39 protein-coding genes (2 of these 39 only partly in view) are annotated in these 57671 nt (G+C 48.3%); 16 read left to right on the top strand and 23 right to left on the bottom strand.

What is annotated here, in order from left to right; translation table 11 throughout:
• From K7A41_RS22315 to K7A41_RS22280, 8 genes are all read right to left on the bottom strand, one after another.
• A protein-coding gene (locus K7A41_RS22315) for a hypothetical protein (protein WP_265715643.1) crosses the window boundary here: on the bottom strand, window positions 1–77 show its beginning. The gene continues 2020 nt to the left of window position 1, outside the view; 77 of the gene's 2097 nt are visible here — the first part of the coding sequence; it begins with the start codon at window positions 75–77; its stop codon lies off the left edge, out of view.
• A gap of 73 nt (window positions 78–150) precedes the next feature.
• Window positions 151–1530 carry a glycoside hydrolase family 43 protein gene (locus K7A41_RS22310; protein ID WP_265715642.1) on the bottom strand — a complete coding sequence of 460 codons (1380 nt, stop codon included), beginning with the start codon at window positions 1528–1530 and terminating at the stop codon, window positions 151–153.
• Window positions 1531–1534: 4 nt separating this feature from the next.
• Window positions 1535–3085, bottom strand: coding sequence for a glycoside hydrolase 43 family protein (locus K7A41_RS22305; RefSeq protein ID WP_265715641.1), 1551 nt, complete (start codon window positions 3083–3085; stop codon window positions 1535–1537).
• 103 nt (window positions 3086–3188) lie between these two features.
• Window positions 3189–4016: an alpha/beta hydrolase gene (locus K7A41_RS22300; RefSeq protein WP_265715640.1), complete on the bottom strand. Its 828-nt coding sequence runs from the start codon at window positions 4014–4016 to the stop codon at window positions 3189–3191.
• Window positions 4017–4067: 51 nt separating this feature from the next.
• Window positions 4068–5030, bottom strand: a complete 963-nt coding sequence (locus K7A41_RS22295; protein WP_265715639.1) for a transketolase family protein — start codon at window positions 5028–5030, stop codon at window positions 4068–4070.
• Window positions 5031–5063: 33 nt separating this feature from the next.
• Window positions 5064–5915: a transketolase gene (locus K7A41_RS22290; protein WP_265715638.1), complete on the bottom strand. Its 852-nt coding sequence runs from the start codon at window positions 5913–5915 to the stop codon at window positions 5064–5066.
• A 7-nt stretch (window positions 5916–5922) separates the two neighbouring features.
• Window positions 5923–6591 (bottom strand): fructose-6-phosphate aldolase, encoded by a 669-nt coding sequence (gene fsa / locus K7A41_RS22285; RefSeq protein WP_265715637.1) that lies wholly within the window; start codon window positions 6589–6591, stop codon window positions 5923–5925.
• Between the two features lie 119 nt (window positions 6592–6710).
• Entirely contained in the window at window positions 6711–10784 is a 4074-nt protein-coding gene (locus K7A41_RS22280) for a hybrid sensor histidine kinase/response regulator transcription factor (RefSeq protein ID WP_265715636.1), read from the bottom strand.
• 435 nt (window positions 10785–11219) lie between these two features.
• Here K7A41_RS22280 and K7A41_RS22275 point away from each other — a divergent pair, with 435 nt between their 5' ends.
• From K7A41_RS22275 to K7A41_RS22240, 8 genes are all read left to right on the top strand, one after another.
• Complete coding sequence (locus K7A41_RS22275) at window positions 11220–14402, top strand: SusC/RagA family TonB-linked outer membrane protein (protein ID WP_265715635.1); 3183 nt, start codon at window positions 11220–11222, stop codon at window positions 14400–14402.
• Between the two features lie 11 nt (window positions 14403–14413).
• The gene (locus K7A41_RS22270) at window positions 14414–16309 is read left to right on the top strand and encodes a RagB/SusD family nutrient uptake outer membrane protein (RefSeq protein ID WP_265715634.1); all 1896 of its coding nucleotides are present in this window, start codon (window positions 14414–14416) and stop codon (window positions 16307–16309) included.
• A 26-nt stretch (window positions 16310–16335) separates the two neighbouring features.
• Entirely contained in the window at window positions 16336–19215 is a 2880-nt protein-coding gene (locus tag K7A41_RS22265; protein ID WP_265715633.1) for a SusC/RagA family TonB-linked outer membrane protein, read from the top strand.
• A gap of 22 nt (window positions 19216–19237) precedes the next feature.
• The gene (locus K7A41_RS22260) at window positions 19238–21001 is read left to right on the top strand and encodes a RagB/SusD family nutrient uptake outer membrane protein (protein WP_265715632.1); all 1764 of its coding nucleotides are present in this window, start codon (window positions 19238–19240) and stop codon (window positions 20999–21001) included.
• A gap of 13 nt (window positions 21002–21014) precedes the next feature.
• The gene (locus K7A41_RS22255) at window positions 21015–22043 is read left to right on the top strand and encodes a DUF5627 domain-containing protein (RefSeq protein WP_265715631.1); all 1029 of its coding nucleotides are present in this window, start codon (window positions 21015–21017) and stop codon (window positions 22041–22043) included.
• A 22-nt stretch (window positions 22044–22065) separates the two neighbouring features.
• Entirely contained in the window at window positions 22066–23751 is a 1686-nt protein-coding gene (locus tag K7A41_RS22250; protein ID WP_265715630.1) for an endo-1,4-beta-xylanase, read from the top strand.
• Between the two features lie 27 nt (window positions 23752–23778).
• On the top strand, window positions 23779–25509 hold the full coding sequence (locus K7A41_RS22245) for an RICIN domain-containing protein (RefSeq protein WP_265715629.1): 1731 nt from the start codon (window positions 23779–23781) through the stop codon (window positions 25507–25509).
• Between the two features lie 112 nt (window positions 25510–25621).
• On the top strand, window positions 25622–26464 hold the full coding sequence (locus K7A41_RS22240; RefSeq protein WP_265715628.1) for a sialate O-acetylesterase: 843 nt from the start codon (window positions 25622–25624) through the stop codon (window positions 26462–26464).
• Window positions 26465–26634: 170 nt separating this feature from the next.
• On the opposite strand, the gene K7A41_RS22235 is transcribed toward K7A41_RS22240, so the two are convergent.
• From K7A41_RS22235 to K7A41_RS22200, 8 genes are all read right to left on the bottom strand, one after another.
• Window positions 26635–27777 (bottom strand): TlpA disulfide reductase family protein, encoded by a 1143-nt coding sequence (locus K7A41_RS22235; protein ID WP_265715627.1) that lies wholly within the window; start codon window positions 27775–27777, stop codon window positions 26635–26637.
• Window positions 27778–27812: 35 nt separating this feature from the next.
• The gene (locus K7A41_RS22230; RefSeq protein WP_265715626.1) at window positions 27813–29237 is read right to left on the bottom strand and encodes a PKD-like family lipoprotein; all 1425 of its coding nucleotides are present in this window, start codon (window positions 29235–29237) and stop codon (window positions 27813–27815) included.
• Window positions 29238–30044 (bottom strand): DUF4843 domain-containing protein, encoded by an 807-nt coding sequence (locus tag K7A41_RS22225; RefSeq protein WP_265715625.1) that lies wholly within the window; start codon window positions 30042–30044, stop codon window positions 29238–29240.
• An 11-nt stretch (window positions 30045–30055) separates the two neighbouring features.
• On the bottom strand, window positions 30056–31549 hold the full coding sequence (locus K7A41_RS22220) for a RagB/SusD family nutrient uptake outer membrane protein (protein WP_265715624.1): 1494 nt from the start codon (window positions 31547–31549) through the stop codon (window positions 30056–30058).
• Between the two features lie 13 nt (window positions 31550–31562).
• A complete protein-coding gene (locus K7A41_RS22215) occupies window positions 31563–34934 on the bottom strand; it encodes a SusC/RagA family TonB-linked outer membrane protein (protein ID WP_265715623.1) in 3372 nt (1123 codons plus the stop codon).
• A 92-nt stretch (window positions 34935–35026) separates the two neighbouring features.
• Window positions 35027–36226, bottom strand: coding sequence for a FecR family protein (locus K7A41_RS22210; protein WP_265715622.1), 1200 nt, complete (start codon window positions 36224–36226; stop codon window positions 35027–35029).
• A 65-nt stretch (window positions 36227–36291) separates the two neighbouring features.
• Window positions 36292–36879, bottom strand: a complete 588-nt coding sequence (locus K7A41_RS22205; protein ID WP_265715621.1) for an RNA polymerase sigma factor — start codon at window positions 36877–36879, stop codon at window positions 36292–36294.
• A 12-nt stretch (window positions 36880–36891) separates the two neighbouring features.
• A complete protein-coding gene (locus K7A41_RS22200) occupies window positions 36892–37020 on the bottom strand; it encodes a hypothetical protein (protein ID WP_265715620.1) in 129 nt (42 codons plus the stop codon).
• 128 nt (window positions 37021–37148) lie between these two features.
• On the opposite strand from K7A41_RS22200, the gene K7A41_RS22195 reads away from it, so the two are divergent.
• Window positions 37149–38849 carry a S1C family serine protease gene (locus tag K7A41_RS22195; RefSeq protein ID WP_265715619.1) on the top strand — a complete coding sequence of 567 codons (1701 nt, stop codon included), beginning with the start codon at window positions 37149–37151 and terminating at the stop codon, window positions 38847–38849.
• Window positions 38850–39055: 206 nt separating this feature from the next.
• On the opposite strand, the gene K7A41_RS22190 is transcribed toward K7A41_RS22195, so the two are convergent.
• Entirely contained in the window at window positions 39056–40744 is a 1689-nt protein-coding gene (locus K7A41_RS22190; protein WP_265715618.1) for an alpha-L-fucosidase, read from the bottom strand.
• A gap of 269 nt (window positions 40745–41013) precedes the next feature.
• On the opposite strand from K7A41_RS22190, the gene K7A41_RS22185 reads away from it, so the two are divergent.
• On the top strand, window positions 41014–41877 hold the full coding sequence (locus tag K7A41_RS22185) for an AraC family transcriptional regulator (protein ID WP_265715617.1): 864 nt from the start codon (window positions 41014–41016) through the stop codon (window positions 41875–41877).
• A gap of 18 nt (window positions 41878–41895) precedes the next feature.
• On the opposite strand, the gene K7A41_RS22180 is transcribed toward K7A41_RS22185, so the two are convergent.
• Complete coding sequence (locus K7A41_RS22180) at window positions 41896–42912, bottom strand: aldo/keto reductase (protein WP_265715616.1); 1017 nt, start codon at window positions 42910–42912, stop codon at window positions 41896–41898.
• 220 nt (window positions 42913–43132) lie between these two features.
• Here K7A41_RS22180 and K7A41_RS22175 point away from each other — a divergent pair, with 220 nt between their 5' ends.
• The 4 genes from K7A41_RS22175 (at window position 43133) to K7A41_RS22160 (ending at window position 46740) form a co-directional block, all read left to right on the top strand.
• The gene (locus K7A41_RS22175; RefSeq protein WP_265715615.1) at window positions 43133–43729 is read left to right on the top strand and encodes a porin family protein; all 597 of its coding nucleotides are present in this window, start codon (window positions 43133–43135) and stop codon (window positions 43727–43729) included.
• Window positions 43730–43792: 63 nt separating this feature from the next.
• Entirely contained in the window at window positions 43793–44821 is a 1029-nt protein-coding gene (locus K7A41_RS22170; RefSeq protein WP_265715613.1) for a sensor histidine kinase, read from the top strand.
• Between the two features lie 143 nt (window positions 44822–44964).
• Window positions 44965–46005: a sensor histidine kinase gene (locus K7A41_RS22165; RefSeq protein ID WP_265715612.1), complete on the top strand. Its 1041-nt coding sequence runs from the start codon at window positions 44965–44967 to the stop codon at window positions 46003–46005.
• Between the two features lie 3 nt (window positions 46006–46008).
• The gene (locus K7A41_RS22160; protein ID WP_265715611.1) at window positions 46009–46740 is read left to right on the top strand and encodes a LytR/AlgR family response regulator transcription factor; all 732 of its coding nucleotides are present in this window, start codon (window positions 46009–46011) and stop codon (window positions 46738–46740) included.
• Here the strand turns inward: K7A41_RS22160 and K7A41_RS22155 are convergent.
• From K7A41_RS22155 to K7A41_RS22145, 3 genes are all read right to left on the bottom strand, one after another.
• Entirely contained in the window at window positions 46737–47648 is a 912-nt protein-coding gene (locus K7A41_RS22155; protein ID WP_028068696.1) for a DUF6268 family outer membrane beta-barrel protein, read from the bottom strand. The genes K7A41_RS22160 and K7A41_RS22155 overlap by 4 nt on opposite strands.
• 107 nt (window positions 47649–47755) lie before the next feature.
• Complete coding sequence (locus tag K7A41_RS22150) at window positions 47756–49360, bottom strand: RagB/SusD family nutrient uptake outer membrane protein (protein ID WP_265715610.1); 1605 nt, start codon at window positions 49358–49360, stop codon at window positions 47756–47758.
• Between the two features lie 16 nt (window positions 49361–49376).
• The gene (locus K7A41_RS22145) at window positions 49377–52487 is read right to left on the bottom strand and encodes a SusC/RagA family TonB-linked outer membrane protein (RefSeq protein ID WP_265715609.1); all 3111 of its coding nucleotides are present in this window, start codon (window positions 52485–52487) and stop codon (window positions 49377–49379) included.
• A gap of 311 nt (window positions 52488–52798) precedes the next feature.
• Here K7A41_RS22145 and K7A41_RS22140 point away from each other — a divergent pair, with 311 nt between their 5' ends.
• On the top strand, window positions 52799–53038 hold the full coding sequence (locus K7A41_RS22140; protein ID WP_028068699.1) for a hypothetical protein: 240 nt from the start codon (window positions 52799–52801) through the stop codon (window positions 53036–53038).
• Between the two features lie 26 nt (window positions 53039–53064).
• Here the strand turns inward: K7A41_RS22140 and K7A41_RS22135 are convergent, their stop codons facing one another.
• Together K7A41_RS22135 and K7A41_RS22130 are read right to left on the bottom strand one after the other, a co-directional pair.
• Window positions 53065–53778: a LytR/AlgR family response regulator transcription factor gene (locus K7A41_RS22135; protein WP_265715608.1), complete on the bottom strand. Its 714-nt coding sequence runs from the start codon at window positions 53776–53778 to the stop codon at window positions 53065–53067.
• Window positions 53775–54845, bottom strand: a complete 1071-nt coding sequence (locus K7A41_RS22130) for a sensor histidine kinase (RefSeq protein WP_028068701.1) — start codon at window positions 54843–54845, stop codon at window positions 53775–53777. The genes K7A41_RS22135 and K7A41_RS22130 overlap by 4 nt, the downstream gene beginning before the upstream one ends.
• Before the next feature lie 307 nt (window positions 54846–55152).
• Here K7A41_RS22130 and K7A41_RS22125 point away from each other — a divergent pair, with 307 nt between their 5' ends.
• Window positions 55153–57671, top strand: the 5' portion of a protein-coding gene (locus K7A41_RS22125) for a hybrid sensor histidine kinase/response regulator transcription factor (protein ID WP_265715607.1). It continues 1519 nt past the right edge of the window; the window shows 2519 of its 4038 coding nt (coding positions 1–2519); the start codon lies at window positions 55153–55155; its stop codon lies beyond the right edge, outside the window.

Here is a 57671-nt window from a genome sequence, read left to right as displayed (position 1 = left end):
ACTGTCGACAGCACTCCGGTGACGGAAAATAATAAGGCTATTGTCCTTTGTCTTAAGACAATATGTAGTCGCTTCATATAATGTATCAATTAGTTTTCGAATTTGTTTTGTTACCCCATCAGACCATTCCATCGACAGGGCAGTACGCTTTTACCTGCCAAACCGCCACGAGTCAAAAAACAGGATATTGGATGGGGCTTTTCCTTTAAAGACAAAATAGAGATCATGCACACCTGTTACACGATTGGACAGCACACTCTCCACGGTAGTCCAGCGATCGTCGCCGCCAGTCATGGGGACTTGCAAGGATGTCAATAAAGGGCCGTCAACAGCGCCCGACCTGACTTCCAGGCTAACTCCACCATTGTGGGTTGTCCCTATCCGCGCCCAGAATGTTGCAGCTCCTTTTTCACCAAAATCAACATGTTTGACACTGGTGTAAGCACCATTTTTCAACGCCTTGACAAAGACTCCCACCGTGGCATTTTGATACGATTTTACCTGTTCAGACCAGGCAATCGTTTCGGCTTGAGTTAGTTCATAAGGATTGACCGGCGCTAAGGCTTCGGTTATTCCGGGAGACATTGTCATCCTCGGAATACTTCCATCAGGGTTGAACTTCAGTTCCTGAACGGCTACCGAACGTGTGAAGCCTCCCCCACCCGGCAGGGCACCGTTGTGATAAAAGAAATAGGTCTTGCCCCTAAAATCAACCACCCCGGGATGGTTCGTGAAAGCCTTTCCTTCCGCAGGCATGACAACTCCGCCATACCTCCAGGGCCCTTCGGCTTTTCTACTCGTCGAATAGCCTATAAATTCAGGCAATGGTCCTCCCGGCCAGAAGAGATAGTAGAGGTCATTTCTCTTGTACAACCAAGGACCTTCTTCATAACCCGAAGGCCGCTTCGGATCGCCGTCCCTTTTCCCGAATGACGCAGCAGTCATCGGCACTTCCACAATGTCATCACTATAGGAGATCATGTCTTCATTAAGCTTGACGTATTTTAGTTTGGGATTGCCCCAGTACATGTGCGCCTGACCATCCGCATCGATAAACACGGTGGGATCGATGTCTCCCCAATCGCTTTGCAGCAGTGGTTTGCCCAGGGGGTCGTGAAAAGGTCCCAATGGACTGTCCCCTACAGCAACACCTATGGCACCGCGGTTGTTGAATTTGGAGATAACAGGCACATAGAGGTAAAATTTTCCATTTTTCTCCACACATTGCGCTGCCCAGGCATCTCCTTTGGCCCATTCAAAGTCGGTATACGACAAGATTGCACCATGATCTGTCCAGTTGACCATGTCATTGGTCGAATACACCCGCCAGTCGTTCATGTTAAACCAAGTAGATTCATCCTCGTCATGTGTAGTATACAAGTACAGCCGGTCATTGTACACCAATGGTGCCGGATCAGCGGTGTAGGTCGTCTGGATAATGGGGTTTTGCGCTTTGGACACCCCTATAATGAACAGGCAGATCAGCAGCAATCCAAAAGGTAAGCGTATAAAAAAAAGTTTGTTCATCATCGTTTTAATTCGTGTCGATATGGAAGTAGTCAAAGTCAACATAGCCACCACCGGTTTTACTTGCGTAGTTAAACAGTCCAAATCGGTAGCCCATAAAGTGCGGAATTGTGTAACTCATCTTCAGCTCGTCGCCTATAGCTATCCACTCGCGTCCATTGGTACTATAATAAAATCGGGCAATGTCTTTTCTGTCAACAAAGTCACAGGTCGCTTTGAGGAATAGCTGATTTTCATTTAAAGGTATTTTGGCTACCTCTTGCGGCCTTCCTGACCCAGCATTGACCATGATCAGCGATCTACGGCTACCTTCCATGCGCACCCCGAGGAGCCCATAATTTTTCTGTAGTAGGGACAGTCCTGCAAAGTCTCCATCTTTCATGTTGGTCACATCGATGGCGACCGTACCATTACAGGAAGGACCGATCGTCCTTTGAGTCAGCGTATTTTTGGCCTGTAAAAAATCATCAGTCAACTGTCCTGTTTTTAATCGTAGAAAGCCCTTGCGTTCCGTTAGAGACCATAAGCTACTGTCGGGATTATGGTTCCACTGCCACACTAGCGGCAACGCTGGCTCCCCTTCTTCACGGCTAAAATCGTCCGAAGCGACGATCCCCGGCATCAGGCTCCTATTGGCCGGAAGGTCCAATGCAGCAGGCACCTTGCCCGACACTCCCAATACAGGCCAACCATCCTTCCATTTGACAGGTACTAAGAATGGAATCCGTCCCACAGCGCCATGATCCTGAAAAAGATAGGCATACCACTGCCCATTCGGCATATCAATCAAGCCACCCTGTGCGACGCCCTGGTCCTGTAGGACCACCCGTCCTTCATATGGTCCCTCCAGTCGGGATGCTCTGTGGACAATGACGGTCCGCATTCCGCCTGCTGGCCAGGAGATATTGAACAGGTAATACATGCCGTTGATCTTAAACAGCTGGGATCCCTCCGCCGGCAGGCCGGCAGTCTTCTCGCCCCTAGCAAGGGCTGGCAAGGAGGCATTATCGATCAACACCCGCTGTGATCCGGCCTTTATGCCCGAAAAATCAGGCATGAGTTCGGCGATATGCAGGCGCCCCCCGCCCCAGACCATGTACACTTTCCCCTGGTCAAAAAACAGGCTATGATCGTGCATCATGGGCTGAAACTCCCGGACCTGCCAAGGACCATGCTCGATATCCTTTGTATAATAAATATGCGTCTTGCCAGTGTTGGAAGAAAAGGTACTCACATAGTACATACCTTCGTGAAAACGCAAGCTGCTGGCCCAGGAGCCATGGCCATATGCATTCTTTTGTCCTGCAAGATTCAGTTCGTCGCTATCGCCCAGACGACTGTAGGCATAGCTGACAAGGGTCCAGTTGATTAGGTCCCTGGATTTCATGATCGGTACCCCGGGATTCATATGCATGGTTGTGCTGCTCATGTAATAAGTATCACCGACACGTATCATTGACATGTCCGGCACATCGGCAAAGATGACGGGATTATGCGCCTGCTGGGCCAAGAGCAATTGCTGGCTCATCAGCGCAAAAATCAGGACTAGTTTTTTCATTTTCATCATACTAAGTTCTAAAAAGATATTGCGTTAACCATGCCCGCGCCTAGGGCCAACATGTGTCGTGCCCCATCTCACGGCAGAAACAACGGCCAACGTTTCACTTTTTAAACAGGAGTTGCGCAATATTATAGAGATCATTCTTCCAGACATTGAAATCGTGGCCTCCGGGTTCAAGATAATAGATATGGGGCACCTGATGTGCTTCCAGATAATCATGTGTTCGCTTGCTGAAGTTAAGCAGACCGTCCTGATCACCACAGGAAATCCAGAGCAGCTTTAATTTTCGTTTTGCTAGCATCGGGTCTGGTATCAAGTCCTGTGGCAACTTGGTGTTGGGCGCCGATGAAAATCCACCTACCCAGGCAAATGTATCAAGGTGCCCCAGACCGAAATTCAGTGCCTGCCCCCCACCCATGGACAAGCCGAAAATGGCGCGGTATTCGGGTGCTGCCCATACTGGGAACTGTGCTTCGACATATGGGATCAAATCGTCCAGCAGATCCCTTTCAAAAGTCGAAAATGCAGCCACACGCTCGGGAGCCATCACGTTGCCGCCGGCGCGATCATCCTTCATCGCCCGGCCGTTTGGCAGCACCACGATCATAGGCTCTATTTTTCCTTGGGCATATAGATTATCCAGAATAACCTTTGGATTGCCGTGCCGCAACCACTCGCTTTCGTCACCACCGATTCCGTGCAAAAGGTAAAGCACGGGATATCTTTTTGTGGTATCGTAGCCGGGAGGCGTATATACCAAGGCTTTCCGCGTTACGCCCACATTTTTGGACGGATACATGATGCTATCGATTTTCCCGGCAGAAGCCAATTTCTTTTCAACATCGAAACCTTTCGGTGCAGCCTGCTGTGCCCGCAACATGAAGGCCGCCGAAAACATCAACAATGCCGTACAGATGATCTTTCTCATTTTATGGTCTATTTAACTGTATACAACTATTCAGGTTACTTTTCCCGCCTGTTACTTCTTTCGTTTCCTCTCGAGGACGCGATTTACTGCAGCTACGATCGCTTCGGCATTTAGCCCGTATTTGTCCATGAGTTCGGCTGGAGTTCCGGATTCACCAAAGCTATCGTCCACAGCGACGTATTCCTGCGGAACTGGCAGCTGTCGCATCAGCAGCTGCGCGACACTGTCCCCCAAGCCACCGAGCCGGTTATGCTCTTCCGCCGTCACTACACAGCCCGTTTTCGCGACCGAATCAAGTATTGCCTGCTCATCCAGCGGCTTGATGGTATGTATATTGATAATTTCGGCATCAATACCCAGCTCCTCCAGTTTTTCACCCGCTTGAATGGCTTCCCACACCAAATGGCCGGTTGCAATAATCGTGACATCCGTCCCCGGATTGAGCAAAATGGCCTTACCAATCACAAACTCCTGATCTTCGGGTGTAAATACAGGTACTACAGGACGTCCAAACCGCAGGTAAACCGGTCCTTCATACTTAGCAACAGCAATGGTTGCCGCCTTTGTCTGATTATAGTCACAAGGGTTAATCACGGTCATGCCCGGCAGCATCTTCATCAATCCGATGTCTTCCAGTATTTGGTGCGTGGCTCCGTCTTCTCCCAGCGTCAGACCGGCATGCGAAGCAGCAATCTTCACGTTTTTGTCCGAATACGCGATGGACTGACGAATCTGATCGTATACCCGACCAGTCGAAAAATTAGCAAACGTACCTGTAAATGGGATCTTTCCGCCGATAGTGAGCCCAGCAGCGATCCCCATCATATTGGCTTCGGCAATGCCGATCTGAAAAAAACGTTCCGGATAAGCTTTGATAAAATCGTTCATCTTGAGCGAACCGATCAGGTCAGCGCAGAGTGCGACCACATTTTGATCTTGCTTGCCAGCTTCCAGCAGTCCGGCACCAAAGCCCGATCGCGTGTCTTTCGATTCTGTATATGTATATTTCTTCATGTTAGTCAATTTCGATATCTTCTCGTTTCATGCTTAATAGTCGCCCAGCGTCTCTGCATTCTGGCTTAATCCCGCCGCCAGCTGGTCGTCGCTTGGTGCGATCCCATGCCATTTGTGCGATCCCATCATAAAGTCGACACCATTACCCATTTCGGTATGCAGCAGCACCATCACCGGCACGCCAGCTGATGTCATTTCCTGAGCTTTTCTGAGACCGTCGATCACCGAGGCCATATCATTTCCACGTCTGATTTCAATGACTTTCCAGCCAAATGCCATCCATTTATAGGGGAGGTCTCCGAGCGACAGGACATCCTTGGTCGCACCATCGATCTGGGCACCGTTGTAATCTACAATCGCGATCAGATTGTCCATCTTATTGTGCGCGGCATACATGGCTGCTTCCCATACCTGTCCCTCCTGCAATTCGCCGTCTCCCATCAGTACATAGACCAGCCGCCCGTCCTTGTTTAATTTCTTTGCCTGTGCAGCGCCAATAGCCACCGACAGCCCCTGCCCCAACGAACCGGAGGCCACGCGGATACCCGGTAGTCCTTCGTGGGTCGTCGGATGCCCCTGCAGTCGGGAGTTCAGCTTACGGAAAGTCGCAAGTTCGTGCACAGGGAAATAACCAGCGCGGGCCAGCACACTATAAAACACCGGGGATATATGTCCATTCGAAAGAAAAAATAGGTCTTCCCCCACTCCATTTATATCAAACTGATCATTTCGCTGCATCAGTTCGAAATAAAGACAGACCAATAGTTCGGCGCAGCCCAGTGAGCCGCCGGGATGCCCCGACTGACAGGCGTGCACCATCCGTAGGATATCTCTTCTGACCTGCTTAACAATAGCTTCTAAATTATGTATACTATTTTTTGTCATTACCATCTCAGTTGTTCATTTGTGCGGCTACGCGTTGGTGATCAGCAAGAAACTGGGCTAGCCCACTGTCTGTCAAAGGATGTTTGAGCAGCGAGTAGATCGCCTGTAATGGGCCGGTCATCACGTCCGCACCGATGCGGGCGCAGCCGAGGATATGGGCACTGTGACGTACCGAGGCCGCTAAAATTTGTGTAGAGAACGTATAATTGTCGTAAATCGTGCGTATTTCACGGATCAACGCCAGTCCGTCCACCGAAATATCATCGAGGCGGCCAACAAAAGGTGATACATAAGTGGCTCCAGCCTTCGCTGCCAACAGCGCCTGTCCAGCAGAAAAGACCAGCGTACAGTTTGTTTTTATACCATGGGTGCTAAAATATTTGATGGCCCGGACGCCATCTTCGGTCATAGGCACTTTGACAACGATTTTACTACCCAGGGCAGCAAGCTGCAAACCCTCTTCCAGCATCCCCGGATAATCGGTTGCGATCACTTCTGCGCTCACATCACCGTCGACGATTTCACAGATTGCCCGGTAATGAGCGTGTACATTCTCCTGCCCTGTGATCCCTTCTTTGGCCATCAGCGAGGGGTTGGTCGTTACCCCATCCAATACACCTAGATTTTGGGCTGTACGGATGTCGTTAAGACTGGCCGTATCGATAAAAAACTTCATATTTCTTACAGTTGATTAGTTTGTGTAGACGCCGCAACTGGGCGCTTGGTTATAGGACAAAACTATCATTTTCAACCCTATAGGATTGCAACAAATAAAAAAAAGAAGGGTAAAAATGTTTAAAATACACTTTTTTGCGACTGAATATACTCACTTGGTGTCATATGGTATTTTGCTTTGAACACTTTCGTAAAATAATTCGGATTTGCAAATCCCGTTTCGTAGGCTACTTCAGATATGGACTTATCGCTTTTCTCCAATAAGCTCGCGGCTTTTTCCAGTTTTACTGAGCGGATAAAGTCTACAGGCGACATTCCGGTACATTCCAGTAGCTTATTGTACAACGAGGCCCTGCTCATTGAAATATGGGCACTCAAAGCCTCTACCGACAATTGCGGATTGTCGATATTATCGTGGACGTAAGTAAGTACCTTCTGTAAAAATTTGTCCTTTTCGGATACGATGGGCATTTCTGGAGGAATGATGGATACCTGTTTGCTGTATACTTCCCTAAACGCCCGATTCAGATGCAGCAGACTGTTGATCTTGGCAACCAGCACTTCCATATCAAATGGTTTTGTCAGGTATCCTACCGCTCCCGACTCAAGTCCGCACACCTCGCCATTGTCAGCCTGCGAAGCTGTCAGCAGAACCACCGGAATATGTTTGGTGCGCTTATCCTGCGCTAACTTTTGGGCAAATTCCATCCCATTGAGATAGGGCATCTGCACGTCGCTGACGACCAGATCGGGATGATGAAAAAGTGCTTTTTGCCAGCCGTCTTTTCCGTTTGTAGCTTCGATCACCTGATAATACCCTTTCAAAGATTCTTTGAGGTAATACCGAAAATCCTCGTCGTCCTCGATAATAAGCACAACCGGACTTTGTCTGACATCGGCGACCTCAGGTGGGAGCATCATTTCAGGCTCAGAAAGGGCATTTAGCTCGGTCTCTGTCTTATCCAGCCATAGATCAAAAGCAAATATACTACCTCTACCCGGCTCGCTATTGACAGAGATCTTCCCTTTATACATCTGCACAAATGACTGTGCAATCGACAATCCGATGCCTGAGCCTTGGCTAGCCACTTTCCCGTCACTATCATACTGGAAAAAGCTTTCAAATATACATTTTTGCATATGCTCGGGAATACCAATACCCGTATCTTGAACCTCGATATGAACGTGCAGCTTTTGGTCTGCCACCGTGACGGATGAAATACGAACCGCGATATCGCCCTCTCTTTTGGTAAACTTAAACGCATTGTATATCAGATTGAACAGAATACGCTCGATTTTATTGCGGTCAAAACGGCAGTAGATTTTATCCTGACAAGGGAAAAATGAGTAATCTATTCCTTTTTGTAGGGCCATATCGTGAAAAGACCGGTAAACCTCCTGTACAAAAGAAACCAGTTCACCGTCCTCTTCCTGCAGTTTTAATTCATGGTATTCCATCTTTCTGAAGTCCAGCAGCTGGTTGACCAGATTTAATAGACGCCGTGCATTCCGGCTGATTAAGCTGAGCTGTTCTCCCAGATTGCTATCCTTATTTTTCGCTAGCAGTGCATCAATAGGTCCCATAATCAGCGAGATTGGCGTCCTAAATTCGTGACTGAGGTTTGTTAAAAACCTGATTTTCATGGCGTCGAGCTGATGTTTGGCTTCGGCATCTCTTTTCTGCTGCTCAATGAGCTGTCGGGCCTGCATCCGTTCTTGCTCAAGGGCAAATTTTTGTTTCAACCGCTGAATACCACGACGCCGGATCAGCAGCAGCACAGCTGCCACAACTACCACATACAAGATATAGGCGTATACTGTACGCCAGAAAGGCGGAGCGACATGGATGGCAATAGATTTGATTTCCGTATTCCAAATTCCATCGTTGTTGCTCGCCCGAACCTGAAAGATGTAGTCTCCCGGATCCAGATTAGTATAATAGGCATTATTTTCACGGCCGTTACGGATCCAATTTTTATCAAAGCCCACAAGCCTGTATTCATATTGATTGTCCTCGGGCACGGTGAGATTAAGTGCAGCAAAAGAAATGGAAAAATTCTGTTTGTACTTCAGTGGGATACGCTCCGCGGTCAGCAAAGACTGCTGTATGGCTCCCCGATCCGAGGGTTGCACGACGGTATTGTCAATTTTCAGTTCCGTCAGCACGACGCGGGCTGGATTCACGTTGGTCTTCAGGTTGGCCGGAAAAAAATGGTTGAATCCCTTTTGTCCACCAAAGTACATCTCACCGTCGGATGTCTTCAACGATGCACCGAGCATAAAAGCTCCTTCCTGCAAGCCCACAGCATTCGAATAGTTTTTGAATAGCTTCTTCTCCGGAAAATAGCAGCTCAGCCCCTTATTGGTCGCAAACCATATCCTGCCTTTATCATCTTCAATGATACTCTGTATAGCGCCATTGGCCAGACCATGTTTTTCAGAAAGCGATATAAACTGCGTTTTTCCTTTTTCGAGCATGCCGACACCATTGCCGTTTGTTCCCACCCAGACATTTCCTTTTTTATCGCTATATACCGCCAGCACATAGTTGCTGGGCAACTGATGGTTGGCTTTGTCATAGACCGTGCTGCTGCGGGTTGTAGGGTTATACCTAACAAGCCCTGAGCCGTAGGTACCGATCCACATATTGTGGTCACTGTCCTCTTCCAGTGCGCGGATGAAATTTCCCGGCAGCTGTATCCCCTGATCCGTATGGATATCGCGCGTATATTTTTTTACGGTAGCACCTCCTTTTTCGATCACATTGATACCGCCGCCGTTGGTTCCCACCCATATATTTCCCTGATAGTCGCTTTTGAGGCAAAAAATATCGTTGTTATTTAAGTTGTCCCGCCCAGTGCCCGCCAGATAACGCTTTCGCTTCCCACTGGGCAGGTCATAAGAGAGCACACCATGTTGGTAGGTCCCGACCCACAATTGATCCTGCTGTCTCTCGAGGGTCAGCACCGTTAGGTCTGCAGGAAGCCCCGGACCTAAATTAAAAGGGGACAGCACATCGCTTGTACGGTTATATTTCCAGACCCCACCGCCATCGACCCCGAGGAAAATGCTCTGTTGATAGTCGGCAAATGAGGTGATCATCGCGGGGTCACCTGTCTTGCCTTCCAAAAAATTCAAGCTTTTCAGGCGAAATTGGCTCAAGTTGGTGTCGTACTTATTCAAACCTCCCTGAAAAGTGCCCACCCAATAAATTCCACTATCATCCAAAAAGATAGATCGTATAGATTTATGTGACAGGCTATGGATATCACTCGGATCAGGCCTAAAGGTCCGGATGGTAAAATCATCGGTATTAAGCACATCAAGACCATTGTCGGTGCCGATCCAGATCGCCTGCCGGCCGTTGTGGCACAGCGCGTAGATTCTTGGGCTACTCAACTTGCCCATTCCCGGCTGTGATGCAAACTGGGTAAATTGCGACTGTCCAGGATCCAGATATTTGAGTCCGAGCATCGAGCCGATCCATATACGCCCTCTGTCATCTTCGACGATGGAGGTCACCTCAACGCCGTTCCCATATCCCTCCCGTTGAGACAGCACCTCAAAACGACTTATTGTCTTTAGATCAGCTGAGATACGAAATACAGCATTTTCCGACGATACCCACATATTGTTTTGGCGATCGCGGAAGACACAGCTGCTGACCTTATCGGCAAAGGTCTCGAGAATGCGTTTATATTTTGGCTCAACTGCCTTCTGCAGGTTGTTGACGTCCAAGATCGACAGCGCACCATAGGAAGCGACCCATATATTTCCTGCCGCGTCCTGATCGATCGCATTGATCGCGCTGCTGAGCCATTTTTCATCTGGGGTCATGCTGTATGCGCGGATGCGATCGGTCTGCCGGTCATAATAGCTCAGTCCGCCGCCGTTGGTACCGATCCAGATCCGCCCCTTCTTATCTTCACACAGCGCCGAAATGTGATTGGCCATTAAGCTATTTGCATTATCGGCATCGTAACGGTATACATGATATCGGCGGCCATCAAACCTGTTGAGCCCGTCCTCTGTACCCAGCCATAAGAAGCCGTAACTATCCCGGTAGATGCTATAGATCGTATTGGACGAAAGCCCATCTTTCGAATAATAGCGTTGAAAAGTCACGGGCAGATTTTGCCCAAAGACAACTAATGTTATCAGCAACCAGGTCAATAGCAGTAAAGTCCGTATCATATATTTAGGTGTCATCTGCGCCAACAAAAAAAGCGTCAACAATTGCCAACTAATTTATCAAAATAATCCCGTTCATACCAGAGTTACCGTGCAATTATGGTCCCTGGACAGCCATATTTGACATTCTTATCCTTCATTTAAACATTCTTGCTATCACCCATATTTTCCATATGGCTAGTTTTGGTCTACAATTATAAACTGTTTTGAAAGGTATCTTCCGTCAATGACAATCCACTCATTAGTCATGCAACCGGTTGCGATATATTTCAGACGATATTTTAACCAATTATAATAAACGATATGACGACCCTGGATGACCCTTAGTTAGGCAATTTGCCCATGCACAGACAACCTGCTGGTACATAGCTGTGCTACCAACTGACAAACAAGTTAACCAACGAATTTTTTAAACCTATTTATCAATCCACAAATGCTATGATGATTACATCTATGATCACATTGGTAAGGCATTGGAAAAAGCTATGGGGTATAGCTAGACCGCTGGCTTTACTACTGTTCTTAATCCTCTCGGGACAGTCAACATTACAGGCTCAGGCTCAGCGACAGATCCGAGGAAAGGTAGTCGATGGCAAAAAGACACCCATTAACGGTGCCTCAATCAAAGTAAAAGGTTCATCCGTGGCTACTGCCAGCGATGACGCCGGCTCTTTTACGCTACTCTTGCCTGCTGATAAACATCTATTGACTGTCTCGAAAATCGGCTATGGGCAGGTAGAGGTAGATGTTGCCAACAAAAACACGATCGACATACAGCTTACGGATCAATCTATCGAAATAGAAGAAACCATTGTTGTAGGCTATGGCCGCCAGAAAAAGGAAACTGTAGTCGGTGCCATCGCGCAGACTTCCGGCAAGATTCTTGAACGGGCCGGTGGAGTCTCCAGCGTCGGGGCAGCATTGACGGGCAACGTGCCGGGAGTCATTACTACCGCCAGTACAGGTATGCCGGGCGAAGAAGACCCACGCATCGTGATCCGCGGCCGGAGCACATGGAACAATACGGACCCACTGGTGATGGTCGATGGGGTAGAGCGGCCATTATCTGCCGTCGATATTAGCTCCATTGAAACGGTCTCTGTACTCAAAGACGCCTCGGCTACCGCAGTCTATGGTGTCAGGGGGGCCAATGGTGTGATCCTCATTACCACCAAGCGCGGCAAAGAGGGGCAGATGCAAATACGGGGGACCGTCAATAACGTCATTAAGGCTGTCTCCCAACTTCCAGGTAAAATGGACTCGTACGATGCTTTGATGCTCCGAAATAAAGTCATCGAATACGAACTAGGGATCTCCCCATCCAGCTGGGCCAATTACCTACCGCAGGATATCATTAATAAATACCGCTTCCCGGCCGATCAGTCCGAGCGCGAACGCTATGTAAATACCGACTGGGCCAAGGAATTATTCCGAAGTCATGCATTTTCACAGAATAGCAGTGTGAATATTGCCGGCGGCACTCCCTTTGTCAAATATTTCGCTAATGCAGATTACCTGTACGAAGGCGATATGTTCCGTCAATTTGAAAATGCCAGGGGCTATAACGCAGGATATGGATTCAATCGCTTAAATGTGCGTTCCAACCTTGATTTTCAGCTGACACCAACCACCAAATTTTCGACCAACCTGGCGGGATCACGCGGCGTCAGGAAGAGTCCATGGGGCGGTGGCAATGACTATTCCTATTGGATCGCAGCCTATACCGTTGCACCAGACGTGATTTATCCCCGTTATTCAGATGGCACCTGGGGATATTACGCGCTGAATACCCAGGCCGGAATTAACTCCGCACGCGTACTGGCTCTTAGTGGCACCGAATATATCACCACCAGCCGTATTACCACAGATTTCACCCTCGAGCAGGACCTTAAATTTTTGGTCAAAGGGCTTAATGTGCGCGGCACAATCTCCCTTGACAATACATTTGTGGAGGGAGGACGAGGTATCAACGATGCCAACAACAACACTCAGAGTAAGTGGATAGATCCCAATACTGGGCTCTCCACCTATCAAATTGCATTTGATGGCACCAACAGGTTTGACTTTGTGGAAGGTATAAACTGGACTACAGGAGCTGGGCTTGTGCGGGACTGGTCCACCTATAGAAGGCTGTTTTATCAGGTGCAGCTGAATTATGCCACTACCTTCGCCAAGGATCACAACATTAGCGCCATGGGGCTATTCAACCGCAACCAGACCGGAACGGGGAGCATGATTCCATCTTACCGTGAGGATTGGGTATTCCGCACGACCTACAATTATAAAAACAAGTATATGCTCGAGTACAACGGCGCCTACACGGGCTCTGAGAAATTCGGCCCTGACAACAGGTTTGCCTTTTTTAATTCCGGAGGTATCGGGTGGTTGGTTTCGGAAGAAGCATTTATGAAGCCGATTTCCTTTTTAAGCATGTTGAAGCTGCGTGCTTCCTATGGGGATATTGGTGACGACAGTGGTGGCAAGCAATTTCTGTATCTGACACAATGGGCTTATGGCGGTACTGCTGGCATGGGGGTCGAAGGCCGCTTTTCCTATTCTGACGGCAATACCAGTCCCTACGTCTGGTATAAGGAGAGTGCCCTGGGCAACCCCAATATTCGATGGGAGAAAGTCAATAAATTTAACGTTGGTCTCGACTTCGGATTGTTCAATAGCCAGTTGACGGGAAAAGTAGATTTTTTCAGGGACCGTCGTACCGATATCCTGATCAGCGGCGCCAACCGTGCGATCCCCTCCTACTTTGGCATGGAAGCACCTACGGCCAACCTCGGAAAAGTGCAAAACAAAGGCTTTGAAGTAGAGCTAAAATTTAATCGACAGCTTAACACCGACTGGAGGATATGGGCCGATATCAATTTTACCCATGCCAAAGACAAAGTCATCAATGCTGATGCACCAGAGCTACTGCCTGAATACCAAAAGCCAGACAACAAGCAGGTCAATCAGACCTATTCTTACGTTGGTAGCGGCTATTACAATACCTGGGATGAGCTGTACGCCAGTACGATGCACGACAACAATGATTTGTCTAAACTTCCAGGCAATTATCACATACTGGATTATAATGGCGACGGTGTTATCGATACGAAGGACAATATCCCTTATGCTTTCCCGTCTGTACCTCAAAATACCTATAACTACACCATTGGCTTTGACTGGAAAAATTTTAGTGTCATGACCCAGTGGTATGCAGTCAACAATGTGACGCGACAGGTGGTGTTCAACAGTTTTTCTGGTCAGCTTAATCTGGCTTACGACGAAGGGTCTTATTGGTCAAAGGACAATGTCCATGCCGACGTACCCCTACCGCGTTGGTTGTCACAGACCAGCAACTATTCACCAGGTAGCCGATATATGTTTGACGGCTCTTATATCCGCTTGAAGACTGCCGAGATCGCGTACAATTTTAACCGCGAATCTGCTATCCTTAGGCGGCTGGGTTTACAGCATCTCCGTGTATTCTTAAACGGTAACAATCTGTTGTTCTGGTCCAAAATGCCCGATGACCGCGAATCAAATTATGCCGGTACAGGCTGGGCGTCCCAGGGGGCTTATCCCACCGTTAAGCGCTTCAATTTAGGAGCAAACATTACGTTCTAATAAAAACCAATATGAAAAAATATTTTAAGCTAATCTATATTACCGGTGCGATCTGGTGCTGTTCGCCCCTCGTCGGTTGCAAAAAATATCTGGACAAGGAAGAGCAGTCGATCGTGTCGCCCAAAGAAGCCTTTAAAAACTTTATTAACTTTCAGGGTTATACCGAAGAGCTGTATAGCTGTGTAGTCAATTTCAGTAATAACTATTGGACCAATTCCTGGAATTGGGGTGAAGATGAAATGACTTCTACCGCCGGAAACTATCATTTTGTACATAAAGTAGACAATGGTAACTTCTGGGGCTGGCAAAGAGAATCTGATGGCTGGGGATCTGGCTGGTTGGATCAGGGCGACTTCAGCACTGGCAACAACGATGTTTTTGCCAACCGTGCCTTTCGTGACCTTTGGAGCGCCGCCTGGTTTGGCTTGCGTAAAGTAAGTCTCGGACTAGAGAACATCGACAAGATGACCGAGGCCACACAGGAAGAAAGAAACCTGGTCAAGGGACAGTTATTATTTTTCCGAGGCTGGTTTCACCATCGCCTGATGGAATACTTTGGCGGAATGCCCTACATCAATCATGTACTGCCAAGCGATGAACAGCTCCGGCTACCTAGGCTTAGCTATCACCAATGTGCTGATTTGGCAGCTGCCGACTTTCGCGAAGCAGCCAATCTGTTGCCGATCGACTGGGACAATACCACTGCCGGCAAACGAACATTAGGAAAAAACCAGCTACGCATCAATAAGATCATGGCTCTGGCCTACTTGGGCAAAAATTATCTTTGGGCAGGCAGCCCGCTGATGAATTACCAGTCCACAGGCAGCAGGACATACAATACCGAATATTGCAAAAAAGCAGCTGAAGCCTTTGGCGAACTGCTGTCTATCGTGGAGAGCGGACAGACCAACTATGCGCTGGTGCCCATGGCCAACATCCATTTAAATTTCTATACCACAGGGCAGAACTGGGCAATGCCTGGAAGTACCGAAGCGATTTTTAGAGGACCCTACATTGACGCCTGGGTATCCAACTACGGGACCAGCAAGCAATACATTCCTTTGGTAGTTTCCGACGGTGATGCGATCAAGTTTATCCCCACGGCAAATTACGTCGATTACTATGGCATGAAAAACGGCCTGCCCATTAAAGACATCACCCAGTCCGATGCCGAGTCGGGCTACCATGCGGAATACCCCTGGAAAGACCGGGATCCGCGCTTCTATAAGGATATTATTTTCGACGGTGTAAAAGTTGTACAGGGAAACACGCAGGATGAAAAAAATCGCTATGCCAATCTGTACAGCAATGGAAGCTACCGCGATATCCAGTCGGGCAGTCAGACCGGGTATGTGCTGCGCAAGTTTGTCCCAATCACGGCCAACAAATATGATCAGGCCTACAACTACGGTTCCAACCTACATATCTATGTACCCTATATGCGTCTGGCCGATGTCTATTTGATGTATGCTGAGTCAGCGTTAATGGCCTTCAGCTCGCCAAGCGGCAAGGCCGGCAACTACAGTAAGACGGCTGTCGATGCGATCAATATCGTCCGCGACCGCGCCGGCGTAGGCCACGTACATAGCAAATTTCTCAGTTCGGCCGACTCTCTACTACCTGAGCTGCGTCGCGAACGTGCTGTGGAACTGGCATTCGAAGGACATCGTTTCAACGATCTGCGCCGCTGGCTATTACTCACCGAAGCGCCATATACCATAAAGAAAGCGGTTTCATTTGACCGCTCCGGGACATTCAACACTGCCGACCCGTCACAAAACAGAGTGGTCAACCTTAGGGAAACTGTGCTTTTGGAGCGCAAATTCACAAGCAAACACTACTGGTTGCCCCTCAAAGTAAGAGATGTCAATATGTATCCCGAATTCTACCAGAATCCGGGCTGGTAACGAGTTTTCATTTAATCATTTAAAAAATGAAGTACAAAAAATTAAGAATAGCACTGTGCCTTGGATTTACTTGGATGATCGTCTCCGAAGTCACCGCAGCAACATCCTTTAACCCGGCAATTGGACCATATAAAAATGCATTCAACAGACTTCCAGCACCCGGGCAGCAGGATACCATCGGTAGCGACAGCACCGCACTCATACAGGTTGCATTTCGGAAAGTAGAGAAAAAAGACCTTATGGGCAACGTGCAGTCTATTGATATCCCCCAGCTGCTCGACAAAAATTACAGCATGTATAGCCTCGAAAATCTGGAGGCCTTTATCCCAGGCTACAACGGCAACATCTGGGGTATGGACGGTTACCTGGTACTGGTAGACGGCTTTCCACGCGATGCCAATAACGTCATGCCCACCGAAATCCAGCAGATCAGTGTGCTCAAAGGCGTTAACGCGATCGCGCTCTATGGCAGCCGTGCTGCCAAAGGCGTGATCAATATCACGACCAAACGTGGTAAAGCAGGTGCACAGCAGATAAAAATCCGGGCCAATGGCGGCATGCATACGGCAATCAGTTACCCCCAATATCTGGGCTCAGCAGAGTACATGACATTATATAATGAGGCACGACAAAATGATGGCTTAAGCCCTCTTTATAGCACCGAGACTATCTATCAGCATGCAGCCGGAAACAATCCGTATCGCTATCCTAACGTCGATTATTACGGATCTGAATATATCAAAAACCATTATAATCGCTATGATGCCACTGCTGAAATCTCCGGTGGCAATCAACGCGCACAGTATTATACCAACTTTGGCTTCTGGTCCGAAGGCGCGATGCTCAATTTTGGACAGGCCAAAAAAAATGGTGGTGCCAACAGGTTTAATATGCGGGGCAATATCGACGTCAAAGTCAATGACCTTATCTCCCTCAATGTTGATGCTGCAGCCAGCTTTTACATCTCCAAAGGTGTCAACGCAGATTATTGGGCTGCAGCTGCGACAGGTAGGCCTCATCGCTTCTCACCGCTTATTCCCGTTGATAAGATTGAAGACGGGGACAGCAATTCCATGATCTATGTCAACAATAGTAATTTTTTGATCGATGGCAAATACCTTCTGGGAGGCAGCCAGCTGGATCAGACCAATGCTTTTGCCAACGTGTACGCTGGTGGTACAAAGCGCTACCTCAACCGGCAGTTCCAGTTCAACACAGGCCTAAACTTTGACTTAAAGAATGTACTCCAGGGCCTCGTATTCAAAACCAATTTAGCGGTAGACTACCAGTCAAACTACAACCAATCGTACAACAATAGCTATGCCGTCTATCAGGCGAGCTGGAACAACTACGACGGCAGAGATCTGATCAGTGGCCTGACCAAATATGGAGATGACCGTGTCTCCGGTGTGCAGAATATCACCGGAAGCAACTACAGACAGACCATCGGTCTCAATGGATCGTTGCAGTTTACACGAAGCTACGATTCCAAACACCATGTTTCAGCGATTCTTCTGGCCAATGCCTTTCAGATCGCCACCTCAGGCAGCTACCATAAGCTGAGCAACGCTAACCTCGGCCTTCAACTTGGCTACAATTATATGGGCAGATACTATGTCGACTTTAGCAGTGCTTACAGCCATTCAGCTAAATTGCCAAAAGGCAATCGACAAGCCTTATCACCTACATTGGCAATAGCTTGGCGCCTGTCGAACGAACAGTTCCTGGCCGGAAGCGAGTTTGTTAACGACCTCAGACTATCGGCATCAGCAGGCATCCTCAATACAGACCTGGATATCAGCGACTACTACCTTTATCAGGGGTATTATACCTATAACGATGCTGCCTGGTATAGTTGGCGGGACGGCGATCTGGTCCATACATTCGACAGGCGTCGCGGCGACAACCCAAATATGAAATTCCCCAAACGTAAGGAACTCAGCATCAACCTTGAGGGCGCGCTGTTTAATCATTTGATCACCTTCAATACGTCCTACTTTCTCCATCGTATGACAGGTGGTCTGGTGCAAGCCTCTACCCAGTATCCCATGTATTTCATGACGTACTGGCCGGTTTATTCGGACCTTCCCTACATCAACTATACGATTGATGAGCGACGGGGCATCGATTTTGGCGTCAACCTGAATAAACAGATCGACAAGACCTTTGTATCATTGGGCCTCAATGGAATGTACTATACGACGAAAGCGGTACAACGGGACGAGTTATACCAGTTTGCCTATCAAAACAGAGCCGGCAAACCGCTAGACGCCATATGGGGACTACAGCATGAAGGTTTTTATCACAGTCAATCCGATATCGACAATTCGGCATTCTCCTCTTTTGGTGAAGTCAAACCCGGAGATATCAAGTACAAAGATCAGAATGGAGATGGCACCATTGATACACGCGATGAAGTTTATTTAGGCAAAGCTGGATGGGCTGGCGCTCCTTTCACACTCGGCATCAATCTGACTGTAAAATGGAACAACTTCTCATTATTTGCTTTAGCCACCGGGCAAGTGGGTGCCAAAGCCCTTAAAAACAGTTCTTATTTTTGGATAGACGGCGAAGACAAATATTCTGTCGTAGTACGTGATCGCTGGACAGAGTCGACCAAAGAAACGGCCACCTATCCTCGCCTCACCACATTCAACAGCGACAACAACTTCCGAAGCTCAGATTTCTGGCTCTACAAGACCGACAGGATCAATCTGTCCAAAGTACAGCTTTCTTATGATTTTCCTAAGCGCTTGTTCCATTCGAAGTTTATTCACGAACTGGGCATCTATGCCATGGCGTCCAACCTGTTGACCTTGGCGAAGGAAAAAGAAACCCTACAGCTCAATGTTGGACAAGCGCCACAAACCCGATTTTTCAATGTGGGTCTGAAAGCACTGTTTTAATTCACCATTATTTAAAACGAGTATGATGAAAAGAATATTAACCATAGCCCTTATAAGCAGCCTACTATTTTCTTCCTGCGAAGACATGTTTGAGCCCGCTCTTGAAAATAACCTCGAACTCGAGACCGCCAACAGCCGTCCGCTCTATGCACAAGGGCTGCTGTTGAATGGCTACAACCGTGTACCCAGCAATAGCTACACTTTTGATGATGTCGCCACCGACGATGCCGTGAGCAACGACAAAAGCAATAATTTTCTGAAGACAGCAACCGGACAATGGACAGCGATCAACAACCCATTTGATCAATGGCGCAACAGCTACGCTGCTATCCAATACCTCAACAATTTCCTCTCCCTGAGTGATCAGGTCGCGTGGGCACTGGATCCAAAAGTCAGCGCACTGTTCAACGATCGCATGAAAGGCGAAGCCTATGGTCTGCGTGCCTTATTTATGTTCCATCTGCTACAATCACATGCAGGCAAGAGCAGTACAGGCGAAATCCTCGGCGTGCCGATCCTTGTGACCCCTGAAGACGTCACTTCGGATTTCAACCACAGCAGAGCCTCATTCGATGCCTGCATGCAGCAGCTATATGAAGATATTAAAAAAGCCGAGGAACTCCTGCCGATGGATTACGAGGATATCACCGCAGACAGCCAAGTCCCTGCCAAATATGCTGGTACGGTCAACAAGGATGATTACAACCGTGTATTTGGATCTTACTTCAAACTACGGATGACCAAACGCATCGCACAGGCCATCCGCGCCAGGGCCGCCCTGTTAGCCGCGAGCCCGGCCTATAGCGAGGGTAGCAAAACCACCTGGGAACAGGCGGCAAACTATGCCGGTCAGGTCATTCAGGCCAAAGGGGGGCCAGCGGGTATCGATCCCAAAGGTTTTACCTGGTATATCAAAGATGTCGTGGACGGTCTCTCTTCGGGTTCCAATGCCGTGGAGATTCTGTGGCGTACAGACAAGGCCAACAGCAACAGCCTGGAGCAGGATCATTTCCCCCCCACTTTGTTTGGTCGCGGACGGCTCAATCCGACGCAAAATCTGGTCGACGCCTTTCCGATGGAAAATGGCTATCCGATCGGTGATCCTAATTCGGGATACAACAAAACGAATCCTTACGACAAACGCGACCCCAGACTCAAAGCTTATATTATTGTAAACGGTGCCACGGCAGGCGTAAGCAATACCTCCATAAATACCGCAGTTAATAGCCCTACGAATGATGGATTGAATAAGGTCGAGACATCCACCCGTACAGGTTATTACTTGCGGAAGTTGCTCCGTCAGGACGTCAACCTCAATCCCTCCTCCTCCACCCAGCAGATGCACTTTAATGTACGCTTGCGTATGACGGAAATGTATCTGGCTTATGCCGAGGCCGCCAATGAAGCCTGGGGACCAACCGGTACGGGAAGCTTTAGCTTTTCCGCATATGATATTATCAAGGCCATACGCAAACGCGCGGGCGTAGGCACCGCCAATGGCGATCCTTATCTAGAGCAGACCAAAAACAGCAAAGAGCAGATGCGCGCGCTGATCCGCAACGAACGCCGGCTGGAGCTTTGCTTCGAAGGATTCCGCTTTTGGGATCTGCGCCGCTGGAAGATGGACATCAATGCAACAGCCAAGGGCATCAGTATCAGTGCCAACAATTACACCGAAATACCGGTAGAAAACAGACCATACGAAAACTACATGTATTATGGTCCTATTCCGTACAGCGAAGTACTCAAATACAATAACCTGATACAAAATATGGGATGGAACTAACGATAAACTTCTAATGATGAAAAAGATTAATTTACTTTACGCGATGGCTCTGTTTAGCCTGGCGTCCTGCAAAAATAATGACTGGGAATTTCCGGATTTCGAATATCAGTCTGTCTACTTTGCCTATCAGACCCCCATTAGGACAGTTACCCTAGGCGAGGATATCTTTGACAATAGCCTCGACAACCAGCACAAAGTTAAAGTCATGGCCACGACGGGCGGCGTGTACGAGAACAGCAAAGACATTCACATCGATTTTGTGGTCGACAATAGTCTGACCGAGGGTTTAACTTATCCAAACGGACAAGCCATCACCCCATTGCCGGCCACTTATTACCAGCTTGCCAGCAATCAAATGACGATTCCAAAAGGGAGTTTGACCGGAGGTGTAGAAGTACAGCTCACCGACGCGTTCTTTGCCGATCCCAAGTCTCTGGAAACGTACTACGTCTTGCCCTTACGCTTGACCAAGGTAGTCAATGCCGACTCCATTTTATCGGGCAAGCCTTCTTTTCAAGGCGCCAATCGGGCCATTGTATCCGACTGGGATGTAGCTCCCAAAGATTTTACCTTTTACGCACTCAAGTACATCAACCCCTGGCACGGCAATTACCTGCGTCGCGGCGTGGATCAGATCGTCGGAAAAGGCAGCCATGCTAGCTTGAGCCAGAAGGTCGTCCGGCATCAGCCTTATGTCGAAAAAGACGAAGTCAAAAATGTCAGCACGGCCGCCCTTAAAAAGTCCCTCCTGCCCTTGGCTTTTAAAGGTTCAGATGATGTCAATATCAACGTCAACCTGATATTGAGCTTTGACGACGACAACAACTGTAGTATCAGCTCGGCCAGTACGGGGATCACCGCCAGTGGCAGTGGCAAATTTGTTAAGCGGGGAGAAAAGAACAGCTGGGGAAATACTGACCGGGATGCCCTGTATCTAGCCTATTCCATTGACATGCCCCAGATGAGTATCAGCAGCAAAGATACGCTGGTCATGCGCGACAGGTCCGTAAAAATGGAAACCTTTACACCAATCAAAAAGTAGTATGTATCCAAAAAGAACAACGATGAAACCATTGAATAAAACGATTGTCATCCTGCTTTCATTCGGCAGTGTCTGGAGTTCCTGTTCCAAGTACAAGTCCCTTGAATATACGGTGGAGAAACCTGCGCAAGTGCTGGCACAGGAGGACATCGACGCCTATCTTCCACTAAAAAGCTATTTGGACAAGCAGACCAACCCAGGCTTTAAACTCGGTGTAGCACTCAATATGCATGATTATTTCAACAAGGGTGTCCTTTACCGGCTAGCCAACCGCAATTTTGATGAAATGGTGATGGGCTATGAAATGAAACATGGGTCGATCGTACAGGCAGATGGTACATTTAACCTAGCCGGTGTAGAGCAAGTCATCAGAGCCGCCCAAGAAAACAATATGGGAATTTATGGCCACACCTTATGTTGGCATTCAGGACAAAATGCTGCCTACCTGAATAAGCTGATCGCACCCATTGTCATTCCCGGCCCCGGAGGGCCTGCCCTTGCCGGACATGCACTAAAGATGAGCAACCCTTCGGTAGTGAATGCATGGGAAGCACAGACCGCATATGATATTAAACCAACCGAAGTCGGTAGTGAATATATACTTAAGATCATGGCCCGTGGCAGTAAGACAGGAAATATCGGGATAGACCTTCAGACCTCCAGTAATTATACAGGGAATAACATGGGCACACTCGCCTTGACAACCCATTACCAAGCCTATGAGCTTAAAGTGACAGCCACCGCAGAACGCAATCGATTCATTATCAACTTTGGGCAATATGATGGCACTATTTTTATCGATAAAGTGATCTTGACAAAATCCGGAAGTTCAGTTAATCTTATTTCCAACGGTGACTTTGAAACCAATGCAGATGGATGGACCGGATGGGGCAACAATTCTACCAGAGGTCTATCCGCAGACGGTGAGGGATATGGTAGCCCCGGAGACCGTATCATCGAAAAAACACCCGCCGAGAAAGAAGCTATTTTACTCGAGGCCCTCGACACATTTATTGCAGGCATGTTAGACAAAACCAAAGGGTACGTTAAAGCCTGGGATGTGGTCAACGAGCCCATGTCTGACTGGCCGGACCAATATGCCTTAAAGACGGGAGTTGGCAAAACCGATCTGGCTGATGACGAATTTTACTGGCAGGATTATTTAGGTAAGGACTATGCCGTGAAAGCCTTTCAATTGGCCCGTAAATATGGAAACCCCGAGGATCTCTTATTTATCAACGATTACGGACTCGAAGATAGTGGAGACAAGTGTAAAGGCCTGATCGCCTATGTTAACTATATTGAGAGTAAAGGCGCTAAAGTCGATGGGATTGGCACCCAAATGCACATCGATATCAACACCAGCAAGGATAATATTATCCATATGTTTAATCTATTGGCTGCCACCGGCAAACTGATCAAGGTTTCAGAACTGGATATTGGTCTCGGCAACGGCATCAAGACCGCCAATGCCAGCGCCGAAATGTATCAGAAACAAGCTGAGCTGTATAAGTTTGTCGTTGAAAAATACCTGGAGCTTATTCCAAAAAAACAACAATACGGAATCACCATCTGGAGTCCGCTGGACAGCCCTGATCAGGACAATTCGTTCTGGCGGCGCGGTGAACCAATTGGCCTATGGACCGAAGCCTTTGTCCGCAAGCCTGCTTATCAAGGTGTTGCCGAAGCGTTGCTGAACAAGAAATAATCCATTCACTAAATTAAATGATAAATTATGAGAACAAGCAAAACAACCTTACTGCTGGTGTTCCTGCTCAATTTGATCTTGGGTTGCTCGAGACTGGACGAGAAGATATTACCCGAAGAGTCCAGTAAAAGCCTTAAAGCGAATGTATCCGCGCAAGCAGTGACTACCTGGCCCCGACCTACACCGACGCTGCATGTGGGCGGCAAGCACCTCAAAGACCCCTGCGGCAACAATGTTGTCCTGCACGGTGTTGCCATTACTCCCAGTCCTTGGTTCAATGGCTGTCAATACGGAGCCAATTCGGGCTATTGTACCTGGGATAATTACAATGTACAGGGTGCACTCAATTACAACAAAGCAGTGATGGACAAGCTTAGCAGTGCCGCTGACGGCTGGTACCTGAACTATATCCGTCTCCATATCGACCCCTACTGGACCAATGATCCCGGGGCCCCGATTCCCGAAAACGACATATCACGATTCAATTACAACCGTCTGGTTACCTATACCGACCAGGTCATTGTTCCGTTGATCAATCACGCCCGCAGCCGGGGTATGTATGTTATCCTAAGGCCTCCCGGTGTATGTCCACACCGCATCGCCATCAATGATGCTTACCACAGCTATCTTAAGACCGTATGGACCTTTTTATCACAACATCCCGGGCTGAAAAATGCCGACAATGTGATGTTCGAACTGGCTAACGAACCGGTAGAAATACTGGGTACCAATGGTATCTGGGGCACGACGGGCAACGAGCATTTTGCGGCACTCAAAAATTTCTTTCAGCCGTTGGTCAATATCATCCGTAGCAATGGTGCAAATAATGTCTGCTGGGTTCCAGGCACGGGATGGCAGTCACATTACCAAGGCTACGTCAACCATCCGATCACGGGCGGCAATATCGGCTACGCGGTCCATATCTATCCCGGCTACTGGGGTGGGGTCAACAACTATCAGTCCTTCCAGAATGCCTGGAATACCAATGTCAAACCGATTGCCGATATTGCGCCTATAGCCATTACCGAGACCGACTGGGCTCCACAGGGGTACGGCACCTTCGGTATCGGCAACACAGGTACGGCTGGAGGCAATGGCTTCGGTGCCAACCTCAAATATATCGTAGATCAATCCGGCAACGTGAGCTGGAATGTACTCGCACCGGACAATCTGATCCATAAAGGCGACCCGAATGCAGGTACGGCTTACAACAACGACTGGGAAGCCTGTGCGGCGCCCGTCAAACAGTGGTTTCAGCAATACGCCGCGTCCAATTATCCCGTTTCCAACTGCACCGTCACGGGACTGGTCAACAATGGCATTTATGAGATCGAGTTTCAGACTGACGCCAGTAAAGTCCTGGATTTAAAATTCGGTGAAGACGCCAATGGCGCCGTCCTCAGGCCATGGACCAGAAACGGCGCTACAGCACAGCAGTGGGTCGCCATCAATGCGGGCAATGGCTACTGGCGTTTTGTGTCCAAAGCCAGCACCTCCGGCCGTTGCATCGATCTGGAAAGCGGCAGCAATACCTTGGGTACCGCAATTCGTCTTTGGCAGAATTATAGCAACGATGCTCAGGCCTGGCAGGTGATACCTGTAGCCAATGGCTACCATAAAATCCTGTCCAAGGTCGATGCTACCCGTGGCTGGGATGTGCCCAACTGTGTGATGGACGGCAATTCGGCACTGCATCTCTGGGATTATTATGGTACGTCCTGTCAGTTGTTCAAATTCAAATTTTTAGCGATGAACTAAGGCTGTATGCTACATGCAGCAGACAAAATGATATTTAACTTTTTCCCCAATTCCCTTACATTTTTTTCGCGGTAGGTCCCACCTATCGCGAAATACTTTGTATATTATGACTATGCAATATAAACATCTGATACGACTTCTGATCTTTGCAGTGATGGTTAGCCTGTCGGCGGCAGCTGCAACGGCGCAAAACAAAGATTTTCATATTTACCTGTGTTTTGGTCAGTCCAACATGGAAGGGCATGGCCGTTTTGAACCACAAGATACCTCGTCCGTCGAACGCTTCTATGCCTTACAGGCTGTGGATTGTCCAGAGTCGGGTCGCCGTGCTGGTGAATGGTACCCAGCTCAGCCTCCGATCACCCGGTGCCAAACGGGCCTTACGCCGGCAGACTACTTTGGGAGGACGCTGGTCGAAAACCTGCCTGCCGATATCGAAGTCGGTGTGCTCAATATCGCGGTGGGAGGCTGCCATATCCAGTTGTTTGATCAAGATAGCACCCAACGTTATGTGCAGCGAGCTCCCGACTGGATGAAGTCCATGCTCGCCGCTTATGATAACGATCCCTACAAAAAGCTGGTAGAATTGGCTCGGATTGCGCAGCAGAAAGGCGTGATCAAAGGGATTTTGCTCCATCAGGGCGAATCCAATACCGGAGATCTCGACTGGCCACGGAAGGTGAAAAAAGTGTACCAGCAGCTATTGAAGGACCTCAATTTAAGAGCCGAGAACGTTCCCCTCCTAGCTGGAGAACTTCTCTCTGCTGAAGAAGGCGGCAAATGTGCTCGTATGAACAGCATAATCCGAACATTGCCCAGTACGTTACCCACAGCGCATATCGTCTCCTCATCCGGATGCGGTGGCATTGGTGATGGACTGCACTTCAGTCCTGCAGGATACCGGCAGCTCGGGAAAAACTATGCCCAGCAGATGCTGAAAATCCTGAACCAGTAATCACCTCATGGAACAGGCCCTCACGCAGAAGAGGATTCCACCAGCCCCTGAACAATGGAATAGAGCGTGGCGATGGGGTGCCCGATCACGAAGGACACCCCATTGACAAATAACGAATCATTAGCGCATTTTCACCCTACACTACCGATCGTTGTCCTGTATTGTTTACATCAGTTACCAAAGATCCGCGCGAGCTCCTGATGTAGCGCTTCTCCTCTTAAGTTTAAAGCCACAATATTTCCTTGCGGATCTACAAGATAATTTTGCGGCACCGCCCGTACGCCATACAGTACGGCAGCCTCATTGCTCCAGCCTTTAAGGTCGGCGACATGTATCCAGGGCAGACCATCGTCTTTGATGGCCTTTAACCAAGCGCTCCTACCCTTGGTATCATCCAGCGATACGGCCAGGACTTCCAGCCCCTTGCTTTTATATTTGTTGTACGCTTTCAGCAGATTCGGATTTTCGGCACGGCAGGGGCTACACCAGCTGGCCCAAAAATCGATCAGCACATATTGTCCCTTAAAATCTGATACCCTAACCATTTTTCCCTGGATATCAGGCTGAGAAAAATCAGGCGCTTTATTACCGATTTTTACACTTTTCTCAGCAAGAAATCGTGCCTCCAGCTGACGGGCAGTGCTCAGTTGACGAACCTCTTTAGACAATTTTCGAAATAAGGGCTCAATCTCACTGAGCTTACGCTTGTTGGCTGCATCGATCAAGGCATCTACCGCAAAGATCGAGTTGGGATTATTTTTTGCAAAAGCCAGCTCTTTGACACGACGATCCTCAAATTTCGCTTCGAATTTTTCATGGATCGCTTTGTATTGCGCCTCCGCATCCGGAGCATCTTTGTCTACCGCAGCAAAAGCTTTGTTACCCGCATCGATGATATCCATAAAGCCACCTCCAATTTCATTCAGATAAGCAACATAAGCATCGTGCAATGGCGATCCTTTTATGGAAGCCGTTTTGAGCGAATCCCTGATTCCAATGGTATAATGCTCATTGCCCAGATAGAAATACAAGCGGTCACCAATATTTTGGGCGAGCATTTTGCCTTTTCCATCCGGATCAAAGACCATACGTGAATAGGTCGGTTCTTCCACTTCCCCGGTAAAGCTAAATTTACCATCGACAATAGCAACGGAGTCAGATGCCGGAAAGCCGTCTTTTGTATAATCCAGGTATACCTTTTTTCCATTGAAGACTTTGGGCGCAGTGCCACTGATCTGAAAACCACTTTCCTGCCCAAAGGATACCGCCGGCAGCAAAGCCAGCAAGTAAGCCATTATTTTTAAATTTTTCATGTTCTTTAAAATATTTAATTTGATTCTATCCTTATTTATTTTCTCCAGGTCATATCCACAGGAGTACCCGGGATACCGCCTATTTTCTTGATCAGCTCGCCATTTTTTCCCACCTGAATCGCCAGGTAGTAGAGGGAACCGGCCGCCCCTGCAATAAGCGTATTTTGATCATCCTCCAACTTTAGCAGACTGATATCGGACTGTACCTCCGTCTTCAACAGGTCTACCTGTTGATTCAAGGGGTTGTAACGAAACACCTGGTTTTTATGAGCAACATAGATATAGCCATTGCGGGCCGCCAGCATCCTGGTCTCCTCCTTGATCCATTCCGGATGTATAAACGGCCTTTTGTGCCCTGCCGTAATCAAAAACGGACCATTAAAGTTTGCGTTGAACTTCAGCTCATAAATTTTTCCCGCTGTATCCCTGACATAAGCGTAGGTATCCGTATTGTTGATCTGCAACATTTTGACGAGCTCCATTCCCACATTGAGCGGGTCAAAAACCTCCGTATGTGCTACACTGTATTGCGTACCGAAATACATGGGGCTACCATAGATATTGATGCGAACAAATTGCTTTTTATTTTTCTCGAATGCAATCACACTAAAGTTGTCGTCCACCGCTGTCAGCACAAATTCGGGCGACAGCTCATAGTCGCCGTCCGCATAGGTTCCAAACATCCCATACGTGTTGGATTGATCCCATGTGGTGGTCGTACCGCCATAAAATTTACCATTGATCACGCCCATAAGGACACCTTGGGGATGAGCCTGCAGGCTACCCACCTGGATCGTACTTGGTGCCAGGAAGAAATTGTCGTGTAGGGTGCCCGGTTTAAGCGTCTCTTTGACCAGGTTGTTGACATCAATCCGCACCCCCGCCTGCCTTGAAATGATCCAGTATCCTAAAGGCGTATTGCTTGTATACTGATTTTTTAAGTAATGGATATGTAAAGGTTCTGCGGGCAATTGTTCACCGTTGATGGCTTCATAAATATTCGGCTGTACGGTATTGTCGGGTTTGATAAACGAGAGCATACTAACCCCGTTTTGGACCGAAAGCACCAACGATCCCTGCGAAAAAGCGGTCTTTCCCTGTATTTTGAAATCATAGAAATACTTCATCCCGTTGGCGGTATTCGTCAAAGTAAGCCGGGCAGTATATCGTTTGGCCTGCAGGCCAAATACGATTCGTAAGGCAGGACCGTCATAATGGTTGGCTTCGGGCACAACCGCCTCAGGCACATCGATACGCCAATGGCATTGTAGGCTAGTTGGATCAATGCCCGTGATTTTGGGCGCAATGATCAGGCTGTCACCTACGGAAGCCTCATATAAGGTGTCCAGACCGGCCACTACCGGCGCAGCGGGCATATCGATCACATAGTTGCCCTTATCCTTATAACAGCTCGCCAATACAGCCAGCCATACACAAAAAATAGCATATATTCCCTTCATCTAGCGCACCTCCTTTCCATTTTCATCAATAAAGTAGTACTTGCCTGACGCTGTATTTTTCCGCAATAAGATCGTCCGGTTGGGGTTGTCCGCATGGTAAAACAGGTATGTCTGTCCGTTGTCGTTGCTGCGCAGTACATAATTTTTCTCTGGATGGTCTTTTACCCATTTAAACGGGTCGTTGAGCATCATCAGCAGTAGGTTGGCAAAATACAGGTTTTTTGGCGCATCAAGTCCCACCATGGAAAGCGAACGCTGTTCCGTGACAATCAAAAACAGCTGATGCTTCACCCTGGAATAATTGTCAAGCCACATGGTCCACCAGGCCGGCTGTTCCAGTTGTGCCGAAATGATGATCCGCGCACGTACCAAGTCTGGGTTTTCGACACCAAAATCATCGGAAGCCCGAAGTTTGACGATCAGCGATACCGACTGCTTTTCCAGCTCACTAATATTATGAACGATCAGCGGCAGGAAGGCATGACCTGCATCTGCCTCAACGGGATATTCCGGCTTCAGTTCATCATAATGTATATTGCTGCGCGCCGTCGAAGAATCTTTTTCGACAAATGCGCTATAGTGGCGCAGCTGCTGTGCCCGGTATCCCATGATTTTGACTGGGATCAAAATCGTGTCTACAGCCTTTGTCATATCATATGCAAAAGTGTAGACCATACTATCGCGGTCAGCCCCAGTCAGGTCAAAATAAATATTTGCGTTCCTGTCATAGGTGGTCAAGTTTGCCTTTTTACAGGCGCACAGCAACAGCAGTGGCAGTATTAGGCCTATAAATGTATTCTTTTTCATGTGGTCGCTATTTACCGTTGTCCATAAATTATCTCATCGTCAGGCAAAGGCCAGACATAGATTTGCTGGCTGGCTGGGATGCTCGTGCCCTGCGGCCCAGTGATCGGCGCATTCAGCCGTTTATAGGCATAAAAGAGCTGCCCCTCAGCATACATCTCTTTTCTGTATTCCTTCAGGAGTTCGCTCTGCAGCTTTGCAGGTGTCGAAATATCCACCTTCTGTCCGATTCCACGATGCTCACGCACCTGGTCCAAATAAGCTGCCGCCTGCGCTGGCCCGCTCTGGTAGCTGCATTCCGCAGCGATATAATAGATCTCGCTCAGCCGGATTGCGGGAGCTACCAGATAGTGCAAATTGGCAGCAAAACTATCCCCTAGTGTATTCCGTCGATATTTGAGTATGGTCGAAATATAGGCATTCCCCACACTCACGCTACCGAACCACTGGGTATAGCGCATATCGCCCCCACCTGCTCCCGCCACTTCGTAAATGGCCTTCGCTTCATCCTGATCTAGATACATCGCGCTATTGCTTTCCAGAAACCACTCGTTATTATAGGTGTTGTTCATGGCCGGAATGTACCAGGCAAACAATAGTTCTTTATACAGGATACGGTCCTTTTTGTTGGCATCCACCGCCAGGAAGTCGGTAGCATTGGTCCAGGGAAACTTATTGGCATCAATAACCTCCCGGGCATTGGCCAGGGCTTTTGCCTTGTCGCCGCTATATAGGTAGGTGCGGGCCAGTAGACCACACACTGCATAATAGTTGAGTCTATGCCGCCTGTTCTGCAAAAAAAGGCTCTTGTCATGAAGTTCCGAATTTTTCAAGGTATCATCCACGGTCGGATATCCAATGATATAGGATTTCAGACGGATCGGGTCCACCGTGAGCAATTCTTTCGCCTGCTCCAGGTCACGGACCACCGAATCCAGTACCTGCGACACTGTCGACAACTTGGTCGTTTTGTTCGAATAAGACGTGACATACGGTATCGCCTCTGCCTTCGCATTGACTGCCGGGACGGGGCCAAAGAGCCGCAGTGCATCAAAATGCAAATAAGCACGCAAAGCCAGAGCCTCTCCCTTGATCAATGCATAATTGTTTGCCCTGAACAGCTGTTTTCTACCGTCAATCTCAGCCAGGATCAAATTGGCATTGACAATTCCGTTGTAGAGCCCCTTCCAGATATTATCTTTCCGCGTGATAAAGTTACCGTCGGTATATTTAAACAGCAGGGTCTGCTGATAACGCAGCGCATCGTTGCTGGTCATCGCATAGTTCTGGGCCAGTACCTCCGGCGTCCCGATGGTCAGTTCCTTACCGTAAAGGTCGTCCTTCGCGCAACGCGTGTAAATCCCGATCAGCGCTTCCTTGAAGCCATCTTCCGTCGAAAAGAGCACCGACCTATCGATCTCGCTTTCAGGCTGTATATCAAGCCATTTGGAACAAGAAAGCATGACCAACGGCAAGAGTATCATTAAGAGTAAATTTATTTTTTTCATCTGTACCAATATTTTATAATCCAGCCTGTAGGGTAAAAGTTACACTACGGGCAAACGGGTAAGTAATGCCCCGCTCTACCTTCACCGAAGACCAACGGAAGATGTCGTTTGCGATCAGCCCCATGCGCAGGCTCGAGAGATGTAGTTTTTTCGAAAACTCCTTGTTGGCATCATAGGAAACATTGAGCGACTGCAGGGTAAACAGATTATCTGGCATAATAAACCGGCTTGACACCCTTGTCTGGCCCAGATCCTGAATGCTTTTATAAAAGGTCACATCCCCAGGCTGTTTCCATTTGTCCTCCAGTACACGCCGGTCTACATTATAGCGCGGATCTGCGTTTTCGACTCTGTCCACTAAGGTTTGATTATAGGTCTTGCCGCCTATTCGGGTCTGAAAATAGGCCACGAGCATAAACTGTTTATAGCGTAACGTACCGCCAAACGAGCCCTCCATTTTTGGTGTCGCCACCGCCACCACGTCGATGTCGCGCGCGTCCCATTCATAGGATAGTGTACCATCTCTTTTTAGAAACACTTCCTTACCATTTTCAGGATCAATCCCCAAGGAAGGCACTGCATATATGGCATCAAGCGATTGGCCTTCCTTGTAGCGGAGCAGCGGAACGCCCATTAGGTCACTACCCTGCTGGGCTTCATCTACCCGTTCATTGTAGCTTTTGAGTGCATTGGAGATCCGGACGATTTTATTCTGGTTGCGTACCAGATTGGCCAGTAGGCTGAGTGTCCATTTTTCATTTTTAACCGCTACCCAGTTTGCATTCAGCTCAAGGCCCTTATTCTCTAGGTCGCCGAGATTCTCTTTATAGGAACTAAATCCGGTGGAGGGCGCCAGATTAATATCGGCCAGGATATCCCGTGTCAATTTATGATAATAGCGCGGCGAAATGGTTAGCCGGTCCTGCCAAAGGCCGAGATCCACACCGATGTCGGTACTCTGCGTCTTCTGCCAGGTCAGGTTTTCGTTTCCATAATTGCGGACGATGCTGCCCAGGCCTGACGAATACCAATTGCTTTTATCATAATTGTATGTCGTCCTGGACATATACGGGTCAAACTGCACTGAGCCCGTGAGACCGATAGTGGCGCGCAAGCGCAGCTGGCTGATCGTGCCGTTGTCAAACCAGCTTTCTTTGTGCATATTCCAGCCGATCCCAGTGGACCAAAAAGGCGCCGTACGTTTATTGGCGCCAAATTTGGATGAGCCATCGATGCGCAGCGTAGCGTCCATCAGGTAGCGGTTGTCGTACGAGTAATTGGCACTTAGGAAAGCCCCGAACAATCGTGAAGCCCCAAGGCTGCTGGAAGGGCTGGCATTTTCGGCATAACCCTTGGCAAATCCCACGCTTGTAAACCGGTCGTTCGGAAAACCAACCGCTTTAAACGAACGCTCATCATAGCTCTCGGTCCGTATGTTGGTCCCGCCGACGACATTAAAGCTATGTTTTTCGATATTACGCATCCAGTTGAGCCGTATATTGGCATCCCAGTACAATTCATTATTGGTATAGCTGGTATAACTGCCCTTTTCGTCTGTCTGCGAAGTCGGGTAAAAATAAAATTCATTGGCCAGGGGCGAGCGAAAGTCGTCGTTGCTATTGAGCCTTTTCAATAAGCTGACCTGTCCCCGCAACCGAAGTCCCTGCCCCAGGTCAAAATCTCCCGAGAAGTTATTGAGCAGCTCGGTATATCCCAGTTTGTTGAAGCTATTTAAGGTCGCATTGTACAGCGGATTGAGCACATATTCACGCTGTGCGCTACCCGAGTTTGCTACCCTTGTCCAGACATCCGCTTCCTGCGTTATATTGCCATTGTCATCCGTCATCCTATAGTAGGGGTTCATCCGCACATAATCCGCAAAATTGCCGTATGGAGATTCCCTACCGTCCACGATGGTTACCGAAAGCTCGTTCTGAAATCTAAATTTATTCTTGAGATTATAGGCAAAGTTGAGTCCCCCGGAATATTGGTTTCTTCCGGATCCTTTCATGACACCGGGCCGTGTCTGGTAGCGCATATCCACACCGTACCGAAAGCTCTCCGAGCCACCTTCCAGATAGAGCCCATGCTTCTGTCCCACAGCAGTACGTACTGGCTGCGATAGCCAATAAGTATCTACACCACCCAGCACATTCGCCAATTTTTGGTAGTATAACTCGTCCAGCGCATCCTGAGGCTGGCGCTGGAGCGTACCGTCATACAAGCCTGCCAGCTTTTCATAGGCCAGTTTGTCCTTGGCATTCAGCACGTCATAGCCCGTCAGATCCGGCATATTGACATTACTCTCATGGGTATAGGTGAGCTGCAACTTGCCATCTTTAGGCATTTTGGTGGTGATCACCATCACCCCATTGGCAGCGCGCGAGCCGTAGATTGCTGTTGCGGCCGCGTCCTTCAGGATCGTGACGCTCTCAATACGCGTCATATCCAGGTCGAGCACCTTTTGTACGCTGACTTCAAAACCATTTAATATAAAAGCAGGCATGTTGATCGTCGTCGTGATATTATCCCTACGCAACACCTCGTTATTGCCGGTCGGTAACGAAGATGAACCACGCACGTTAATATTTGGCAACGCATTGGGATTGGATCCAGCGAGATTGTTGTCCAGTAATTTAAATGAAGGATCAAACACCTGCATGGCTTGCAGTACGTTTTGCGGGTTGACCTGCCGCAGCTCTTCTCCACTCTTGGTGATGGCGGTTCCGGTGTAGGAGTCTTTCTTAAGGGTTTGATAGCCTGTCACGACGACCTGGTCTAGAGCATTGGGTTCCTCTTCCAGTTGAACCATATATTCTGTCCTGTTGTCGGTCAGATTGATAACCAAGTGTTTATAGCCCACCATCCGCACCGTAAGCGGTTGCATGGATGCCGCTACCACAAATCGCCCCTCGCGGTCAGCCACGGCGATGGTGTTGCCGGACTGCGAAATGGTTGCTCCTGCGAGCGGCTGGCGATCCCTGCCCAATATCTGACCCCGGATCTGCGTCTGTGATGACTTTTCTACTGCGCGATCCACTTGCTGTTCCTGCCGGCGGGCTGGCGACTTTCGTTCCAGAAAGATCGTTTTGGACTCAATAGTATACCCGATCGCCTGGGTACTCAAAATTCTATCGAGAAATAATTTCAGCGGCATCTTATCCGCCTTGATGGTAACGGGCTTTGCCGCCTCTAACATTTTCTTTGCTCCAAGCACTTCATAATTCGTCTGACGTTTAACTGCCTGCAGCACATCCATCAGGGGCACCTGATTGCCCGAATAGGTTACGGTTTGCGCATTGGCCCCTGGGCTAAGCTGTATGAAGACAGCAAAAATTAACCATAATAAAGGCCTGGTCGCTCGTGAAAAACAACTTCGTTTCATTAATTTCTAGTACGTTAAGTTAGGTTAGTCTGCTGGACCTATGGTCCGATATGTTAGTTCATAAGTAAGATGTTTATGCTTTATTGCCTATACTACAGTCCTCCTTTCTGTCCTTTGGGATCAATTTTTTCGATAATGAGTTTTCCGTCGTCCGTCAGCTGGTAGGACAAGTCCTGGTCTTTTAAAATCTTCAGGATACTGGACAGTCTACTCGTACGGAATGTACCGCCAAAAAACGATACATCTGGTATTTCCCCCTTATAGACCACATCCACCGCATACCAGCGCGATAGTTCATCCATCACTTCCCGCAGGGACTTGCCATCAAAATTAAATCTGCCATATACCCAGGCGAGTTCCTGTTGTACATCGACAGCATGCCGGGATAGTTCTGTCCCCTTCCTGACGGCCTGATCTCCCGGAGACAACAATAGCACCCTGCCTTTCAGCATTTCCTTCACGCGTACCTTTCCTTCCAGCAAGGTTGTTTTGGTTACGGCCGCATCCGGATAAGCACGCACATTAAAATGCGTTCCCAGCACCGCGACCTGCTGGTTTTTGGTGGTCACGACAAAGGGCTGCCCCTGGCGTTTGGCTACTTCAAAATAAGCCTCCCCGGTTAGATTAACTTCCCGTCTGTCTTTGGCAAAGACGGTGGGATAAGTGAGTAAAGTACCCGCATTGAGCTTGACTAGCGTGCCATCGGGCAACGTCACATCATAGGTCCCGCCGCGAGGAGTTTCGATTTTGGCTGACACCGCTGCATCAATCGAAGCAACCTGACGGCCATCATCGTAACGTATACCGTTACTATCAATGACGACCTGGTTTTCCTGCTGGTTGAGCGTGTATTGACGCCCATCCGAGAGCGTGATGACGGCCTGATTGGAGGCAGGTAGTCTGTCGTTGGCCGCCGTACGCTGTACATCCCCGGCAGAATGCTTAGCGACCTGCTGGTACCAGACGCCCCCGATCGCCGCAACCAAGACACAGGCGGCAGCGACATAGGGCCACAGCCTTTTTAGAATAGCAGCTTTTGGACTTGCGCTTCTGAACCTAAACTTATGTTTAACAGACTCAAAATCACGATGGTTTTCAAAATACTCAAGCCGGATATAAGCATCACGCTGCACCTGGCCCTCCAGACAACGCGCATAGATCGCCCTGTTTTCTGCCGATTCATTGAGCCAGCAGTCCAGAACGGCACGATCTTCAACACTTAACCTGCCCTGCAGTTGCCGGAGGATTAAAGTACTTATACGGATGAGTTTTTCTTCTTGTAAAGGGTCCATTTTACGCTATTCAACTATAGATACCGCGCCGATTCCAAAAAGTACCAAAGACTCCAAAAAAAAGATTAAATTTTTCCAAATAGAACGATTAGTGAAAGAAGATAACGGAAAGAATCGCTGCTCAACTGCTGCCGCAACAGGCTTAGAGCACGCAACTTTTGGTTTTTGACGGTCTGTATACTAATCTGCAACAATTCGGCTACTTCCTGATTGCTATGCCCCTCCAGATACGTCAGCCGGACAATCTCACGGGCTTTGGGAGGCAAGTTATGGATAGCACGGTAGAGTTCGGCCATCGTCTCAGCATAGACGATCTCCTGTAGGTGTGAACCTTGGTCCTGCTCTTGTTGCGAGACATACGCATCGACCCGGTCCGACCGTCGCTGTCGGGCCGTTTGGTGGTTGAGGCCTACCCGACGTGTCGTCTGATAAAGGGCTGCCCTGAGATGCTGTAAGCTTTCAAAATCACGTTTTCCCTGCCACAAACGGATAAAACCTTCCTCAGCGATATCTTCCGCTTCCCTGGTTTCGTTGACAAAGCTGGCAGCATAAAGACAAATACGGGCAAAATAACGATTATATACATGCGCGCAGGCCTGCTCCTCTCCGTTCCGAAAGTCCTCAAGCAGCTTTTTTTCGCTCGTATAGTCCATAAATAGATCCGTTTAGCCCAGGTTGATGTTCCAGTGGTTAAAGATAACTAAAAAGAATGAATACTTCCTATCCACGGTGCGCACATCATGCGATACGTTATCCTCTGCCAGCCAGATTATACCATAAATTTTTCTGTCCATCAGTCTGAAGATGCGTTGCCACCATAATTTATTCTGAACTTGATCGGTTCCTTGATTTTGTGTGCATCAATCTGTTAACTTTGAACGCTGGCTTGGTCGTCAGCCTATTCCAACAATCAACCTGAGAAATGTACATGAAACCTATGCCTACCTCACGCTTTAACAATCCATTTGCCTTTTGTCGGATCATTGGGGTCGCCCTATTGATCTGCAGCGGTCTGATCCACTGCCTTGCTCAAACCAATAAAGTCGCGCAGCGCCCTATCCCCAGTTCCATCGTCAATCGCGCATTGTCGGCATCCATCAAGATGTATGGCATCGACAGCCTGAGCAGACAGCAGAACAGCGCCCCTTTCAGCGGGGTGGTGGTCAGTGCCGATGGATTTATACTGACAGTGGCACATTCCACCACGCCCGGGCATCATTATCAGGTTATCTTTGCCGACGGACGGAAAGGTACTGCAAAGGCACTGGGGCGGCTGGTTGTTGATCAACAGAGCAACTTGCCCGATATTGCACTGATGAAGATGCAGGGCGAAGGGCCATGGCCCTTTGCCGAGATGGGCTGGTCTTCATCGACCGTAATACAGCAAGCTTGTTTTGGTCTCTCCTACCCCGAGACACTGCCCTTCAATAGGCCCTTTTTGCGCGCTGGACATATTCTCAGACAACAGGATGATTACGGGCTTATGTGGAGCAGCTGCATCATGGAGCCCGGAGATTCGGGCGGGCCGCTTTTTGACCTGCTGGGTCGTGTGATCGGCCTGCACAGTCGTATTGACGCTGCCGAAGGAATCAATTATGAAGTCCCCGTCGACAGTTACCGAAAGTACTGGAGCAGCCTCACGCAGCCCGTGGCTATTGGCAGGTACCCCAGCTCGACCGACCCTATCGGCACCGATCCACAAAAAGAACTGCTTGCAACACAAAGTGCCGACCGGCCGGCAAAATTACCCAAGACAAATCTGCAGGTTTTTCCGGTCAGCAGTATGCTGGACGGCGATCGTTTACAAGTACTCGGAACGGCATTCACCTTATCCAACAAAGTTACAGTCATCCTTTCCAAGAGCAGTATGGTAGCCGATCATCCGGTGCTGATGACCGGACGGCAAAGCCACCCCTTAACAGTACTTCTACGCGACGAAACTACGGACCTTGTCGCCTTGGCCACACCAAAAGAACTGAAGCGGGCGACCCCCATCACAAATCTGGCAACCCGTCCTCTCCCCGATTCATTGTTGGGTATTGGGCTGTGGTCACTATTGGACGGCAATACGAGCAAGCAGGGTGTCCTCGGTATGATGCCGCAGCCATTTCCGCGTATCCCTGTACCAGGAAGTTTTGATGCCCAGATGCGGGAAATTGAAGGACTGCCGACATTGACCAAAGTAGACAGTATGGGGGCCGCATATCGTGCCGGGCTGCGGTCCGGAGACCGCATTCTCGCGATCAATGGACATGATGTATCCAGCGCCCTTAAAATTAACACTGCTATGCGGCAGTATTCGGCTGGTGACCGCCTGACTGTGCAGTATCGCAGGGATACAGCCATACTGGACGCCGGTATCGTATTGTCCAGATGGCCCGTACCGGAGAATCCACATCCGGCGAATCATATCCCAGGCGGAAAATCGGACCGAAGGGACACGTTTCCAAGTGTATTTATCCATGATTCCCGCATCCATGCCCAAGAGTGTGGAAGTCCTATTATCGACAGCAAGGGTGAATTTATTGGGATCAATATCGCGCGCTATAGCCATACGGCCTGCCTCGCTATCCCACGAGATGTCGTGAAAAACTTTTTGTCCAACTTACGGCCGGCCCGTTAACGACATAAAAAAGGCTAAGTCATTGTCGACTTAGCCTTACAAAATCAATCCCTATAATTTAAGTATACCTATCCTTATGAATCTTCGCTTTAAGAACAATGGTAACACAAATTAGTTTTGATTATTTTATTTTTTTACCGTTTTTGTGCTCAGGTAGCCGCGCAGGCACTTTCGCCTTAGCATTTGGCCGGGCGTACAAAGGCAGCTCAGCTAATTTTTAATACCGTGGCTATTTCATTTTGGATCAGGCCATCTGGAAGCTCAATTTCTAGCACATCCGTCAGCTGCCTATATGTCAACCTATGCGTATAGCCTAATGCCTGCACAGTGCGGACTGCCTTCGTATTGGGCGCCCGCTTCCCCAGCGACTTGATTGTCAGCACATTTTTCTCCGGTCTGCCCATGATAAATACATACAATATATTTCCTTTGGTTGTAAAGCGAAGATCTTCCCCCGTCAAAGCTTTACCCTTTCCTTCATTAAATCCCTGTACACTAAGCGCGGGCGCATCCTCCAATGCAGGTCCCTCGCCGAAGATATGCCATGGCCTGCTGCCCATAATGGCTTCACTGTACCGGCTCATCCAGTCGCCTATACCCTGCACCACCGCCTTGGCTTTGTCATCGATAGAGCCGTCACCACGGAGCGGTACACTGAGGAGTAGATTTCCGTTTTTGCTGACCACATCGATCAACATATGGATCACTGTTTTCGCGGATTTGTAGCTGTTATTATCGTAAATTCGTCGGTCATAATGCCAGGAGCCGATGCATGTACAGGTCTGCCATGGCTGCGGCTCAATGCTGTTGCTTTGTCCGCGTTCAATATCCCAGACCAGGCATTTGCGCTGTTGTTCGTTCAGAATCTTCCCGTTGATCACCACTTCCACCTTTCCCTTATTGGCCTGCATGCTTTTGTTGTAATACTGTGCCGCTATTTCCAGCCCCACATTGCTTATCGGCCAGAGTGGCAGCACCGTATCATCAAAATAAATCATATCTGGGTGGTAATTGTTCATCAGTTCGAGTGTTCGCGCTTTGAAGTTGGTGCAATACGCGTCCGTAGGTATACTGACCCCAGATGCAACATCCCAGTGCCACTGCCGATGGATCGTGTGATCATCCGTACTGTCCAGGCTCGGAGCGTGATCCTGCGCGTACAGCTCCTGTGGATCATAGCCTGCCCACCATTTCCCTTTACCGTCTTCTTTGCGAAGTTTACCATCGTAGGCCACACCAGCATAGTTTCCCTGCTTGTCCGCCCGCTGTGCCGTTTCATACCAGGTCCAGGCATGCGCAGCATGTACGCTTACACCAAACTTGAGACCTCGTTTTTTTGCTGCCTGTTCCCAGCCCCTCACGATATCTTTTTTGGGCCCTACGTTGACACTGTTCCAACGGTGATGGCTACTGTGAAAGAGATCCAGATTATCGTGGTGATTGGCCAATGCCATGAAATACTGGGCGCCCGCAGCTTGATACAGATCCATTAATGCCTCCGGATCCCATTTTTCAGCTTTCCACTCGTGAATCACATCCTTAAATCCAAAAACGGAAGGATGACCATATTTTTTCACATGATAAATGTATTGATCAGACCCCTCCTGATACATTCCCCGCGCATACCAGTCCCCATATTCAGGCTGACATTGCGGCCCCCAATGTGCCCATATTCCAAATTTGGCATCACGAAACCACCTGGGTACCGAGTATCTTTCCAGCGAGCGCCAATTGGGGTCAAAAGGAACTTTGCCCAAATACGTATATGCCGAAGTAAAACGGCTGAGAAATAACGTTGGAATTGCAGTACCAATAAGCTTAATTGCAGATCTTCTATTCATCATCATGTATTTTAGGTAAGGATGTCCGTGGGCAGGAGACTCACCCGCTGCCATCCAGTTTATAATTTGTTTTGATTACGTTATACAAATGTAACAGCATTCCTTTAAAATGGCATTCACATTATCGATCAGAAATTGCACAATATCGATAGTAGAATTCACTAGTAATATTTTTAGGCTTTGGCAAGCGGACAAAAACCAAAATAGTTTAACCTCAACAAAACTAATTACGATTATTTTTCCAATACCATGAGAGCCTAAGTGAATACATTATCGACTTTTTCCTTATTATTGTATTCCGTGTCACAAGACCTGGAAGACCAATGAGCAGCAATCCAAAAAATAAACTTGATTTCAGCCTCTTAAATGTGGGTTATGCGCAGCACAATGCCGACTGGAATTTTAAAGATATCAGAAGCCCTTTTGCGCGGATACACTATGTCAGGGAGGGGCAAGCATCCATTTTATTAGATAAGGAGCAGATCACGCTCCGCCCCGGATATCTTTATCTTACCCCTGCGCATGTACAGCATAGCTATTCCTGTAATGGCTTATTTTCGCTCTATTATATCCATATCTATGAAAATCCAGCAATACGCTCCAGTATCTTCGACCGCTATACCTTTCCAAAAGAAATTCAGTCAGATGAGCTCATAGCGGATCTCGTCCGGCGCCTCCACGTATTAAACCCCAGCCGTGCCTTACCGATGTATGACCCCAGAGGCTACGATCATTCAGCGGGATTAATGAAAAATATCGCATTGCAGGTGGCCTCACCTTTTGCCCGGGAGGTCGAGAACCAGGCCATTATTCATATACTGATGAGCCGTTTTTTGGCCGGTGCAACGGACGGCATACCAGATGTCGACAAACGGCTCCTGCGGGTTATCGACTATATCGATGAGCACATTCATCGCGCGATCTCCATTGAGCAGCTTGCCGGTCACGTTTTTCTATCCAAAGACCATCTGATCCGGCTTTTTAAAAAACAGATGAATACTACTCCCGTAAAGTACATAAACCAGAAAAAAATAGAAAAAGCTCAGCTGATGATGCTGGCCGATGACTGCAGTATACAACAACTGAGCTTTGCATTGGGTTTTGAGCATATCACCTATTTCAACCGGCTCTTTAAAAAAATAGCCGGGGAGACGCCCACCAATTACAGGCGCCGGCTGTCAACATAGTCAACGATGGCCGTCGCCTTACAATAAGCCTGCCCGTTGGAGTTCTTCCCAGAAGGCAGTGGGAATTTTGCGCGTAGCCATTGCTACATTCTCTTTGACTTTTTCGGCTTTACTCGTGTTGAGCGCGACGGCTTTTACACCCTGAATTCCAAATCCGTAGGCAAAACAGGCCTCGGCAGGCTTGAGACCAAATTCCCGGCACAGCTGCCAGAATTTGTCCCGCCAGGCATAAAGCGCCCTACCCACTTCCGTTGTCCTATCTACCAGCTGGTAATTATAATGGTCGCTGCCGACCAAAAAGCCGCCATGGAATACCGCCGAATTGATCACGGTAACATTTGCGCGTGCCAGCTCAGCGATAAATGCCAGCAGGTCTGTCGGATGGTCATGCACCGTGAGGCTATTGGCGATCATCACCCAATCCAATTTCACATCCTGCGCAATGCGCCGGATAACTTTCCAGCTTTTGGACCCCACACCCACCGCCATCACCTTTCCCTGATCTTTCAGCTCGGTCAGTGCCACGTACGCATCTAAAATATCCTGATAACGGCGTCTTTCATCCAATGGATTAATTGCCTTTGCCAGATATTCATCGGGATCATGCACCGAGACGAGCTGCGCGGCATAGTCACCCAGCAGCTCATTGCCCTGATGAAAACACTCCAGAATTCCGTCGTAGCCAATCCGCTGCTCGGCGTCATAGTGCAGCCCCTTCCACACCCCCGGCTCAAAGGTCGGCTCGGTCGTTTCCAACGGAATCCTGTACCAGCCCAGCTTGTTGCTGATCAACACGGTAGCTGGATCGACCTGCAATTGCCGGAGCGCGGCACCGAGGGACTCTAGTGACAGGCCCGCGCCGTATTTTCCGGCGCTGTCAAAAACAGCCAGCCCATTCGCATGACGGATACATTCACGTACAATGGCCACCTTGTCCATCAGTGCTACTTCATTATAGAGGTTCCCCAGGCTACTTGTACCATAAATGACAGGAGGGATATCTGCCAAATCCATTTTTTTTATTGTCTGTGACATCAATTGCTGTTTATAATTTGGCCAATAATACAAAGTATTGCCGCAGGATTATTATGCAATATCGACTTAAACTAAACGGATATCGACATAATGGGCCGGCCTCGCGCAGCTGGGTATCATCCCCATATCTGCTTTCGTCACTGCAGGCCTGCCGTTCGTCAAAGACTTTTCCCAATCCCTCCTAAGCTTTGTTTTTTTGCAGCATATCAAAACAATAACTATGAACAGAAAAACAATTTTATCGTGTATTGTATTTTTCGCGATGATGTTAAGCAAAATGGCCTTTGCACAGGAGCAGTCTTTTATTCAGATTGGTATCAAAGGCGGTAGCAGCCTCAACAAGCTGAATACCGAATTGGCAGATCTCGACGACAAGTACGCTCTGGGGCTGCACGTGGGCGGTATGGCACGTCTCAACTTCGGGCGGGCTTATCTTCAGGGTGAAGCACTATTCAGCAAGCGGAAAGCGGCACTCAAACCGCAGGGGCAGACCGAGTCCAAGCTTAAATGGAATGCAATCGACATCCCCGTGATGATCGGGTACAAGATCGTGCAGCAGCAGGACATGAACCTTCGGGTCTTTGGGGGTGCTATTTACAGCTATACCTTAAACGACAATCTGTCACCGCTCAAAGCGCTCAAAGAGGGAATCAGGCATTTCGACAAGTCCAACCTGCAGTTTACCGGCGGTCTAGGCGTTGATATCAATAGATTCAGCATTGACTTGCGTTACGAGCGTGGATTTTCAGATCTCAGTAAATCCTTCAAATCCAAACCGCAGGCATTTTCCATTGGCGTAGGTTACTTTATCTTCTAACAGCTCCTTAAACGACGCCTTTGAAGGCCAGCCACCTGGTCTTCAAAGGCCTTTTTTATATCCATGCTCAAAAATAGCTACCTGCACCGGCATTTTTTCCTGCTTATCTTCTGGGCAGCACTCTGGTTTGTCGTCTGGATTCAGGTCAAGGAAGATCTGGGTGCCCGCTGGGCGTTTGTATATACCTCTACTGTCATGCTCGCAGCGATAGGCATAGCACATATCTTAAACGACAAGGTCCTGCCCCAGGCGATCAAGACCAGGCACATGCAGACTTTTGTTCTCCGTGCAGCCGGTTTTGTCCTGCTTTTGGCCGTTCTTATCAGCGCTCTGGATCTATTTTTTATTCTCCATGTCCAGTATGTGATGATCCGGAAACATCCGGGAATGCTGTTCGCCCAGTTTTTCAAAGCAATCATTTCTTCCTTATTGATGAATGGAACAGCCTGTGGCATCCGTTTCTATCAGGAACATGCCTACATACAGCAGAAGCACAGCCAGCTGGAGCAACTAATTCTGGAAAATCAGATCAAATCGCTACAGGATCAGGTCAATCCTCACTTTATGTTCACTGTCTTAGGTCACATTCGACTATTGATCAAAGAGGATAGCGAACAGGCCAATGTATTGCTGTTAAAATTTTCGGATATGCTACGTTATCAGCTGTACGAAAGCAGCCACTTCGATGTTCCCCTTTTGCGCGAACTGCAGTACTTACAGGATTTTATTGCCATCGAAAAAATCGGGCGCGGCAGGGAACTGGAAGTGCACTACCATTGGCTAAATGGCCTCACGGAATTGCGGATCAAGCCGATGGTCTTGGTATGTCTGGTAGAAAACATCTTTAAACACCTGCCCCTCAAAGTAGGCCAGCCCACCTTCGTCAAACTGTTTTGTCAGCAAGAAAATGGGCGTCTGCAATTTACAATAAGCCACACAGCATACCTATCCACCAACCGGCGAAAGGGTCTGACCGAAGGACTGGAGCAAATAAAAAAAAGACTGGACCTGCATTATGCCGACAATTATGTTTTGAGTACAGGGTCCACCGGTGATCATACGACAGTCCAACTGGAGATGGATACCCTCTAGCCGCTCATCCCGAACAATTATATCGGATCAAAATGTATACGAGACACAAGACAATTTACCTATTTTTGTTCCATGTTCAACTGGCTGGATCAGCTCTTGCCCAATCATTGACAAGGGGCCAAATGGTAGAACTATTTTCAAACATGATGTTCAAAAAAAATTATCTCTATCGCAATCTCTTCCTGATGCTTTTCTGGTTCGTTCTGTGGTTTGCGGTATGGATCCAAGTGAGACAGGACATGGACGCAGGCAATGCCCTGCTGCATAGCTCCGCAGTGGTGATCTGTTCGATCTGCATTTCGCAGTTCCTGAGTGACAGTATCTTACCAAAGGCAATAAAAAAACAACAGATGAAAACCTTTGTCTTCAAAGCCATCATCTTTGTACTGCTATTGGCTTTACTAATCGGTATGGTAGATGCTCACTTTATCCTCCATACACAACAGCTGTCCGAAGAAGAGCGGTCGACACTCCTGTTTGTCCAGAGTTATAAAGCGATCCCCTCTTCCTTACTCATCAACGGTACAGCCTGCGGTATCCGCTTCTATCAGGAGCACGCCAACATACAACATGCGCACAATCAGCTGCAGCAGAATTTTTTGGAAAGTCAGATCAAATTGCTGCAGGATCAGGTCAATCCGCATTTTATGTTCAATGTGCTGAACCATATTCATATCCTGATGAAAAAGAATGTGGACATGGCAGACTATCTATTATTGAAGTTCTCGGACATTCTACGCTACCAGCTTTATGAATGTAACCAGTCATTCGTATTGCTGAGCCGTGAGCTTCAATACCTGCAGAATTTTATCAGTATCGAGCAGATGCGCTGGGGGGATGAACTGGAGGTCAGCTGCCGCTGGTCACAATCCACAGAAGACCTGCACATCACACCACTTTTATTGATCTGTTTTGTTGAAAATGCCTTCAAGCACGTGGACCGTCTACCCGAACAAAAAGGGAAAATCAGTCTCCACTGTGTGGAAGAGGATGGTCATTTCCACTTCCGGATCAGTAACAGCTATCACGAATATCCGCGACAAGTATCCTCAGGCCCCTCGGGTATCGGACTGGAAAATGTCAAAAGGCGACTCGAGCTGCAATATGAAAATAACTATACCCTAACGATCGAAAAGCGGGACGACACGTTTTGCGTCGAGCTGAACATCGATCTCAACTGCTAAGTTATGATGGAACCTACAAAGATGAAATGCATCATCGTGGACGATGAACCGATGTTGCGGCAACATATTGCTGAAATGACCGATCAGGTTGATTTTCTGGATCTTGTGGCCACATATCCGTCGGCCCTTGCAGCAGCGTCCAGACTACAGCAGGGAGACATTGACCTGATGTTTCTGGACATTAATATGCCCTACCTCAATGGTATCGATTTTTTGGACTCGCTCGATACTCCGCCCATGTGCATCTTCATTACCGCCTATTCCGAATATGCCCTGGAGGGCTTCCGTCTGCAGGCCGTAGACTACCTCCTCAAACCCATCGTATTCCAGCGATTCTTTCAGGCTGCGACCAAAGCCTATCAGCAATTTGTACAGCGGAGCAAATCGCTGCAGGAACCTGCTCCCAACGACAACATGCTCTTTGTACGGCAGGGTGATGCCTTTGTCAAGATCTCCTGGACGGATATACGCTATGCCGAAAGCATGCAGAATTACACCAAAATTCATTTTAAAGAACGGACCGTCACGATCCATCAGACAATGCTGGCATTGGAAGAAGCGCTGCCGGGCAGCCATTTTTTCCGTATCCACAAATCTTTCCTGGTCAATGTCAACCATATCGACATGATTTCGGGTGGCAGGGTCTATATTGGGGAGCAGGAGTTACCGATCTCGCGGACCAAAAGAGAGGAGCTCCTTCAGAATGTGGTTTTCAAGAAGCTCCTCAGCCGTTAGTACGGCATATTCCATTTCAATGCTACCGAAGTATAAAACGTCGGTGAAAATCGCGGGTCCTCCTGTTTCTTATCCTTAAAGATATTCTTCAGGGAGCGGTCATTTTCGACATACATACGGGCGAGGGTACTGCCTCCGGTCAGCTGTACTTTCAGGCTTTTGCCGAGGTTAAACTGCGGCTGCAGCCCTGCCGTCAGCAACATAAACCCACTAAGGGTGGACTTGCCGTTCCTTTCCCGTTCGGCAGTCATCCCATCGAGGTTGACCACCGCCCGCAGATCCATAAAGCTGCTGACCTGATAAGCCGCAGCCAGTCCCTGCGGAAAGTTGATGTTAAATTTCACTTTCCCGTTGGTCTTCCAGTCAAAATACAATCCCGGCAGTACCATCGGCACACCAAAGCTATTGCTCAATACCGGTCCGAAACCAAAGGCCAGATTGGGTCTGAAGCGTTTGATAAATAAGGCTCCTCCCTGCCCCAGCACATCTTTCCCATTGATTTTGACCAGATCGGAATAAACGCCCACAGAAGCAAAGGTCAGCAGTGACCAATTTTTCCGTAAGGAGGTCAGGTATTGTAGACCAATCTCGGCATTCAGCATTTCGCTGGGAAACAGGTCCTGTTCATAGTCGCGATTTTGCATCTTGGCATAAGCCGCACCGACTTTCCAGGACCAGCGCCTGATATTGCCCAACGAGTCTACCTTAGTGGATAGCGGAATTTCAAGGTTAAATTGTAGCCTCTTGAAATCGCTCTTTGAGCCCGTCTTTACGCTATCCTCCGGCCGGATATAGTTGGACAGCGGTATATAATCCACCGCCAGCTGACCCGATACGGCATTCTGGGCCTGTGCCGTCAGCGTTGCTAAGCTGCTGAACACAAGCGCACACAAAACTTGTTTTCTCATGTTTTTTCAGCAAAGGAAGCCCTTGCCCGCCATAAGGCGAAAACATTTTGACGTAGTGCACCCTCACGTTGACCAACTGCAGCGCTGCCGCGATTTGTCCCTGCACCTCAATTGTTCATATCGTTTCCTTTTAAATTTTTATTATTGTCCAATTCGGATTGCGGAAAAGGATAGTACATAGCCTTCGTCGTCCAGCCGGCTTTCTTCAATGGTTCAAGCCAGGACGGATCCGCCATCCCCCACCGCAACAGGTCGAAATAACGCTGATATTCACCCAAAAATTCGACAAAGCGCTCATGCGCGATAACATTTTTGACCGAATTTAACGGAATACCGTTTTTGACCAGGCCCTGAGCCAGCAGTCCGTCCACGTCAGGGATGGTGCCATTGGATTTTTGGTACCAAAGATGGGGCTGCTCATCCGGAACAATATTATTGGCACGTTTGCGGACAAGGTTGATGTACTGTTTGGCCCCCGCAGCATCTCCCCGTTCATTGAGGCACTCGGCGTACAGAAGCAGTACATCACTGTAGCGAAAGATCCGGTCGTTGTTGCCATTGTCGAAATCTGCGATCTGAACATCCGGGCAATATTTGCGGGTACCAAACAGATCTTTATTGGTCGCGAGATTTTTCATCCAGTCGCTATACGAAGTGACCTTACCATCGAGCTGTGTGAATTTTGCACCGTTTTCGCACCACAGCGTCATGTACTTGCGTGGATCGCCTTCTTCAAATTCGTCGTGTGCCATTTTATTTGGCGCTAGATTCCACCACGCTCCGCCGGTACCGTCAAACATACCGATTTCCTGCCAGCGCCATGAACTCGATATATCATCCCCCAGCCATCCGGGACCATTATAAAGCTGGATTTCAAAAACCGATTCATGGTTGTTCTCTTTGGCTTCCAAAAAATTGTCCCGGTAAGAAGACATCAATTGATACTCCTTGCTGTCAATCACACGCTTCAGTTCGACTTCCGCCTGCTGAAAATCGGCGGACTGTCCTTTGGCCAGAATGGGTTTGTATAAATACGTTTTTGCCAGATAAGCCTGGGCAGCCCCCTTTGTTGCCCGACCGATCATTTTGCTATCCGCATACAGCGTTCCCCGGGTGGGCAACAGCGCTGCTGCCTTCTTAAAGTCGTCGACAATAAGTGCATATACAGCACCGGGCTGTGCATTGCCGGGATAGTAATCTTCGTTGGTTTCGACAGGTTTGTCGATCAGCGGGATGGTTTCTCCAAACAACATACCCAGATGAAGATAATTGAGTCCCCGCAGGAAATACGCCTCGCCCAATAACCGGTTTTTTCTGTTCTCTTCGATTTCACCTGTAAACTTACTGATCCGGTCGATGGCTACATTGGCCGCAAACACGCCGTTCCAAAAATCTTTCCAGCTGAGCGCAAGCATGCCGTCACTCGCCGGTGTATTATAGGTATCCTGATACATAGGCTCCCATTTGAATGTATGTGTATAGTCGTCACCGGGGGCCAATAAAGCGTAGTACAAGCTACGGGCATAGCCCCCTTGGGTACGGCCGATCAAAGCCTGATAGGCTGGTATGACCGATTTTTCCAGCTGATCTGCAGTTTTATAATAAGTGTCTGTCGACAGTTCCTGTGGATTCGACAAGTCCAGATTCGGTTTACAGCTGCCCAGCTGCAACAATAAACCCACAACACCGAGTTTTATATATTGTCTTTTCATTGGATCTATTTATTTGTTAGAATGTAAATTGAACACCCATAAAATATTCTCTTGAATTGGGGAAGCTCAGTCCCCAGGGCGTTTGTCCGTCGATGCCGCGGCTTAAATTCGAGCGCGTATCACCCGATCCGACTTCCGGATCATAGCCAGAATACTTGGTAAAAGTCAGCAGGTTTTTCGCCCCGATATACAATCTCAGGCGGTCCACCTTCCAGCGTTGCAACGTGGGGATCGAAAAGCTATATCCGATATTGAGCACCTTCAGTCTCAGATAAGAGCCGTCTTCGACAAATCTGTTGGATGCCCGCAGGTTCTGATTGGGGTCGCCGAGTACTGCGCGTGGAATGTCCGTGTCGGTATTTTTTGGGTAAACGGTAGTTTCCCCCGATACCGGATTCGTGAAGACCAGCTCCTGCGCACGGTAGCGGTCGAGAGTCGACGCAAAATTATTGTAATAATGGTACATGCCCTCACCCCAGTACCGGCTATTGTTGTAAATCTTGTTGCCCTGGCTTCCCTGCCACATCATCGCAAGATCGAAGGTACCGACAGCACTCTGATAACTGAAATCAGCATGAAGTCCATAGCTAAAGTCCGGTATTGGACTTCCCAGAAAATCTTTATCCTGATCGTTTAAGATATGGTCTCCATTGCGATCATTAAATCTCACATCACCAAGAGCCGCCTTCGGCGCAAAGGCTTTATCGGCATCCAGTTGTGCCTGTTCGGTATAGAGTCCATTCGTCGTATAGCCCCAAAATTCACCCACAGAACGGCCGACAGCAGTTCTTGTCACATTTTCCCCGCCCGGCGCAATATTCCCCCAAAGAATCTCATTATTGTTGCCGAGACTGAGCACACGGTTTCTGACAAAGGATAGGTTCACGCCCACATTATAGCTAAACTGGCCAGATTTATCCCGGTACGATGCCAGCACATCCCACCCCCGGTTGCGTATGCTGCCCGCATTCAGCACCGGAAAATTGTTGACGTATCCTGCCGTAAAGGATATCGGCACATTGATCAGCATGTCTTCTGTTTTCTTGTTATAGTAATCGACCGTTAAAGAAAACTTATGGTTAAACAATTCCAGGTCGAGGCCGATATCCGTCGAATACTGGCTCTCCCACTTGACATTTGGATTGGAGGGTGTCTGCGGTAAGGCACCTGTCACCATTTCGTTGTTCAGGTAATACCATACATGATCAAAACTCACCGTCCGCTGATATTGGTACTGAGCGATATCCGAATTCCCCAGAATACCGTAACTACCGCGCAGCTTCAGTTCACTGACAAAAGGGAATGCCTTCATAAATGCTTCTTGGCTGAGCCGCCAGCCCGCTGATACCGACGGAAAATTTCCATAGCGGTAGTGGTTACTGAAATTCGCAGAGCCATCCCGCCGCATGTTAAATGTCAGCAGATAACGATTGTCATAATTGTAATTGATCCGGCCCAGCATCGAATACATGGCTGTCTGTCCTACACCGGAGCCCACGAGACGTGAGCTGGCCAGAGAAGCAGCATTGAGGATCAACACATCCGGACTTGGCAGTCCACGTGCACCGGCATTCACGGCATTGTAACGCGATTCTTCCGAAGTGATACCGGCCAAGGCCGAAAAAGTATGCTTGCCAATGCTGTTTTCGTAAGTTAAGGTATTTTCAAACAGCCAGCGGTTGTTTTGTGTACTTGAAATATTGAGTTCATCCGGACTATGATTTTGATATTGCCCTACGGAGTAGTCGCCGATATAACCCTCATTTCTCGTCCGGTTGATGTCCATGCCCATGTTGAATTTATAGGTCAGCCCATTGATGATTTCATAGCTTGCCCAGACGTTACCGTTGGCGGTAAAATTGTCGTTGACATTTTTGTTCAGATAAGCATTGGCCAGCGCGCTCTGCACATCAGTTCCGTTGCCGGCTCCGGCAAAACCAGTGCTGCTGTTTGCATCGTAAAGCGGAAGGGTCGATGACCATTTTTGCGCATCGATAATATTCTTGTCGCTCCAGTTCCGCCGATTATAGCCCAGCGACAGTGTTTCCCCGATGCGGAGCTTGCCTTTGGTAAAATCTGAAACGATCTGTGTGCCATAATATTTGCTCTTGTCCTGAATAATGATGGACTTATCCGTCGCGTAAATGCCGCTCAACCTAAAGTTTGCATGCTGCGAACCACCTGAAACGGAGAGATTGTGCCGCTGATAGTTACCGGTCTGCAGCAGTTCATCCATCATATTGTATCCCTGTCCGATTTCAGTAGGCTTGGACAGCGCTGGCAAATAATCCTTACGCCCGGGATCCCTGTTGTACATTTCTTCGTTGATCAGCTCTGCCAGTTGTTGCCCATTCAACAAGGGCACATTATGGGAAATATTCTTGATCCCCCCAAACGCGTTGTAATCGATTTTTACTTCACCCGCCTGTCCCCGTTTGGTCGTCACCAAGATCACCCCATTGGCGCCGCGGGCTCCGTAGATCGCGCTCGAGGCAGCATCTTTTAGCACCTGGATACTCGCTATGTTATTCTCGTCGGGCATCGCCCCGCCGATCATCCCATCGACGACATACAGCGGATCAGTGCCGTTTATCGAACCCACACCGCGGATGCGGACCGTTCCATTGGTCACCTGCACCCCGGGCACCGTGCTCTGAAGGGTAGCTATAGTTCCGCCGGGCAATTTCACCAGGTCTTTGGTATCGACGACCGCAACAGAAGAGGTCAGGTCTACTTTTTTCTGCCTGCCATATCCTACCACCACCACCTCATCCACTGCTATTTCGGCCGCAACAAGCGGAATATTGATTTCCGTGGACTGACCTATCTGATATTCGGTATGATTATACCCGACATTTGAAATCTGGATGACCTCCCCCGGGTTTAACGAAAGTGTAAATTCCCCTTTTTCGTTAGTAGAGGTACTGAGTGATTTCCCTTTGACTTTGATAGATGCGCCATTGACCGGCTGTCCACTAGTATTAGTGACCTTTCCATGGATCATTTTTTCCTGGGCCGACACATGCCCCATGGCCAGCAGCATGGAAGCCATCAACAGCCACTTCAGTTTCTTATTGCTTTTCTTGTGCACACAAAAAAAGGAAGATGCATAATTTCTGTTCATCATGATTAGTTGAGATAAATTGGTTTACGGGTTATTTTTTATCAGCGATCCGCCAATTGGTTATCGAACAAAGCTATCGTTTTCGAAAAGACTGCTTTGCAACAAATAGATAAAAGAAGAGTAAAAATGTTTAGGACCGTTGAGGAATCCTACAAGTCACCATTAGCAGACCTATTGCTAAGGTATTTTTGTATAAAAATTTGATGCTTTGGTATAATATACACGATAGGCGCGTATAAAGATTTTAGATTTGTTATACCGCCCTGCAGCTGGGCCGACCAAAGGATTTTAAACAATATGTTAAGATTATCATTATGAAAGCTAGGCAAGTGTTGATTTTTAAAAGTTCTGTCAAGACCAAGGACAAGAAAAATTTCCTGATGCAATTGCTCCATGCACATCTGCCCCAGGTACAGTCTGCCACCGTCGACCTGGATGACGAAGATTCCATTTTCAGGGTCGAGACCGAAGACTGCAGCGTTGATCTGCTGACAGACTTTCTGCGCAAGCATGGGATCAGGATTGACTTTCTGGCCCGGTTTATTGTGGCGTAGCTCAAGATAGCATGGCTACGCCCACATCATAACAGACCGCCCGTATACTGTCTGAAGAATGATTCACGGTAAATTTCACCTATCGGGATCTCGAAGGTGTCCACATAGACCGTATGGTTGTCAAAAGAATCGATGTAGGACAGATTGACCAGGTAGGACTTGCTGGTGCGGGCAAAAAGATTGCCCGGCAGCTTCTGATGTATAGTTTTGAGGTTCATGGCCGTAATCAGCTTATTGTTGCAGGTATAGATCACCACGTAGTCTTTGAGAGCTTCAATAAAACGGATATCGGTAAAGGCAATTTTATAATATTTCCGGTCAGACTTAATGAAAAGGGCATCCTCGCTGCTATTCTCCACCGTGCTCTTGTTCTCCTTTAGCGTCAGCAGCGTTTTGTATGCAATAGCCTTATCGATCGCTTTGGCCAGCCGGTCTTTTTTGATCGGTTTCAGCAGATAATCAATAGCATCCAATTCATAGCTTTTAAGCGCATATTGCGCGTAAGCAGTCGTCAGGATCACCAGCTTATCGTCCGGAAGCGACTGCGCAAAGTCAAGGCCATTGACAGTGGGCATCTCAATGTCCAGAAATAGCAGATCAACAGCATTTGTTTTGATACACTCCAGTGCAGAGATCGCATTGGAAAAGGTGCCGACAATACGGATGGATGAGATCTCTTCGATCAGATTTTTCATTTCTTCCCTTGCCAGAGGTTCGTCGTCTACAATGATACAGTTCATAGCGGAATATCTAATTTAACCTTATACCGTGTCTCACTTTTAGATACCGTGAGCTGGTAATCATCCTTATAGAGCAGGTCCAGACGCCTTTTGGCATTTGCCAGTCCCAGCCCCCCATATTTGCTCTTTGCAGCCTGCTGATCTGGGTCCTGCGAGTTTTCGCACTCGAAATAAAGGCGGCCTCCGGCCTCCGCAAAGCGGATATCGATAAATGTGGGATCATCGTTGGCGCTCAGACTATATTTAATGGCGTTTTCTACAAAAGCTGTAAACAGGTGTGGTGGTAGGAAAACACTTTTCTTTTGCAGTGCTCCCATACACACGATGCTCGTACTCAGCTTATCACGCCGTATTTCTTCGAGTTTGAGAAAATTGGAGATAAAACCGATTTCAGATTTCAACAGGGTTCTGTCGTCATTATTCTCATAGAGCTGATATCTCAAAAAATCAGACAGCTTGATGATCACCTCTGTCGCCATATTGGGGTCCTTACGGATCAGCGCTTTTACATTGTTAAGCATATTGAACAGAAAATGTGGCTGGATCTGATTTTTCAGTGAGATCAATTCCGTTGTCAGCGCGAGGTTTTTAAGATCCGAAATCCGCTTGTTGTCTTCGATCCAACGCTTGAAAAGCTTGAAGGTTGTGGTTGTCAAGATAATTGGGATAACAATAAAAAGTGCGGCCACCATACCCATGCCCATCGAATCCGATTCGGGCCGCTTGATGGCTGGGGTATGCACGATATAGATGTAATCGGCGATTCCCCTGACCAGGGCCAGGCTGGACGCCACCAGTAGGATCAGTGCGAGGATATAGACCTCATATTTTTCCCTGAAAAAGAATCTCGGCAGCAATACGTACATATTGGTGTAAAACATGCAGACAAATACCACCCAGAGAAAGATGGTGAAGTACAGGTTGTATTCCCCCTGAAAATGGGATTTGGTATTTGCATTGGCAAACAGCAGGAATAAGCCGATCAGAAACAGTACATGTCGCAGTGTCCTGAACTTATGTTCTGTGAAAAACTTTAAAAAGACGTCGCTGCAGCTTAAATCTTGCATATATCCGGATCATTTTGGACCATCCACAAAAATACGGCTTTTCGTCGCAAATAGCAGCGGTCTTCGACGAAGCCCCATTTTTTTTATACCAAATTTAATCTTTGGTGGCACACCGGATGCAGGATGTCCCGCAGTCTCCGGTCCTAACGGTCAGAGAAGTTAGTTTTGGCGCTTTTAATAAATGTAAAATAAACATTTATAATACTCCGAACATTCCCTATCTTTAAAAAATCAGTGAGCAGCCAATTGCTATAGTCAAGCCGAAGCGATTTAATCTGTTATTATCCTTTTAAATTATTGAATACCGATGCAAAAAATAACTATCACGGCGATCTTATTTTTTATGCTTTCCCCATTTGTTGCAATCAGGGCACAACTGCAGCTGCAGATCAACAAACTACTCTCCAACAGCTCCGTCAAAACAATTTATCAGGACAGTCAGGGATTCATGTGGTTTGGCACTTTCGATGGGTTGAACCGCTACGATGGACGAGAGATGAAAGTATACAGAAATCAGCTCAAAAATCCAGGGAGTATTCCGCATAATTACATCTACTGCATTGCCGAAGACCGCGACAAAAATCTATGGGTCGGAACCGGTCAGGGTGTCGGCATCTATAACCGCAACTTCAATTCCTTCTCACGTCTGCGTTTTTTTGAAAGTGCGAATCCAAAGCAGGAATATCACCTCAATGCGGACACTAGAGCAATTCAGGTCGACCGCCAAAACAATGTATATATCGGAACTAACGGCTGGGGGCTGCTGTTCAAAGAACAGGGCCGCTCTGCAGCCGTCAGAATATACTGTCCTGAGCCCGGAACCGCGTCGCGGCTTGAGTATTACCACGTTTCGGCGCTACATGTGGACGCTACCGACAGGGTATGGGTTTTCGTCAATGAACGGGGACTTTTTCAGTTTGACCGGAAAAGCCGCCAGCTGAATCTGGTCAGCACAGCCGTGCGCGAGGCCACTAGTATGACCAGCAACGACCGTGACGTGCTATTCATTGGTACATCTGCAGGGGTATTCGTCTGGGACATCGGCCGGGCATCCATGAAGGCGCATTTTCAGAAACAGCTGAGTTCCCCGACGGTCAGTCAGCTCAGTCTGGAAAACAACCAGAAACTGTGGGTGGCCACGCAGAACGACGGCATTTCATTGCTAACCCTGCCTGCTGGACATGTACGACAATTAAATTCCGGAGAGCGTTCGGCATATCCGCTGAGTAGCAATGCCATTTTCACCATCTTTATCGACGCGCAAAACAAGAAGTGGATCGGCACAGCCCGTGGTGGCATTCATATCATTGATGACAGCCAGCATACCTTCAACGCCCCCGGACGCAATCTACCTCCGAACTTCAACCTGAGCGGGCAATTTATCCGCTCCTTTGCCGAATCCCCGGGATACCTATGGATAGGCACAGAAGGCAATGGTCTCTACTGCTGGAACAAGTCCCAGAATAGTTATCAGCATTTCAAAAAAGATAATCGGTCCTTCTTGGACAATAGCGTCAACAGTATAGCCATCGACCCTGCAGGCGATATCTGGCTGGGTACCGAACGTGGTATTGTACGCTACAATCGCCGGGCGGGATTCAGACATTATGACTGTGCCACAGCGCAGGGACTCGTCAACCAGAGTGTACAGGTACTGCTCCGGGATCAGCAGGGCGATCTATGGGCCGCTACATTTTCCAATGGTCACCTGTACCGATACAGCAAACAACGGGATAGATTTGAGGTCTTCAATGAAGGGCTCAACGACCTCAACTGCCTGCTTGACGACCAGAAAGGATCACTCTGGGCCGGCAACTACCACGAGATCATCCAGATCAACAAACAGAGCAAAGCCATACAGCGTTATGCTGTCGACAAGCCCGTACGTGCCTTATATATTGACCGCCGGAGCCGGTTCTGGATAGGCACCGAAGGGCGCGGACTGCTGCTGTTTGACCGGAAAACGGGTCAGGTGACCGCCGGCTATTCTACGGACAATGGACTGAGCAACAATTCCGTGCTCAATATTCTCGAGGACCGGTCCGGAAACTTGTGGCTCAGTACCTTTAACGGATTGTCCAAATTCAGTCCCGACAGCAAAAGATGCATTCGCTACGAAGCCTCCGATGGTCTGCAGAGCAACGAATTTTCTTATGGTGCTGCACTCCGGACAGCAGACGATGCGCTCTTATTTGGCGGCAACAACGGATTTAACCTGTTTCAGCCTGATCGTATCCGCGTTAATGTCAACATCCCCAGGCTGGCCATTACCAGCCTAAAAATAGACAATCGTCCTTTAAACGACAGCATACACGAGGTCATCATCGGTGCCGACCACCTGATTGAAAAGCTCGTTCTTCCTTACCGCAATGCGACATTCTCGCTGGACTATACTGCACTGGAATTTACCTCTCCACAAAAAATACGTTACCGTTATTTCATGGAAGGCCTGGATAAAGACTGGAACGATGCTGGTACTTCCCAGTCCATTAACTACAATAATCTGCCCGAGGGCAGCTATCTCCTGCGGGTGCAGTCTACAGACACTGAAGGCAACTGGAGCAGCAAAGAAATCCGTCTTGGAGTACAGGTACTGCCACCTTGGTACCGCACATGGTGGGCCTACCTGCTCTATATGCTTGCCTCCGCAGCACTAGTTTACCGGTATCGGGTTTACCAGATCCACAAGGCCGCCCTCGACCGCGAAATTCACCTGACCAGATTCAACATACAGAAAGAGCGCGAACTCAATGAAAAGAGATATGCATTTTTCACTCATATCTCCCATGAATTCCGCACACCACTGACGCTGATCATCAATCCGCT

Origin of the sequence: Sphingobacterium sp. InxBP1, assembly GCF_026191775.1 — a bacterium.
Taxonomy (GTDB): domain Bacteria; phylum Bacteroidota; class Bacteroidia; order Sphingobacteriales; family Sphingobacteriaceae; genus Sphingobacterium; species Sphingobacterium thalpophilum.
The sequence above is the reverse complement of the archived record's forward strand: the minus strand, read 5'-3'. Positions and strand labels throughout refer to the sequence as shown.

What these genes read in the sequence shown, in the direction of transcription:
- K7A41_RS22185 (WP_265715617.1), top strand. Translation starts at nt 41,014, where the DNA reads ATGAGCAGCAATCCAAAAAATAAACTTGATTTCAGCCTCTTAAATGTG.
- K7A41_RS22225 (WP_265715625.1), bottom strand. Translation starts at nt 30,044, where the DNA reads ATGAAAAAGAATACATTTATAGGCCTAATACTGCCACTGCTGTTGCTG.
- K7A41_RS22175 (WP_265715615.1), top strand. Translation starts at nt 43,133, where the DNA reads ATGAACAGAAAAACAATTTTATCGTGTATTGTATTTTTCGCGATGATG.
- K7A41_RS22190 (WP_265715618.1), bottom strand. Translation starts at nt 40,744, where the DNA reads ATGGCAGCGGGTGAGTCTCCTGCCCACGGACATCCTTACCTAAAATAC.
- K7A41_RS22130 (WP_028068701.1), bottom strand. Translation starts at nt 54,845, where the DNA reads ATGCAAGATTTAAGCTGCAGCGACGTCTTTTTAAAGTTTTTCACAGAA.
- K7A41_RS22135 (WP_265715608.1), bottom strand. Translation starts at nt 53,778, where the DNA reads ATGAACTGTATCATTGTAGACGACGAACCTCTGGCAAGGGAAGAAATG.
- K7A41_RS22155 (WP_028068696.1), bottom strand. Translation starts at nt 47,648, where the DNA reads ATGAGAAAACAAGTTTTGTGTGCGCTTGTGTTCAGCAGCTTAGCAACG.
- K7A41_RS22215 (WP_265715623.1), bottom strand. Translation starts at nt 34,934, where the DNA reads ATGAAACGAAGTTGTTTTTCACGAGCGACCAGGCCTTTATTATGGTTA.
- K7A41_RS22265 (WP_265715633.1), top strand. Translation starts at nt 16,336, where the DNA reads ATGAAGTACAAAAAATTAAGAATAGCACTGTGCCTTGGATTTACTTGG.
- K7A41_RS22270 (WP_265715634.1), top strand. Translation starts at nt 14,414, where the DNA reads ATGAAAAAATATTTTAAGCTAATCTATATTACCGGTGCGATCTGGTGC.
- K7A41_RS22240 (WP_265715628.1), top strand. Translation starts at nt 25,622, where the DNA reads ATGCAATATAAACATCTGATACGACTTCTGATCTTTGCAGTGATGGTT.
- K7A41_RS22290 (WP_265715638.1), bottom strand. Translation starts at nt 5,915, where the DNA reads ATGACAAAAAATAGTATACATAATTTAGAAGCTATTGTTAAGCAGGTC.
- K7A41_RS22295 (WP_265715639.1), bottom strand. Translation starts at nt 5,030, where the DNA reads ATGAAGAAATATACATATACAGAATCGAAAGACACGCGATCGGGCTTT.
- K7A41_RS22200 (WP_265715620.1), bottom strand. Translation starts at nt 37,020, where the DNA reads ATGGACAGAAAAATTTATGGTATAATCTGGCTGGCAGAGGATAACGTA.
- K7A41_RS22170 (WP_265715613.1), top strand. Translation starts at nt 43,793, where the DNA reads ATGCTCAAAAATAGCTACCTGCACCGGCATTTTTTCCTGCTTATCTTC.
- K7A41_RS22210 (WP_265715622.1), bottom strand. Translation starts at nt 36,226, where the DNA reads ATGGACCCTTTACAAGAAGAAAAACTCATCCGTATAAGTACTTTAATC.
- K7A41_RS22160 (WP_265715611.1), top strand. Translation starts at nt 46,009, where the DNA reads ATGATGGAACCTACAAAGATGAAATGCATCATCGTGGACGATGAACCG.
- fsa (WP_265715637.1), bottom strand. Translation starts at nt 6,591, where the DNA reads ATGAAGTTTTTTATCGATACGGCCAGTCTTAACGACATCCGTACAGCC.
- K7A41_RS22145 (WP_265715609.1), bottom strand. Translation starts at nt 52,487, where the DNA reads ATGATGAACAGAAATTATGCATCTTCCTTTTTTTGTGTGCACAAGAAA.
- K7A41_RS22230 (WP_265715626.1), bottom strand. Translation starts at nt 29,237, where the DNA reads ATGAAGGGAATATATGCTATTTTTTGTGTATGGCTGGCTGTATTGGCG.
- K7A41_RS22280 (WP_265715636.1), bottom strand. Translation starts at nt 10,784, where the DNA reads ATGATACGGACTTTACTGCTATTGACCTGGTTGCTGATAACATTAGTT.
- K7A41_RS22220 (WP_265715624.1), bottom strand. Translation starts at nt 31,549, where the DNA reads ATGAAAAAAATAAATTTACTCTTAATGATACTCTTGCCGTTGGTCATG.
- K7A41_RS22205 (WP_265715621.1), bottom strand. Translation starts at nt 36,879, where the DNA reads ATGGACTATACGAGCGAAAAAAAGCTGCTTGAGGACTTTCGGAACGGA.
- K7A41_RS22260 (WP_265715632.1), top strand. Translation starts at nt 19,238, where the DNA reads ATGATGAAAAGAATATTAACCATAGCCCTTATAAGCAGCCTACTATTT.
- K7A41_RS22300 (WP_265715640.1), bottom strand. Translation starts at nt 4,016, where the DNA reads ATGAGAAAGATCATCTGTACGGCATTGTTGATGTTTTCGGCGGCCTTC.
- K7A41_RS22235 (WP_265715627.1), bottom strand. Translation starts at nt 27,777, where the DNA reads ATGAAAAATTTAAAAATAATGGCTTACTTGCTGGCTTTGCTGCCGGCG.
- K7A41_RS22195 (WP_265715619.1), top strand. Translation starts at nt 37,149, where the DNA reads ATGTACATGAAACCTATGCCTACCTCACGCTTTAACAATCCATTTGCC.
- K7A41_RS22250 (WP_265715630.1), top strand. Translation starts at nt 22,066, where the DNA reads ATGAAACCATTGAATAAAACGATTGTCATCCTGCTTTCATTCGGCAGT.
- K7A41_RS22140 (WP_028068699.1), top strand. Translation starts at nt 52,799, where the DNA reads ATGAAAGCTAGGCAAGTGTTGATTTTTAAAAGTTCTGTCAAGACCAAG.
- K7A41_RS22150 (WP_265715610.1), bottom strand. Translation starts at nt 49,360, where the DNA reads ATGAAAAGACAATATATAAAACTCGGTGTTGTGGGTTTATTGTTGCAG.
- K7A41_RS22180 (WP_265715616.1), bottom strand. Translation starts at nt 42,912, where the DNA reads ATGTCACAGACAATAAAAAAAATGGATTTGGCAGATATCCCTCCTGTC.
- K7A41_RS22165 (WP_265715612.1), top strand. Translation starts at nt 44,965, where the DNA reads ATGATGTTCAAAAAAAATTATCTCTATCGCAATCTCTTCCTGATGCTT.
- K7A41_RS22310 (WP_265715642.1), bottom strand. Translation starts at nt 1,530, where the DNA reads ATGATGAACAAACTTTTTTTTATACGCTTACCTTTTGGATTGCTGCTG.
- K7A41_RS22275 (WP_265715635.1), top strand. Translation starts at nt 11,220, where the DNA reads ATGATGATTACATCTATGATCACATTGGTAAGGCATTGGAAAAAGCTA.
- K7A41_RS22245 (WP_265715629.1), top strand. Translation starts at nt 23,779, where the DNA reads ATGAGAACAAGCAAAACAACCTTACTGCTGGTGTTCCTGCTCAATTTG.
- K7A41_RS22305 (WP_265715641.1), bottom strand. Translation starts at nt 3,085, where the DNA reads ATGAAAAAACTAGTCCTGATTTTTGCGCTGATGAGCCAGCAATTGCTC.
- K7A41_RS22255 (WP_265715631.1), top strand. Translation starts at nt 21,015, where the DNA reads ATGATGAAAAAGATTAATTTACTTTACGCGATGGCTCTGTTTAGCCTG.